The organism is Paenibacillus harenae DSM 16969 (assembly GCF_000422465.1).
Lineage (GTDB): Bacteria > Bacillota > Bacilli > Paenibacillales > Paenibacillaceae > Pristimantibacillus > Pristimantibacillus harenae.
This window is the reverse complement of the sequence record NZ_KE383845.1, coordinates 1-45,895: the sequence shown is the minus strand read 5'-3', so window position 1 is coordinate 45,895 and position 45,895 is coordinate 1. Positions and strand designations below refer to the sequence as shown.

The 45,895-nt window shown below is 50.3% G+C and carries 41 protein-coding genes, 2 pseudogenes and 1 riboswitch; of the genes and pseudogenes, 30 read left to right on the top strand and 13 right to left on the bottom strand.

Features of this window, described 5'->3' with window-relative positions:
- From H581_RS38665 to corA, 6 genes are all read right to left on the bottom strand, one after another.
- Positions 1–406: hypothetical protein (locus H581_RS38665; protein ID WP_211231512.1), on the bottom strand; the 406-nt coding region annotated here is incomplete at its 3' end.
- 265 nt (positions 407–671) lie between these two features.
- Positions 672–980 (bottom strand): winged helix-turn-helix transcriptional regulator, encoded by a 309-nt coding sequence (locus tag H581_RS0128075; protein WP_029192161.1) that lies wholly within the window; start codon positions 978–980, stop codon positions 672–674.
- Between the two features lie 91 nt (positions 981–1,071).
- On the bottom strand, positions 1,072–1,917 hold the full coding sequence (locus H581_RS0128070) for a DMT family transporter (RefSeq protein WP_029192160.1): 846 nt from the start codon (positions 1,915–1,917) through the stop codon (positions 1,072–1,074).
- A gap of 143 nt (positions 1,918–2,060) precedes the next feature.
- On the bottom strand, positions 2,061–2,870 hold the full coding sequence (locus H581_RS0128065) for a histidinol-phosphatase (RefSeq protein WP_029192159.1): 810 nt from the start codon (positions 2,868–2,870) through the stop codon (positions 2,061–2,063).
- 27 nt (positions 2,871–2,897) lie between these two features.
- Positions 2,898–3,800 (bottom strand): LysR family transcriptional regulator, encoded by a 903-nt coding sequence (locus H581_RS0128060; RefSeq protein ID WP_029192158.1) that lies wholly within the window; start codon positions 3,798–3,800, stop codon positions 2,898–2,900.
- Between the two features lie 149 nt (positions 3,801–3,949).
- Positions 3,950–4,885 (bottom strand): magnesium/cobalt transporter CorA, encoded by a 936-nt coding sequence (corA, locus tag H581_RS0128055; protein WP_029192157.1) that lies wholly within the window; start codon positions 4,883–4,885, stop codon positions 3,950–3,952.
- 305 nt (positions 4,886–5,190) lie between these two features.
- A riboswitch (SAM riboswitch) is annotated at positions 5,191–5,299 on the top strand.
- A gap of 141 nt (positions 5,300–5,440) precedes the next feature.
- Here corA and metA point away from each other — a divergent pair.
- From metA to H581_RS0128010, 9 genes are all read left to right on the top strand, one after another.
- Entirely contained in the window at positions 5,441–6,358 is a 918-nt protein-coding gene (metA, locus tag H581_RS0128050) for a homoserine O-acetyltransferase MetA (protein ID WP_029192156.1), read from the top strand.
- Positions 6,359–6,383: 25 nt separating this feature from the next.
- Positions 6,384–7,544: an aminotransferase class I/II-fold pyridoxal phosphate-dependent enzyme gene (locus H581_RS0128045; RefSeq protein ID WP_029192155.1), complete on the top strand. Its 1,161-nt coding sequence runs from the start codon at positions 6,384–6,386 to the stop codon at positions 7,542–7,544.
- Positions 7,545–7,549: 5 nt separating this feature from the next.
- Positions 7,550–8,722: an aminotransferase class I/II-fold pyridoxal phosphate-dependent enzyme gene (locus tag H581_RS0128040; protein WP_029192154.1), complete on the top strand. Its 1,173-nt coding sequence runs from the start codon at positions 7,550–7,552 to the stop codon at positions 8,720–8,722.
- 156 nt (positions 8,723–8,878) lie between these two features.
- Positions 8,879–10,015, top strand: coding sequence for a cyclic dehypoxanthinyl futalosine synthase (gene mqnC / locus H581_RS0128035; RefSeq protein ID WP_029192153.1), 1,137 nt, complete (start codon positions 8,879–8,881; stop codon positions 10,013–10,015).
- A gap of 190 nt (positions 10,016–10,205) precedes the next feature.
- Positions 10,206–11,138, top strand: coding sequence for a putative sporulation protein YtxC (gene ytxC / locus H581_RS0128030; RefSeq protein ID WP_029192152.1), 933 nt, complete (start codon positions 10,206–10,208; stop codon positions 11,136–11,138).
- 379 nt (positions 11,139–11,517) lie between these two features.
- A complete protein-coding gene (gene thrS / locus H581_RS0128025) occupies positions 11,518–13,455 on the top strand; it encodes a threonine--tRNA ligase (protein ID WP_029192151.1) in 1,938 nt (645 codons plus the stop codon).
- 60 nt (positions 13,456–13,515) lie between these two features.
- Positions 13,516–14,124, top strand: a complete 609-nt coding sequence (locus tag H581_RS0128020) for a 3D domain-containing protein (protein ID WP_029192150.1) — start codon at positions 13,516–13,518, stop codon at positions 14,122–14,124.
- 63 nt (positions 14,125–14,187) lie between these two features.
- Positions 14,188–14,337, top strand: coding sequence for a hypothetical protein (locus H581_RS38125; protein ID WP_156889707.1), 150 nt, complete (start codon positions 14,188–14,190; stop codon positions 14,335–14,337).
- A 182-nt stretch (positions 14,338–14,519) separates the two neighbouring features.
- Positions 14,520–14,903: a hypothetical protein gene (locus H581_RS0128010; RefSeq protein ID WP_029192149.1), complete on the top strand. Its 384-nt coding sequence runs from the start codon at positions 14,520–14,522 to the stop codon at positions 14,901–14,903.
- An 80-nt stretch (positions 14,904–14,983) separates the two neighbouring features.
- Here H581_RS0128010 and H581_RS0128005 read toward each other — a convergent pair whose 3' ends face one another.
- Positions 14,984–16,279, bottom strand: a complete 1,296-nt coding sequence (locus H581_RS0128005) for an ammonium transporter (RefSeq protein ID WP_029192148.1) — start codon at positions 16,277–16,279, stop codon at positions 14,984–14,986.
- Positions 16,280–16,541: 262 nt separating this feature from the next.
- On the opposite strand from H581_RS0128005, the gene liaF reads away from it, so the two are divergent.
- The 11 genes from liaF to serC all read left to right on the top strand — a co-directional run bounded on the left by liaF (position 16,542) and on the right by serC (position 29,365).
- Positions 16,542–17,534: a cell wall-active antibiotics response protein LiaF gene (liaF, locus tag H581_RS0128000; RefSeq protein WP_029192147.1), complete on the top strand. Its 993-nt coding sequence runs from the start codon at positions 16,542–16,544 to the stop codon at positions 17,532–17,534.
- Positions 17,535–17,540: 6 nt separating this feature from the next.
- Positions 17,541–18,575: a sensor histidine kinase gene (locus tag H581_RS0127995; protein ID WP_029192146.1), complete on the top strand. Its 1,035-nt coding sequence runs from the start codon at positions 17,541–17,543 to the stop codon at positions 18,573–18,575.
- Positions 18,572–19,246: a response regulator gene (locus tag H581_RS0127990; RefSeq protein ID WP_029192145.1), complete on the top strand. Its 675-nt coding sequence runs from the start codon at positions 18,572–18,574 to the stop codon at positions 19,244–19,246. The genes H581_RS0127995 and H581_RS0127990 overlap by 4 nt, the downstream gene beginning before the upstream one ends.
- Before the next feature lie 72 nt (positions 19,247–19,318).
- A complete protein-coding gene (locus H581_RS0127985) occupies positions 19,319–19,732 on the top strand; it encodes a YugN family protein (protein ID WP_029192144.1) in 414 nt (137 codons plus the stop codon).
- A gap of 292 nt (positions 19,733–20,024) precedes the next feature.
- Positions 20,025–21,695, top strand: a complete 1,671-nt coding sequence (locus H581_RS0127980; protein WP_029192143.1) for a S1C family serine protease — start codon at positions 20,025–20,027, stop codon at positions 21,693–21,695.
- An 80-nt stretch (positions 21,696–21,775) separates the two neighbouring features.
- Positions 21,776–22,468: a response regulator transcription factor gene (locus H581_RS0127975; RefSeq protein WP_029192142.1), complete on the top strand. Its 693-nt coding sequence runs from the start codon at positions 21,776–21,778 to the stop codon at positions 22,466–22,468.
- Positions 22,469–22,470: 2 nt separating this feature from the next.
- Entirely contained in the window at positions 22,471–23,997 is a 1,527-nt protein-coding gene (locus H581_RS0127970) for a sensor histidine kinase (protein WP_029192141.1), read from the top strand.
- Positions 23,998–24,037: 40 nt separating this feature from the next.
- Positions 24,038–25,027, top strand: a complete 990-nt coding sequence (locus H581_RS0127965; protein WP_029192140.1) for a 4-hydroxy-3-methylbut-2-enyl diphosphate reductase — start codon at positions 24,038–24,040, stop codon at positions 25,025–25,027.
- A 300-nt stretch (positions 25,028–25,327) separates the two neighbouring features.
- The gene (gene aroF / locus H581_RS0127960; RefSeq protein ID WP_029192139.1) at positions 25,328–26,389 is read left to right on the top strand and encodes a 3-deoxy-7-phosphoheptulonate synthase; all 1,062 of its coding nucleotides are present in this window, start codon (positions 25,328–25,330) and stop codon (positions 26,387–26,389) included.
- A 261-nt stretch (positions 26,390–26,650) separates the two neighbouring features.
- A complete protein-coding gene (glnA, locus tag H581_RS0127955) occupies positions 26,651–28,075 on the top strand; it encodes a type I glutamate--ammonia ligase (protein ID WP_029192138.1) in 1,425 nt (474 codons plus the stop codon).
- Between the two features lie 201 nt (positions 28,076–28,276).
- On the top strand, positions 28,277–29,365 hold the full coding sequence (gene serC / locus H581_RS0127950; RefSeq protein ID WP_211231515.1) for a 3-phosphoserine/phosphohydroxythreonine transaminase: 1,089 nt from the start codon (positions 28,277–28,279) through the stop codon (positions 29,363–29,365).
- A 210-nt stretch (positions 29,366–29,575) separates the two neighbouring features.
- Here the strand turns inward: serC and H581_RS0127945 are convergent, their stop codons facing one another.
- A complete protein-coding gene (locus H581_RS0127945; RefSeq protein ID WP_029192136.1) occupies positions 29,576–30,298 on the bottom strand; it encodes a response regulator transcription factor in 723 nt (240 codons plus the stop codon).
- 146 nt (positions 30,299–30,444) lie between these two features.
- Here H581_RS0127945 and trmL point away from each other — a divergent pair, with 146 nt between their 5' ends.
- From trmL to H581_RS0127925, 3 genes are all read left to right on the top strand, one after another.
- Positions 30,445–30,909, top strand: a complete 465-nt coding sequence (gene trmL, locus H581_RS0127940; RefSeq protein ID WP_029192135.1) for a tRNA (uridine(34)/cytosine(34)/5-carboxymethylaminomethyluridine(34)-2'-O)-methyltransferase TrmL — start codon at positions 30,445–30,447, stop codon at positions 30,907–30,909.
- Positions 30,910–31,083: 174 nt separating this feature from the next.
- Positions 31,084–31,332: an AbrB/MazE/SpoVT family DNA-binding domain-containing protein gene (locus tag H581_RS0127935; RefSeq protein WP_029192134.1), complete on the top strand. Its 249-nt coding sequence runs from the start codon at positions 31,084–31,086 to the stop codon at positions 31,330–31,332.
- A gap of 334 nt (positions 31,333–31,666) precedes the next feature.
- Positions 31,667–32,863 carry an aminotransferase-like domain-containing protein gene (locus tag H581_RS0127925; RefSeq protein WP_029192133.1) on the top strand — a complete coding sequence of 399 codons (1,197 nt, stop codon included), beginning with the start codon at positions 31,667–31,669 and terminating at the stop codon, positions 32,861–32,863.
- Here the strand turns inward: H581_RS0127925 and H581_RS35630 are convergent.
- Positions 32,847–33,578: a DUF2161 family putative PD-(D/E)XK-type phosphodiesterase gene (locus H581_RS35630; protein WP_425414657.1), complete on the bottom strand. Its 732-nt coding sequence runs from the start codon at positions 33,576–33,578 to the stop codon at positions 32,847–32,849. The two genes, H581_RS0127925 and H581_RS35630, sit on opposite strands and share 17 nt — an antisense overlap.
- Positions 33,579–33,813: 235 nt before the next feature.
- Here H581_RS35630 and H581_RS0127915 point away from each other — a divergent pair, with 235 nt between their 5' ends.
- The 7 genes from H581_RS0127915 (at position 33,814) to H581_RS0127880 (ending at position 41,828) form a co-directional block, all read left to right on the top strand.
- A complete protein-coding gene (locus tag H581_RS0127915) occupies positions 33,814–35,709 on the top strand; it encodes a PrkA family serine protein kinase (protein WP_029192132.1) in 1,896 nt (631 codons plus the stop codon).
- A 324-nt stretch (positions 35,710–36,033) separates the two neighbouring features.
- The gene (locus H581_RS0127905; RefSeq protein WP_029192131.1) at positions 36,034–37,491 is read left to right on the top strand and encodes a circularly permuted type 2 ATP-grasp protein; all 1,458 of its coding nucleotides are present in this window, start codon (positions 36,034–36,036) and stop codon (positions 37,489–37,491) included.
- A gap of 19 nt (positions 37,492–37,510) precedes the next feature.
- Positions 37,511–38,503: an alpha-E domain-containing protein gene (locus H581_RS0127900; RefSeq protein WP_029192130.1), complete on the top strand. Its 993-nt coding sequence runs from the start codon at positions 37,511–37,513 to the stop codon at positions 38,501–38,503.
- The gene (locus H581_RS0127895; RefSeq protein WP_029192129.1) at positions 38,500–39,393 is read left to right on the top strand and encodes a transglutaminase family protein; all 894 of its coding nucleotides are present in this window, start codon (positions 38,500–38,502) and stop codon (positions 39,391–39,393) included. The genes H581_RS0127900 and H581_RS0127895 overlap by 4 nt, the downstream gene beginning before the upstream one ends.
- 90 nt (positions 39,394–39,483) lie before the next feature.
- Positions 39,484–39,828, top strand: coding sequence for an AMP-dependent synthetase and ligase (locus H581_RS35625; protein ID WP_245600186.1), 345 nt, complete (start codon positions 39,484–39,486; stop codon positions 39,826–39,828).
- Between the two features lie 301 nt (positions 39,829–40,129).
- Entirely contained in the window at positions 40,130–40,921 is a 792-nt protein-coding gene (locus H581_RS0127885; RefSeq protein WP_029192128.1) for a DUF2935 domain-containing protein, read from the top strand.
- 88 nt (positions 40,922–41,009) lie between these two features.
- The gene (locus H581_RS0127880) at positions 41,010–41,828 is read left to right on the top strand and encodes an MBL fold metallo-hydrolase (protein WP_051251476.1); all 819 of its coding nucleotides are present in this window, start codon (positions 41,010–41,012) and stop codon (positions 41,826–41,828) included.
- Between the two features lie 43 nt (positions 41,829–41,871).
- On the opposite strand, the gene H581_RS0127875 is transcribed toward H581_RS0127880, so the two are convergent.
- The 4 genes and pseudogenes from H581_RS0127875 to H581_RS38530 all read right to left on the bottom strand — a co-directional run.
- On the bottom strand, positions 41,872–43,563 hold the full coding sequence (locus tag H581_RS0127875) for a ribonuclease J (RefSeq protein WP_281169580.1): 1,692 nt from the start codon (positions 43,561–43,563) through the stop codon (positions 41,872–41,874).
- 106 nt (positions 43,564–43,669) lie between these two features.
- The gene (locus H581_RS39140) at positions 43,670–44,056 is read right to left on the bottom strand and encodes a WGxxGxxG family protein (RefSeq protein WP_051251433.1); all 387 of its coding nucleotides are present in this window, start codon (positions 44,054–44,056) and stop codon (positions 43,670–43,672) included.
- A 236-nt stretch (positions 44,057–44,292) separates the two neighbouring features.
- Positions 44,293–45,576: pseudogene (locus H581_RS0127865) on the bottom strand (SpoVR family protein); the annotation flags it as partial.
- An 18-nt stretch (positions 45,577–45,594) separates the two neighbouring features.
- A pseudogene (locus H581_RS38530) lies at positions 45,595–45,895 on the bottom strand (hypothetical protein); the annotation flags it as partial.

The following is a 45,895-nucleotide window of genomic DNA, read 5'->3' as shown; positions in this document are numbered from 1 at the left end:
AAGTGCCGTTGAATGAGCCAACGTGGAGCGAACAGCGCGAATGAACGGCAGAAGTGCCGTTGAATGAGCCAACGTGAAGCGAACAGCGCGGATGAGCGGCAGAAGTGCCGTTGAATGAGCCAACGTGGAGTGAACAGCGCCAATGAACGACTGAAATACACCAAAATAAGCGAGATGAGTGGTATCCACAAAATGAGGTGAAGAAATACACCAGAATCAGCGGAATGATCGGTATTCGGCGAAATAGGTGCAGAAATACACCAAAATAAGCGAGATGAGTGGTATCCAGCAAAATGAGGTACAAAAGTGCACCAGAATCAGCGAGATGAGCGATATGCGCCGATACCAGGTGCAGAAATGCACCAGAATCAGCGAGATGAGCGGTATCCAGCAAAATGAGGTGCAAAAGTGCACCAGAATCAGCGAGATGAGCTCTATACGGCGATACGAGGTACAAAAGTGCACCAGAATCAGCGAGATATAAGCGATATGCGGCGAAATGAGGTGCAAAAATGCTTTAGTTTGTGCCGATAGGGAGAAATCTGATCTAACCGGTTGTTTGCGTAGAGGATTGTATGTAAAGCAAAAGAGGGCCGCAGGCCCTCTCTTCGTACATATATGTCGCAGCGATACTGCCTGGCAGACTAACGTCCGTGGCCGTTACGCCGAGGTTACATCCATTGTTCGCCCCATTTTTGAATGGATTCGATAACCGGTTCAAGCTCCCGGCCTTTGTCCGTCAGCTCGTACTCGATACGTACGGGCATTTCCGGATACACCTGACGCTTAATGATCGTTATCGTCTCCAGCTCTTTCATCCGGTCCGTAAGCATTTTGTCGCTCATTTCGGGTATTTGTTCTTTAATCTCTTTGAACCGTTTAGGTCCTCCGAGCAACACCCGAATAATTCTGCCAGTCCATTTCTTGCCTAATATGTCGGCTGCGGCTTCATACTTTGGGCACATTGTCGAATAATCCAACCCTATCACCCCGCTTTTTGTATTTCTATTGTAGCATATGAACGAACGAAAAGTAAGTTCATTTCAAATGGAATACCGCTTACCAGCCGTTTTACACCCGGATAATGATTAAGCCCGCAAGCATACAGGCAAAAGCGGCCCATTGCACGATCGTCAGCCTCTCTTTGTACACGACAATCGCGCCGGCGGCTACGACAAGGCTGTTCGTGGCAAAAATTGGAGCGGCAATATTAGCCTGGCCCGTAGCCAGCGCGATTGCGTACAATTGAAGTCCTCCATAGGAGAATAAGCCGGCAATGATACCGTAACGCAGACCGGTTCGTCCGGCAGAGCGTGCAGCCGCATGCTTGGGCGGAATAATGAACCAGGCCAAGGAGAGGGCGTAGGCAATAAATAGGATCGGCGCACTCGGCAGCCCAAGCTCGTCCGTCACCTTAAGGCCGCCGTTGCGGAAAGTAAAGAAGAGGATAGCCGCCCCGACAAGGACGAACCAGCGCTTCTCTGTAATCGTTAACGGTTCCTTCCGTTTGTGGGCGACAAAAATGACGGCAAGCAGCAAGAGGGTTATGCCTATGGCTTCAGAAGCGCTCAGAGGCTCTCTATACCACCAGGTCGCAAGTGCGATGACCAATATAATATTCATATTCGTAAGCGGAGAGGTTAAGCTTGCGGGGCCGTAATGAAGGGCCTTCATAAAAAGAGCGTTGCCCCAGGCGGAGCCCGCTCCAATAATTAAACCTGCAATCCAAACTCTCGAATCCGTAAGCATGGGTAACGTGCCTTCCAGCGCTGCGTGAACGCCGAATCCCAGCGTGCCTGATGCGTATAATCCCAGCAGAAGCACGCGTGTAGATCCGCCGCGCATTTGCGATACTTTCATCCACCAACCGGCCAGTCCAAACAAGAGCGCGCTGCTGATGGCCGTCAAAAGCCACATGGATGTCCATCTCCTCAAATTTGTTACACAAATGAAATCGTTCTGTTATCGTCCTATTACATAAGAGGGCTATTATAATAACAAGACCCCCTTTTTTAATATATATCGTTTGGGACCTGCAGCGTGCAGGTCCACTTTTTTTTCTATAAAGGAACTACGATTTGCCGGCGTTTCCGGTAGAACACCCACTGCGAGAATCCGATTTCCTTCAACCGCGTCCGTACAAGCTCCCATTCGTCCCCGACTCTGCGCGGCTTGTGCGCATCAGACCCGAAGGTTACGTTAACGCCGAAATGAAGCGCGCGCTCCAATATTTCATCCGAAGGATACCAGCCGCCGACATCCTTAGTGCTGCCCGATGTATTTATCTCAATGGATACGCCGTTTTCCGCGATTACCCGCAGCGTATCGTCCACATGCTCATGTGCAGGGATATCCGAGAAGGCGGGATAATAGCCCTTCATCGCATCGATATGTCCGAGAATATCGAACATGCCGCTGCGCGCGGATTGTTGAATGAGATCGTAATAGCTTCTTTTCTCCACGATCTGCCGTTCCCCGTTCAAGCCCTTCCAACGATTGCGGTTAAAGATGCTGACACCGCTTACCTGATGGACGGAACCGATCAAGTAGTCGAATGGAACCCCTTCATAAGCTTTCCGGTAGATGTCTACGTATTCGGGGAAGAAGTCCGATTCCATGCCAAGCAGCACTTCAATTTTCCCTTCGTACTTTTCCTTCAGCCGCAGAACTTCGTCCACATAATTGGCAAAATCGCTCCTCGCCATAGCGATACCGGGCGAAGGCTGGTCCTTCTCGTGATAAAAGTAAGGGGAATGGTCGGAGATGCCGATGACCTGAAGTCCTGCTTCGATTCCCGCAAGGATATAATCTTCAATGTTGCCGTCTGCATGTCCGCATCTAAGGTGATGAGTATGTAAATCGAATTTCATTGAAATCTCTCCTATCTCCGTTTTTTTCTATTCGCTGCTTATGAATGAATGCTCGGGCATTCCCTTCAGGTCGCTGAGAAACTGCTGCATCGCCGTATTTAAATACCGGCCGGATTTATATACGACGCCTACCGGATGGGTTGTTTCCAGCTCATTGACCTTGATCATCTTCAATGTGCCGAGCCGCAGCTCATTTGCGATCGACAACTTGGACACGACGGCTGCGCCGAGATTAATTTCGACCATTCGCTTGACCTCTTCGCTGCTCGAGAGCTCCATGAGGATGTTCGGCTGGACATTGTATTTGCGGAAGAGCCGATCGACGAACCGGCGGCCGAGCGTATCCGGCGCAAGCATGATCATTGGAATGTCCTTTAGTGTATCCATTGTGGTATGAGTCAATTTACTCATGGGATGAGAAGGCGATACGACAAGCTCGAACGTATCATAGTAGAGAACCGACTGGGCGATGTTTGGATTTTTTTCAGCTAAGTACGAAATGCCGATATCGACGAAGCCGTTCTCAACGCTGGTCATAACTTGAGATGAGGGCATGGAATGGATCGTTGTTTTGATTAAAGGGAATTGGTTTTGAAAATAAGAAAGTACACGCGGCAATATCTGAATCGCAATCGAAGCCGTCGTTCCGAGAACAATATGACCTTGAGGCGTCAAATTAAGATCGGACAGCTTCTGCTTGAGCTCTTCCACGATGGCTAACATTTTCTCGGCATGCTGCAAAAAAACTTGACCGTGATCGGTTAAGGTTACGGGTTGATTACGATCGATAAGGACCGTCTTGAACTCGTCCTCCAAGCTTTTAATTTGCGCCGAGACGGCCGGTTGTGTCAGATTGAGCAATTCGCCGGCTTTTCTGAAGCTCATCGTCTTGGAAATCGTAAGGAGCGTTTCAAGCTGGCTAATGTTCACGTTAATCCCCCCTTTTCTAATTACAGGCTGCTATAAATAAGTATATAACTATTATAAAGGATAGATGTGGTAACTACAAAGAAGGCTGTACCTCATCCGGCCTGCGAGCCGGTGAAATAGCAGCCTTATAGGGTGGTTCTACTTGTTTACTAGAGCCAATCCTTCTTGCGGAAGGTAATGAACATGCCGATGCCTAACATCAGCATTATGCCTAACAATATATAGGATCCAAATCGGAGGTGAAGCCCTGGAATAAAATCGAAATTCATTCCGTATATTCCGGTAATAAATGTAAGCGGCATGAAGATCACGGTTATTGCGGTGAATACGCGCATAATTTCATTGGCGCGGTTCGATAAGCTGGACTGGTAAGCCTCGCGCAGGTTGCCCATCAGATCGCGGTACGTGTCGAAGGATTCGGCGATTTTCAGAGCATTCTCGTAAATGTCGCTGAAATATTTTTGCAACTGGTCGTCAATAAGCTTCAGATCCTTCTTATTCAGCGTAGCGATGACATCGCGCTGCGGTCCGAGCACCTTCTTAAGCCAAAGTATTTCGCTGCGCAAGCCGATAATTTCGTTCAGATGCGACTTCTTGGTATGCATCAGAATGTCCTCTTCCAGCGCTTCGATCCGGTTATCGATCCGGTCGCCTACAAGAAAATAATTGTCCACGACAAGGTCGACCAGATGATACAGGAAATAATCGGGACGGTTAACCTCTTGCTCCCAGAGCATAGGCTTGAGGGACCGGAGCTCGTTAATTTTCTGCTTGGTGACGGTAATAATGAAATGACGGCCCAGAAAAATGTTCAGCGCGCGCAAAAAGATTTCTTCATCGTCAAAACGGATACTGTTAATAACGATAAAATAGTGGCTTTCGTAAATCTCGATTTTTGGACGTTGTTCTTCTTCGCTTAAACAGTCCTCTACAGCCAAGTCATGCATACCGAATAAAGGCTGAAGCACCTCAAGGTCGTCCACGTCGGCATCGATCCAGTAAAAACCTTCAGCTGCAGGGACAAGCGTTTGCTCGATATGTTCTACAGGGGTAAAAACGCCATTTTTAACAAGACGGATTTTCATCCGCAGCATCTCCTTTCTTACGTCAGAGGAAACTGCCGGCTGAATCGGAGGTAACCGGCAGTAACCGTATTCGATAATGTTCAGGCTTCGGTCGGTCGCCTTCCATGTCCGCTTGCCCCCTTTACGAATGGAATAAACAACAATAATCCTTGTCTAGTATACTCCCGCACCCGCTTTACATTCAAGCCAAAAAACCGTCGGCTTCCGCCTATGCACTAACATATGCAAAGTCGCTTCTTGACGCGAATAACAGAATGCATTAAAGTAAAAAATATAATCGTACCGCGAAAATTGAATAGACTACTTTCTTATCAAGAGCAGGCGGAGGGACTAGCCCGATGAAGCCCGGCAACCGGCGTAATATGCACGGTGCTAATTCTTGCGGAAACATTTTTAGTTTCTGAGAGATGAGAGAGGCGGATGGCTTCTTAACCGAGCATACGACCTTTTCTCACAGCAGAAAGGGTCTTTTTGTTATTTAAGCGGCCAATCTGCCAAAGCTTATGCGACCCGGGATAAGTTTTGGCGACAAACTATTTAAAGGAGTGGTTCCGCATGCCGATTAAAGTACCGGATAACCTGCCGGCCAAGGAAATACTGAGTAACGAGAACATATTCGTGATGGACGAGAGCATCGCTTACCATCAAGATATCCGTCCGCTCAGAATTGCCATTTTGAACTTGATGCCTACGAAAGAAACGACGGAGACGCAGCTTCTCAGGCTGATCGGCAACACGCCGCTTCAGGTCGAGGTCGTCCTGCTTCACCCGAGGACGCATACTTCGAAGAACACATCCGCCGATCATTTGGAATCGTTCTACAAAACGTTCGACGATATCCAACATGAATATTACGACGGCCTAATTATCACAGGTGCGCCGGTCGAGCATTTGCCGTTCGAGGAAGTAACCTACTGGGAAGAGCTGAAAGAAATCATGGATTGGAGCGCAAGGCGCGTAACCTCTACCTTTCACATTTGTTGGGCGGCGCAAGCGGGCCTGTACCATCATTACAACGTGCCAAAATATAATTTGGATAAAAAAATGTTCGGCGTCTTCCCGCATAACGTAGAAAAACGTAACGTGAGCCTGCTGCGGGGCTTTGATGAATTATTCTACGTGCCGCAATCGAGGCATACCGAGGTTCGCCGCGAGGATATAGAGCCGATCGACAATTTGGAAATTTTATCTGCCTCGCAGGATTCCGGCGTCTACATCGTTGCATCCAGGGACGGCAGACAAATATTCGTTACCGGTCATTCGGAGTATGATCCGACATCGTTGAAGTTCGAATATGACCGCGATCAGGCAAAGGGGCTTCGCATTAACGTGCCAATGAATTATTTCCCAGGCGATAATCCGTCCGCTCAGCCATTGTCCACTTGGCGGGCGCATGCTAACCTATTGTTTTCGAACTGGCTCAACTACTATGTGTACCAGCAAACGCCGTTTGATCTAGGCGCGGGCATCTAACTTTATTCGAGGGAGTGCAACTTCAATGAAAATCGAAAGTCATTTGGCTCAGATCGGATCGATTAAGGAGCCCGTAACCGGAGCGGTCAGCTTTCCTGTGTATCAGGCTACCGCGTTCCGCCATCCTAAGCTCGGAGAAAGCACAGGCTTTGACTACGCGCGTACGAAAAGCCCGACAAGAGCTGTACTTGAAGAAGCGGCTGCGCAATTGGAATCCGGAGATGCGGCATTTGCCTGCAGCTCCGGCATGGCGGCTCTGCAGACCATATTTGCGCTATTCGGTCAAGGGGACCATCTGATCGTTTCGCTGGACTTATACGGCGGCACGTATCGCCTGCTAGAGCGGATCATGACGAGATTTGGCGTTACGGCTTCTTATGTAGATACCAACGATATCGACGCAATGGCTTCGCTTTGGACGCCGAACACCAAGGCTGTTCTTATCGAAACGCCGACTAATCCGCTTATGATGATTACCGATTTGGAGCGCGTCTGCGCATGGGCGAAGTCGAAAGGGCTGTTGACGATCGTTGACAATACGCTGCTGACACCGTTCTTCCAGCGGCCGATCGAGCTTGGCGCGGATATTATTATCCACAGCGCGACCAAGTATTTGGGCGGCCACAACGATGTGCTGGCCGGCTTGATCGTCACGAAAGGCCAAGAGCTGTCGATAGAAATGGCATTTCTGCACAATTCCATCGGCGCGGTACTGGGCCCGCAGGATTGCTGGCTGCTGATGAGAGGCATGAAGACGCTGGCGCTGCGGATGGAACGGCACCAATATAATGCGACAACGATTGCCAACTATCTGATGGAGCATCCGGCAATTGAAGATGTATATTATCCGGCCCTTCCGCATCACCCGGGCCACGACATTCAGAACAGGCAATCCTCCGGCAATACCGGCATATTCTCGTTCCGGTTGAGAGATGCCCGCTACGTGGAGCCGATTCTCCGCCACATTAAGCTCATCGCGTTTGCCGAAAGCCTCGGCGGAGTTGAGTCGCTAATGACCTACCCGGCTGTGCAGACGCATGCGGACATCCCGCTTGAAATCCGTCAGGCGATCGGCGTGGACGACCGGCTGCTTCGCTTCTCGGTCGGCATCGAGCATGCCGACGACTTGATCGCGGATTTGGAGCAGGCGCTTGCCGCCGCCAAACGAGAAATCGGGGAGGGGTAACGGCCATGAGCGAAGAGAATAACAAGCCGAAGCCGGCCGACCGGCGATTCGCGACGAAGCTGCTTCATTTTGGAGCGGAGATTGACGAACATACGGGTGCGTCCAGCGTGCCGATTTTTCAGGCGTCGACGTTTCATCATCACGATATTTTCAATCCGCCCGATTTTGATTACAGCCGTTCAGGCAATCCGACCCGGCAGGCCCTTGAAGATTACATCGCGCTGCTGGAAGGCGGTGCCCGAGGCTTCGCGTTCGCGTCGGGGATGGCGGCGATCTCGACCTCCTTCCTGCTGCTGTCCGCCGGTGAGCATGTCATAGTGACCGAGGATGTGTACGGCGGTACATACCGGCTGCTGACGTCAATTCTCGACAGGCTTGGCATTGAATCCACGTTCGTGGATATGACGGATTTCGATGCGGTGAAGGCAACATTAAAGCCGAATACAAAGGCGGTATTTATGGAAACGCCGTCGAATCCGACGCTTAAAATTACGAACATCGCCGAAACGGCGGCATGGGCGAAGGAGCATGGCCTGCTAACCATGCTCGATAATACGTTCATGACGCCTTACCATCAGCGCCCGATCGAGCTTGGCGTCGATATCGTGCTTCACAGCGCAACCAAATTTCTGAGCGGGCATAGCGACGTATTGGCCGGGCTTGCGGTGACGGCGGACGAAAATCTCGGAAGACGTCTGAAGCAGCTTCAGAACGGCCTGGGAACGGTGCTGAGCGCACAGGAATCATGGCTGCTTATGCGCGGCATGAAGACGCTGCAGGCAAGAATGGAGCACAGTGAACGAAGCGCGCGCAGACTGGCGCAATGGTTATCGCAGCATGAAGAAGTGAAGGCCGTTTATTATCCTGGCCTTGAAGGTCACCCCGGCAAGGAAATTCACGAGAAGCAGTCGCTCGGCTACGGCGCGGTCGTATCCTTCGACGTTGGCAGCGGCGAGAGGGCGAAGACGCTGCTTAGCAAAGTTCAGCTGCCTCTGGTAGCGGTCAGCTTAGGCGCAGTCGAGAGCATTTTATCTTATCCTGCGATGATGTCGCATGCGGCCATGCCGAAGGAAGTGCGCCATGCCCGCGGGATTACGGACGGATTGGTGCGCTACTCGGTAGGGCTTGAAGATATCGATGATTTGATCGGGGATTTGGATCAGGCGCTGCGCGCCTAAATAGGCCAAAACGGAAGGAAAACACGGGACATCCCGTGTTTCTTTCGTTATTTTGACACAGAGACCTGTTTAAAGCTGATGACTTGCCGAGATGAAATATGTTAGGATGAAGTGATCGATTGACAATTAAGAACGGAACTAAGGAGGTCTCGCGGAATGAGTACGTTAGACCAGATTTTGGATAAAGCGCTGCGGGGTGAACGAGTCAGTCTGGAGGAAGGCATGGAGCTTCTCGCTTCAGATCAGATTGAGAAAATGGGGCATGCCGCCAATCAAATCATGTTGAGGCACCATCCCGAGCCGATCACGACATTCGTCGTTGGGCGAAACGTGAACTACACGAATGTATGCGACGTTTATTGCAGATTTTGCGCATTCTACCGCGCTCCGGGGTCAAAGGAAGGTTACGTGCTGCCGGATGAGACGATCCTGAATAAAATTCAGGAAACGATTGACGTAGGCGGAACCGAAATCTTGATGCAAGGCGGAACGAATCCGGATTTGCCGTTCGCGTACTATTTGGATCTGCTTCGCAAAATTAAACAGCATTTTCCTGGCATTACGATGCACTCCTTCTCGCCTGCGGAAATTCAGAAGATGAAGGTCGTATCGAACGGTTTAACTTTGGATGAGGTCATTCGGCAGCTGCACGAAGCCGGGCTGGATTCCTTGCCTGGCGGAGGAGCCGAGATTTTGGACGATCGCACGCGCCGCAAAATCAGCCGTTTGAAAGGATCTTGGACGGACTGGATGGATGTCATGAAGTCTGCGCACCGTCACGGCATGAATACGACCGCTACGATGGTGTACGGCTTAGGCGAGACGATCGAGGAGCGCGCGCTGCATATGCTTCGTATCCGGGACGCTCAAGATGAATGTATCGCAAATCAATATCCGTCTACAGGCTTCCTGGCTTTTATTTCGTGGCCGTTCCAGCCGGATAACACGAATTTGAAGCTGGAGAAAGCGAAGCCGGAGGAATATTTGCGTATCGTTGCCGCCAGCCGCATTATGCTCGATAATATTAAGAACTTTCAATCGTCGTGGGTGACGATGGGGCCGGAGATGGGTAAGCTGTCGCTATCGTACGGGTGCAATGACTTCGGCAGCACGATGATCGAAGAAAATGTCGTGTCGGCCGCAGGCACAACGCATAAGGTCAACATTGAACTCATTCTCCAGCTCATTCGCGAATGCGGCAAAATTCCTGCTCAGCGGGACACGAAATATAACATTTTGAAGGTTTACAATGAAACCGATAAGGCGGATTTGGACTTCGTGATGCAGAACTGAAATTTCCATATAACTAACAAAAGCCTGCGAACCGTAAGCCTCCTTGGAGGCAAAGAGGATTTCGCGGGCTTTTTGCAATTCTAAGAATTTATATGTTGTCCGAATAAGCCTTCCCTTACATTCCAATCTCTTCATCGTATATCCCCAAGCATGGGACCATATACTGATAAGGAAAGAAAGGGGTGAGCTCATGGAGCTATTTACGGTATCTTTGCCTAGAAGCCTCCAACAGTCAGTAAATAAGCTAATAAATTGGTTGACGGAAGAAGCGAACGTCGATTTACATATTAACAATCCAGTGAGCGATGCTGCGCTTGTAACCTTTCATGCCGTATCCGAGCTGGATATACAATGCCAGGCTGAACTGCCGCATTTTCAACTGAAAACACACGGACCCGTCTTATACAAGGCAGCAGCCAGGGCGGTCGCCGAGTTTATAGTAAGCGAGCTGGAGCAGACGATGCTCTCGAACATGATTCGCAGGAAATATCGGAATCAATCGGGGTTGGAACCGGAAGCGATTGAGCGTTATTGTCATGATCTGCTGCATGGGAAGGATTGGGACGGATTAAGCGCAAGATTTCTGGATGCCGACCGTATAAGAAGGAAGAACAAAATAGTCGTAGAAATCGAACAATACCTGCAGGAGCATACGCAGCTTAATATAGAAGGCTTAATTAAATTCCGGCTTGAACTGTATCGCAAAGAATTGACAGAGCTCGTTGAATATGCGTTAGATGAATACGTGCTGGATAAGCAATATCAGGAGTTTATTTCACTGTTAAAATACTTTGTGTTCCTTCAAGACACCAAAATTCCGATGGTGCATCTGCTCCACAAAGGCGGACATGATTTTATGCTCTACGACGGCAGCTTCCAGCCTTTGGATCCGAACCCGCCGTCGGACCGGATAGTCGCGGAAATGCTGGAAACGGAAATGAATATCGAAGATATGGTTATAAGCTCGCTTATTTCCGTATCGCCGAAGCATATTACGATTCATACCCGGCAGCCAGACATGCAGGTCATCCGAACGATTGAAACGATATTTGACCAGCGGGTAACGGTATGCGAGCGGTGCGTGTCATGCAGCCATACGCTCGATGAGCTTATTCAGCCTTGACCAATCGTTCCAGTCGAGCTATAATGACTCACATATAGGATGTAATCGGCTATGACAAAGACATGTATCTGCTATAGCGATTTGGCTCAGAGAAAGGAAACTTGGCTGCAATTTCCTTCAATAATCAGCAGATGTACCCCTTTGAAGCTGTACGGTTGAACCTGTGGCCATTTCGTAACCGGAATCGTTGCGGCAGTAAGCTGTACCGGAACTCTCCGTTACCAGAGCATACAAGGACTGCGTGGCGCTACCGGAAGCGCAGTTGAAGTAGGGTGGAACCACGAGCATACAAGCACTCGTCCCTTTTTGGGATGCGTGCTTTTTTTGCGTTCTTATAAGCTTGTTACAGATTTACTGATAATCAGGAGGATGAATGAAAATGGCAATTCAAGTAACTTTACCGGACGGGGCCGTCAGGGAGTATAACGCAGGGACAACGATTGAAGAGGTTGCAGGCTCGATCAGCCCGGGACTGCGGAAAAACGCCATCGCAGGTAAAATAAATGGCAAAGTGGTCGATGTGTATGCGCCGATTGACGCGGACGCAGCGGTTGAAATCGTAACGGTGGAGTCTGCGGACGGCCTTGAGGTATACCGCCACAGTACGGCCCATCTTCTCGCGCAGGCGATTAAACGTCTGTATGGCGATGCAAATGTAAAGCTTGGAATCGGTCCGGTCATCGAGGACGGCTTCTATTACGATATCGACATGGATCAATCGTTAACGCCGGAGGACCTGGCGAAGATTGAGAAGGAAATGGAAAAAATTACGCAGCAGAACCTGGACATTCGCCGCCGCGTCGTAAGCCGCGACGAGGCTCTTGCGATCTTCACCGAACTGAATGATAACCTGAAGCTTGAGCTGATTCGCGATTTGCCTGAGGATTCGGTTATTACGCTGTACGATCAAGGCGAGTTTTTTGACCTTTGCCGCGGACCGCATCTGCCGTCTACCGGCCGCATTAAAGCGTTTAAGCTTCTGAATGTAGCGGGCGCGTATTGGCGCGGCGATTCGAAGAACAAGATGCTGCAGCGCATTTACGGCACGGCGTTTCCGAAAAAAGCGCAGCTCGACGAGCATCTTCATTTCCTTGAGGAAGCGAAGAAACGCGATCACCGTAAGCTGGGCCGCGAGCTTAAAATGTTTACTTTCTCCCGCGAGGTCGGACAAGGCTTGCCGCTATGGCTTCCGAACGGCGCTAAGCTTCGCAGGACAATGGAGAGGTATATTGTCGACTTGGAAGAAAGGCTCGGGTACGAGCATGTGTATACCCCGGTGCTGGCGAACGTGGAGCTGTACAAAACATCCGGCCACTGGGAGCATTACAGCGAGGACATGTTCCCGAAGATGGTCATGGACAATGAGGAGCTTGTGCTCCGCCCGATGAACTGTCCGCACCATATGATGGTGTTCAAGAGCGATATGCGCAGCTACCGCGATCTGCCGGTAAGGATAGCGGAGCTTGGAACGATGCACCGTTATGAAATGTCGGGCGCGTTGACGGGCTTGCATCGCGTACGCGCGATGACATTGAACGATGCGCACATCTTCTGCCGTCCGGATCAGATCAAGGAAGAATTCGCACGAGTCGTGAATTTAATTCGCAAAGTATATGAGGATTTCGGCATCAAGGAATACCGTTTCCGCTTGTCCTACCGCGACCCGCAGGATACGGAGAAGTATTTCCAGAATGACGGGATGTGGGAAATGTCCCAGCGCATGCTTCGCGAGGTTGTGGAGGAGCTGGAGCTTCCGTTCTTCGAGGCGGAGGGCGAGGCGGCCTTCTACGGTCCGAAGCTTGACGTTCAAATTAAAACCGCGCTGGGCAAAGAGGAGACGCTGTCGACGGCGCAGCTTGACTTCCTGCTACCGGAGCGTTTCGAGCTGGAATATATCGGAGACGACGGCAAGAAGCACCGTCCGGTCGTTATTCACCGGGGCATCATAAGCACGATGGAAAGAATGACGGCATTCCTGCTGGAAAACTTCGCGGGTGCCCTTCCGCTGTGGCTGTCTCCGGTACAGGCAAAGGTTATTCCGGTATCGACGGCTTATGAAGCGTATGCCCGTAAAGTGGCTGAAGAGCTTCAATTAAGCGGAATCCGGGTCGAAAGCGATCTCCGCAATGAGAAGCTGGGCTACAAAATTCGCGAGGCGCAGCTCGAGAAGGCGCCTTATATGCTTGTTGTAGGCGAGAATGAGATGCAGGCGGAAGCCGTGTCGGTCCGCAAGCGCGGCGAGGGCGATATCGGCTCAATGCCGGTCAAAGAGCTGATCTCTCTGTTGAAGCAGCAAATCGAAGGTAAAGAACAATAAAATTCGGCGCATAAAGCTTGGGCCATCGGGGCATTATTCTTCTGAGGAGGAAGCACCCTGATGGTTACAAGCTTTTTTGATATGAAAAAAGGTTTCCCCGTTCTTCTGCTATTGACGATTATCGTCATCGCATTCCATACGGGCAGCTGCTCATCGCCGGCCGAAGCGGCATCCAAGCTCGGAGGCGCGGCAGGCGGCAAGGCAGCAAGCAAAAATTTAATTCAAGCGGCAGCGGCCTCTCAAGGCGGGAAGAAGTTCAAACCCGATACGATAGAGGTTGTCGCAACAGGTTATACGGCCGGTGAGGAATCGACGGGCAAAAGCCCCGGCCACCCGCAATACGGGATTACGTACTCGGGAGTGAAGGTGAGAAGGGATCAAGTATCGACGATCGCCGCCGACACAAAGCTCTTTCCCATCGGCACCCTGCTGTATATTCCCGGTTACGGTTACGGCGTCGTAGCGGATACGGGCTCCGCGATTAAAGGCAAACGCATCGATTTGTATTTTGAAACGATAAAAGAAGTATACGAGCAATGGGGCAAGCGAACGGTGCAGGTAGAAGTGCTGCGCAAGGGTACGGGCAAGCTTACGCAAGCGTGGCTTAATCAAATTAATCTGGCGACGGAAGCCGGAAAACCGATCCCGCAAACCTATTTGGAATCGTAAACCGCCCGTATAATAAATGGACCGAATGCCATACTAATCAATGAACACGGGGAGGTGAATACGATGGCTAAAAACAAACAAAACAACAACAACAACAATGCCGCAGCAAACAATCAACAATTCAATGCGGAATTCGCTGAAGAATTCAACCAAAATAACGCTGCTGCCGGTAAACAAGCAGCTAATGCGGCTCAGCAAAAAGCGGAAAAGTAAACAAGAAATTTTGTCGAAATACGATTAAATCCATGAGGAACCCTGGCGGTTCCTCTTTTCTTAGCCGAAACAGGAGAGGAATCGGGAAAAAGCATCCATAAAAAAATAGTTTTCAACCTTCCTTGTATGTTGTATGATTACATATGTAAGTAATAATAACATGACAAGACAGGTGATTTCTCATGACAGATCCAATCATTCATACTGGCTTTACTATTCCTGCCCAGCACCGTAAGGCGGGAGAAGTTTTTCCGTTTATAGATGCTTATGTAACCAAGAAAGAGCAGGAAATTGCCGAAATTGAACAGATGGTAGAGCGTTATGAGAAACGCAGGTTAATGGAAGAGCGCGCTTACCAGTCCATGTCTACATTAAGAAGGATACTGACAGGAAAGAAGCCCGACCATCATCTGGCCGTTGAATATATCCATTTCGTAAGAAAGCCGATGGAGAAGGTTCGGGCGCTCCGCCTCGAAATCGAGAAAGCCCGTTCGATTCAGAACGGCTCGGCTCCGACGGATATCGTATCCGTTTCTTATGAGCTGGCAAGCGAAATGAACGAATAATGACAGTGAACGATAATAACCGTCCGGGCATTAGATGCTCAGACGGTTATTTTGTTTAACCTATGGAATGTGAAAGCTTCTCATTTGCTGTTTCTTAAACGTTCAATATCAAGGAAATCATGCTCCTGGCTGTAAGCGGGAACGCCGTGTATGCCGACATCCAGTCCGACAAGTTCCTCATCCTTGGAGACGCGGACAGGCATTATTTTGCGGACAAGCCATAGGACGCCCCATGTTAAAGTGAACCCCCATAAGGATACGATGACGAGACCAAGCGCTTGAACGCCTAGGAGATTCCAGCCGCCGCCATAGAACAATCCGTAATAGCCTTTGCCGACGCCTTCCGACAGCTCAGGCAGCGCGAACAAGCCGACGGCAAGCGTTCCGATGCTGCCGCTGACGCCGTGTACGGCAAATGCCCCCACGGGATCGTCGATTTGCTTGCTTTCCAGCCATTCGGTGACCAGCACCATGGCGATGCCGGATACGGCTCCGATTCCGATTGCAGCCCCATCGGATACGAAGGCGCAGCCGGCCGTAATACCGACCAGGCCTGCAAGCGAGCCGTTAATGACCATCGGCGGATCGGCCTTCCGGTAACGGAACATCGTGAACAGTATGCAGGTCGCGCCGCCGGAGGCCGCGGACAGCATCGTCGTAATCGCGATATGGCCGATTGCCCCGTTCGTTGCGCTTAACGTACTTCCCGCGTTGAAGCCGAACCAGCCAAACCAAAGTATAAACGCTCCGACGGACGCTAAGGGCAAATTGGAGGGCGGTACGATATTAACTTTGCCGTCAGCGCTGAATTTACCGATTCTCGGACCGATGAAGATAGCGGCGGCAAGCGCGGAAAATCCGCCTAATGCATGAATAACGGCGGAGCCAGCAAAGTCGATCATGCCGAGTTTTCCGATGAAGCCGCTGCCTGACCAAACCCAATGGCCCGCAAGCGGATAAATGATGCCGGTCATTGCGATCGTCAGCAAAATATAAGCTCTAAAGTTAATGCGCTCGGCAACCGCTCCGGATACGATGGAGATGACGGCTATAACGAATGCGCACTGGAATAACCAATAGGTTTCGTGCGTAATATTTAATTCTATATGAGACAAGTCGCCATTAATAAGAAAGCCGGTTGTGCCGATCAAGCCGCCGGCATCCTGTCCATACATGAAAGCGAATCCGAAAAAATAAAAAACAAGCGCGCCGAAGGCGATATCGACGAATACCTTCATAATGATGCTGACCGCATTTTTCTGTCGGACGAAGCCTGCCTCGAGCAAGGCGAATCCGCCTTCCATTAGCAGGATCATCGCTGCTGTCAAAACGACCCAGATCGTGTCAAGTCCTTTCGACAGTTCTAAAACGTCCATTTCTTCATCTCCCGTTCACTTAGTGCTGCGTATGATTTATCTCTGATTCTAATCCGTTCATCATTATAAAGAGACGAAGTTAACTATGTCAACGATTTACGTAATGTTTCATGACATGTAAGGTTTTAATTGGATATAATCAACCAAAAGCTCAGTCTAGAGACGGATTGCGATTTCAATCGGCCGTACCTGTTTGCTGACCGGTGCTATCCGTTATACTAAAGCTATCAAACTTCGATGGAACTATAAGGAGCTGGGCTGCTTGAACAATTTCGCAAGCCGGTTATTTACCGGATTAATAATCATTTCAGTCGGCGTTATCTTTTTGCTGCGGCAAACGGGTCATGTGACCTTTGACATTGGTGATATGTTTTCCACCTATTGGCCCGTCATTCTTATTGTTGTCGGCATAAGGGGCCTGCTGACCAATCGTTCGCACGGTGCCGGCTCAGGCTGGTGGGGGGCTGTGGTCATCCTCATCGGATTTGTCTTCTTGGGACGGAATCTGGAATGGTTTGCATGGTCGATCGGCGATATCATTCCTTATGTGTGGCCGGTTATCGTCATTCTAGTCGGCATCAATCTGATATGGCGCCCGAAATCACGGCGAAACCGCCCGCCTTCGGAGGAATGGAAATCGTACCGGCCGTATCAGGACCAGCCGTCTGTGCCGCCTGCTCCCCCGCTGCATCCGGATCCGACGAAGGAACCGGTCTCTTTGGCCAAAGAGCCGCTGGGGGCAAACGGACAAGAGGAGAAACAAAATTACGCCAAAGGCGACCCTTATGAGGAAATTCCTTCCTCAAAGAAAAACTCCCATGAATGGAAGCATCATCACAAAGAGCATGTCGAGTGGTGGAATCACAGCGATCCGAAAGCACAGACGCGCTCCGGGTTTATCGGCGACATCCATATCGGCCACGATTATTGGGAATTGAAGCCGCTGAATGTTTCGCACTTTATCGGCGATACCGTTCTCGATTTGACGAAGGCGCAGGTTGCGCCCGGAGAGACGAAGATTTGTATCTCTTCTTTTATCGGAGACGTGAAGGTATATGTTCCAAATGATTTTGATGTCGCCGTCCAGGTGATCTCAAGCGCTTTTATGGGAGACGTAAAGGTATTGGACCGCAAGGAAGGCGGGATGTTCAACAACATCAATATCCAATCGCCGTTTTATAGCGAATCCGACAAAAGAATCAAGCTCGTCGTCAGCACGTTTATCGGCGATGTTCGCGTGACGAAGGTAGGGTGATCCGCGATGATGGTCCGTTTCTTAAGGAGCGGGAAATGGGAACTGATCGGCATGTTCGTCGCAGCATCCGTTTTCTCTCTCGTACTCGCGGGGGCGGCTTGGCTGGGACTCGTGAATGAAGTGAGACAGACGGAAGTGCGCCTGTGGGCCGCCTCCGTCTTCCTGCTTGTGAGCGCAGGCTTCGGCTATTGGGCTGCGCAGCGGATCGGCCGCCGAATCGATACGCTGCACTTGTCGCTAAAGCAAGCGGCTAACGGCAATTATGGCGTCAGGATTACGGAAGGCGGACATAATTCTTTCAACGAGGTGTACCGCGAGTTCAATGAGCTTGCCGAGCAGATGGAAGAGAAGATGAAATGGCTGCAAATGCGGGGCGAGGAGTATGTCATGACGGAATCGGCCTCGAACGAGGCGGCGGTATTGGAGGAGCGCAAAAGGCTCGCGAGAGATTTGCATGACACCGTCAGCCAGCAGCTGTTCGCGATTCATATGTGCGCCTCCTCGCTTCCCAAGCTGCAGCAGGTTGACCGGGAACGCGCCGATGCGGTGCTGGAGCAGCTTGTGAGCATGTCGAATTTGGCGCAAAAGCAGATGCGGAATTTCATTGCGCAGTTAAGGCCGATGGAACTGGAAGGCCGAACCTTATATGAGGCCTTAGACAAATGGTTTCCCGACTATTGCCGCCAGAACAACCTTCAGGGCGAGCTGGAATGGCGGTTGAAGGAGCGTTTGACCGAGGCGAAGGAGCTTCAGCTCTTTCTTATTGCGCAGGAAGCGATGGCGAACATCGTTAAGCATTCCAAAGCGAAAGGCTGCACGCTGACGTTATCCGATAATGAACGGCAGGTCGTTATGATTTTGCAGGATGACGGCGCGGGCTTTAAAGCGGATGAGGTGAAGCGGGGCTCCTACGGTCTTTCGACGATGCAGGAGCGCGCGCAGAAGCTCGGCGGGTCTGCGGAAATTTTAAGCAAGCCCGGAAGCGGGACAAGAGTGAAGGTAACGATACCAAAAATGTTGCGGGGAGAGCAGGCGCTATGAGCGAACCTAATGGAACGAATGCGATAAAGATCATGATCGTTGATGATCACGATATGGTACGAACAGGCTTACGGACGTATCTGATGCTGGAGCCGAAGCTGCACGTGATAGCGGAAGCGGGCGACGGTCAGGAAGCGTTGGATTACTTGAGCTCATGCCCGGAAGAAAATCGTCCTCAAATTATTTTAATGGATCTCATGATGCCGGGCATGAACGGGATCGATGCGACGAGGGCCGTCATGGCGAAATATCCGGATATGAAAATCGTGATGCTCACAAGCTTTCTTGAGGATGACAAGGTATACGGAGCCATCGAAGCGGGAGCCGTCAGCTATGTGCTAAAAACCGTTTCGGCGGAAGAGCTGATTTATGCGATCAGCGGGGCTTTCAAAGGCATGCCTGTCATGACGGCGGACGTGTCGCAGGCATTGACTCGGGGTCTGAGGCAGCGTACGGCCCAATCGGGCGACGAGGGCTTGACGGAGCGGGAGAAGGAAGTGCTCCTGCTCATCGCCGACGGACAATCGAACAAGGAAATTGCCGAAGAGCTTCATATCAGCGTAAAAACGGTCAAAACTCATGTAAGCAACCTGCTTATGAAATGCGAGCTGGAGGATCGTACGCAGCTTGCCGTGCTGGCTCACCGCAAAGGCTGGGCCAACCGCACATAATCCATTCTATGGCGGGTATACTACCTTTTAGCTGTCAGTCAGTTAACAAGCAAGCGTAAAGGAGTAACCGCCATGATTCCAATCTCATCCGTGATTGAGTCACGTGAGCAGCATTTTTTAGAAGTGAAGGATATTCTTGAGCAGCATCAATTCGCCTTGGGCGGGAATTGGGATTACGACCGCGGCTCCTTCGACAAACCGTTAGACGAATCGCATAAGGTCTGGCTGCGCATTCCGTTCGAAGTCATTACCGGCCATATCGATAATGATGACACGGACAATGAGGCGTTAATCAGAATGGGCAAACCGTATGTCCTGAAACACGAATACCGGGAAGGCAATGATCCGGAGGCTTCCGTCCGCGTATTCGGCGCTACATTTGACCAATTCCAATCGCCGTCCAATCCCGACGCGCATATCGATCCCAGCTGGGTGAACCGGGCAAAGGATGCCGTTCACGAAGTGGAACGCATGATTATACACTGAAATATACTCCCTTTTACAAGCGGAAACGCCTATCGGAGTCCTAGTCAGAGGACACATCCGTATCGCGGAGAAATATAAGCCTATTCATAAGTTCTAAACTTATAAAGGCTTATATATTGGATAAAAAAACGTTCCAGAAATTCACTTGGAATGTTTTTTTTATTTCTGTTTAAATTCCTTTTAAGTTTGTTTTAAGGTAGAATGTGCATGATAGAAATAAATAAACTAACAAGTATTCGATAGCGAGCTCTTCGAATGCCTTACGGAATATGATTCAAGGAGGAGAACGTTAATGGACGATCAAAACAAAAAGGGGTACGACGATTTTTTTGGCAAGCCGAACGAGGAGCAGGGCGCCGGAGGAAACGAGGGCAGCGAATCCCATTCGCGGCATGACTCGGAGGCGGAGCCTCAAGAGCAAACGCAGAAGCCATCCTATTACTATTCTTACGGACCGTTCAGACCGAATTCGCAGGATGATCATTCAGGCGTGAATCCATCAAGTTCGCCGGATAAGCCAAAAATCATTCAAGATCAGCCGTACGGCACAACGGGATCCATGATGACATCGGCAGATTCACCTGATGAGTCCGATAGACAGACGAATGCGGAAGAGGAAGGAGTACAAGGCCGGAGACCGCAGCAATCGCCAATCCGGTCGTTTAATCCCTCTGCGCAATCGGCCAAGGGTACTTGGCAGGTACGAGAGACGCGCCGCACGTCATTCAGGGCCGTATTTCTATCCTTCCTGGCAGGCGTTCTGGTAGTCGGCGGGCTTATGTACACGGCTGACATGCAGAATTGGTTTACGGGAGCCGAGCAGACTGCGGCTGCTAAGACGGAATCGACAAGTACGAGCGGTTCAACGGCTTCGGCCGGCGGCGGCACGTCGGCTGCGACGGTTGCAGCAAGACCGGATAACATTGCCCAGTTGTTCGAGACGGCAAGTCCGGCAGTCGTGAAGATCGAAACCTACATCAATCCGGCAAAACGTAATTCGGGCGGCAGCAGTATGCTGGACGATCCGTTCTTCCGCCAGTTTTTCGGCGACGATTACCCGGGTACGACGCAGCCCGAACAAAATCAAGACGGAAAAATGCAGCAAAGCGGCATGGGAACGGGCTTCTTCTTCGAGTCGACGGGTTACATTTTAACCAATCAGCATGTTGTCGGCGACTCGGATCAAATTAAGGTCATCGTTCAAGGCTATGAGGAGCCTTTCACGGCGGAGCTGCTCGGCTCCAGCTATGATCTGGATTTGGCCGTAATCAAAATTACCGGCGAGAAAGCATTTCCGACGCTTCCGCTCGGCAGTTCGGACAGCATCGAAATCGGTGACTGGGTCATTGCGATCGGGAACCCTTACGGCTTCGACCACACCGTTACGGTAGGCGTGCTTAGTGCGAAGGAACGTCCGATCGACATCCAAGACGCTCAAGGCGAACGCAATTATGAACACTTGCTGCAGACGGATGCTTCGATCAACCCCGGCAATTCCGGCGGACCGCTTCTGAATGTGAACGGCGAGGTCGTCGGCATCAACACGGCTGTCAGCTCGCAAGCGCAGGGAATCGGCTTCGCGATTCCGACAAGCACGATTCAGGAAGTGCTGGAAAACCTGAAAAACAATAAAGCCATTCCGAAGCCAGCCTCGCCGTTCATCGGCGCCGAGCTTCAGGATGTAACCGAAGATATTGCGAAGCAGCTGGGCATGGATAAGGTTGAAGGCTCCATCGTCCGCAATGTATACTATAATTCGCCGGCTTATATGGGCGGACTGCAGCAGTTCGATGTCATTACGGGCATTGACGGCAAAAAGTACTCGAACACGCAAGCTCTGATCGCTGCTATTCAGGAGAAAAAGGTCGACGATAAAATTCAGCTGAACATCGTCCGCAAAGGCACGGAGATGAACCTGGACGTAGTTATCGGAGATAAGAATACGTTTAACGCAGCAGGATAACGCGGTAATAGAGCTTATTGAAAAGCGCAGAGAGACAGCATGCTCTGCGCTTTTTGTTGCCAATTAAGGGGGATCCAGGGATGAGACAGCATATTGTAGTGGTGGATGACGATGAGAAAATTATTTCTTTGCTGCGGAGAAGCTTAGCTTTTGAAGGGTATGAAGTGACGACGGCATCTAACGGGATGGAAGGCCTAAAAGTATTGCTCAAGGCTGATCCGGATTTGTTAATCCTCGATGTGATGATGCCGCAGGTAGACGGCTGGGAGGTTTGCCGGCGGGTTCGGGAGAGCGGGAGCACGGTGCCGATTATGATGCTGACGGCGAAGGATGACGTCATTGACCGGGTGAAGGGGCTTGATCTTGGCGCTGACGATTATTTGGTGAAGCCGTTTGCCCTCGAAGAGCTGCTTGCGCGCGCCCGGGCGCTGCTGCGCCGTAAAACGGATAAGATCGAGCAGGCTGCCAATCAGATCATCTATGAAGATTTGATATTGGATATGGATGCCCGTGAAGCGATCCGTTCCGGACAGCGGATTGAATTAACGTCTAAGGAGTACGATTTGCTGCTCCTGTTCATGCAGAATCCGCGCCGGGTGCTTACGCGCGATGCGATTATGGAGAAAATATGGGGCTATGACTTCAGCGGCGAGTCCAACGTGCTTGAGGTTTATATTGCGATGCTGCGGCAGAAAGTTGAGGAAGGCGGTAAGAAACGTCTTATTCAAACGGTGCGGGGAACCGGCTACGTGCTTCGCGGAGAGGCGGGGTAAGCATGTCCATCCGGCTCCGGCTCACGCTTTGGTATTCGGGATTGCTTGCGGGCACGCTGCTGGCATTTGGCGTTGCGATTTACTTATTCGTCAACTGGAATACGTATGCGGATTTAAAGGAACAGCTTCGGGTACAGAATAATAACTTTCATATTGAACCTTCTTTAAATTTTCTGGATAAGATCAATTTGAATCCTAGTTCAAATTCGATCGTGCAGAAGGACATGTTTATTCAAATTGTGAATTATAATGATGGCGCCATTCAGCAATCGAATAATTTATTCTTTAATAATATTCGGTTCCCCTATGAAGACGTAAAAGCGAATCCAAAAGAAGGTTTCGTAAAAATTAAGGTGACTCTTAAAGAGGGAAAATATGATATGCTGACGTACCAACGCCCGATCGTGGTGAACTTGAATGGTGAGCCTACGTTAGTTGGTTTGCTTCAGCTCGGCGTTTTTTCTCATAACGAAGAACGGTTTCTTCACGGTCTGCGCACGATCCTTATTTTTTCATCGCTAGCTGTTGTTCTAATTGCGTTCACAGCCGGTCTCTTCATTGCCCGTCAAGCGCTTCGGCCAATCGAAAGGGTTATCCGGTCAACCGAACAAATCGAGAAAGGTTCCGACCTCAGCGTCCGAATTCCCGCCATCGGTCCGAAAGACGAAATTGGCAGGCTTGTCAGCACGCTCAACATTATGCTGTCGCGTCTGGAACTGGCTTACAATGAACTGGATGAAGCGTACAAAGCGCAGAGGAGATTCGTTTCCGATGCCTCGCATGAACTGAGAACGCCGCTGACGACGATCCGCGGCAACATCGACCTGCTTGAGCGGATGTGGGAGAAGGTGCGCGCATCGAACCTGAACGAGCATAACGGAGAATGGCTGCCGCTCGATGCGGACCGATACGAAATGTCCAAGGAAGCGATGAGCGACATATCCGCCGAAGCGAAGCGGATGAGTACGCTCGTTAACGATTTGCTGTCACTGGCGAGAGCGGATGCCGGTTATACGATGGAGAAAACGCCGCTCGAGCTTATGCCGCTGACGGAGGAAGTCGTGCGCAGGGCTCAGCTGCTTCCGCGGACGGCGGAGTGGCGGGTCGGCGATCTATCCCCTTTGCTTGGCGTAAGCGTGACGGCCAATCACAATTATTTGCAGCAGCTGTTGTTCATTTTCATCGAAAATGCCTTTAAGTATACGCCGGAGGGCATCGTCGAGCTCGGCGCCTTACGCAAGGATCGGCAGATCGGCTTTGTGATTCGGGATACCGGGATCGGAATGAATCCGGAGGAGATTCCGCATATTTTCGACCGCTTCTACCGGGCGGATGAGTCGAGAGGGGTTACGGTCGGAACCGGGCTCGGCTTATCGATCGCCAAATGGATTATCGACGAGCACCAAGGCTCGGTAGAAGTAACGACTAGCGAGGGCGTCGGCACGAAGTTTACGATCTGGCTGCCGATAACCTTTTCCGACACGTCTCCTTCGACTATAATAGAAGCAGCGGATGACGTAGATGAGTAGCGGCTATGACATACATCCGGTAAGAAAGCAGGTGCAGAAATTGGAAATTGTTAAAATATCGCCGCGCGGCTATTGCTACGGCGTTGTTGATGCGATGGTGCTGGCATTGCAAACCGCAAAAAATTTGGAGCTGCCGAGGCCCATTTATATTTTAGGAATGATCGTTCACAATGCCCATGTTACGGAAGCCTTCGAGAAGGAGGGCGTCATAACGCTTGACGGCGCGAATCGTCTCGATATATTGGACCGGATTGAAACGGGCACCGTCATCTTTACCGCGCACGGAGTGTCGCCTGAAGTTCGCCAGCGCGCGAGAGAGAAGGGACTGTCCGTCATCGACGCGACCTGTCCGGATGTCACAAAGACGCATGATCTTATCCGCGTGAAAGCGGCGGAAGGCTATCATATCATTTATATCGGCAAGAAAGGGCATCCGGAGCCGGAAGGCGCGATTGGCGTTGCGCCCGAACGCGTGCATCTGATCGAACGCGAAGAGGAAATCGAATCGCTTGACATACCGGATGGTAAGCTGATTATTACGAATCAAACGACGATGTCGCAATGGGATATCCGTCATATTATTAATCGTTTGGTCGAGAAGTACCCTCATGCCGAGGTTCACAATGAAATTTGCTTGGCGACCCAGGTCCGTCAGGAGGCAGTGGCCGAGCAGGCTGGCGAGGCGCAGCTCTGCATTGTCGTAGGCGACCCGCGAAGCAACAATTCGAACCGTCTGGCGCAGGTTTCCGAGGATATTGCGGGCGTTAAGGCGTACCGGGTATCCGACGTGTCTGAAATTAAGCAGGAATGGCTGAAGGGCATCGAACGTGTTGCGGTAACCTCGGGCGCATCGACGCCCACGCCGCTTACGAAAGAGGTAATTGCTTATTTGGAGCAGTACGACCATAACAATCCCGTTACGTGGGAGATCCGGCGTACCGTCAACATGACTAAGCTGCTTCCTAATGTGCGAGTCAAGTCGGCGGACAACTCGACTTCGAAGACAACGGCTGCTGAGAAAAGCAGTTAGAGAACATGGGGCTGAGAAAGTAATCATTTATGAAATAGTGAGGAGAATCACATTGTCCGTGAAGTTAGCTTCATGGCGAGTTGGGGCTTTCCTCATTATGCTTTAGCGCCCGTGTTCAGCCAAAATTATAGGTTGACGAAGTGTGTCTTCTTCCTGTATATTTACTTTAGTGATTAAAAGCGTAGAAGCCAAAAAGCATAAAAGCTATAAAGCGTATAAGCGTTGAAGCACGAATAGGTTTCTTGCGAAGCATGAACTGGCAATGGACCTTCATGAACCAAAACAATAGGAGTGATCGAAATGATCGTAATTACGAATGCAAACATTGCGGAAGACCGGGTTTCAGAAATTGTAGCTCATATTGAAAGAGCCGGCGTACAGGCGCATGTGTCGAGAGGAACGGACCGTACCGTTATCGGCATCATCGGCAAGGCGGAGCCGACCCTTGCGGAGCATCTTCGTCAAATGAAGGGCGTCGAGAATGTAATCAAAATTTCGAAATCCTACAAGCTGGCCAGCCGTGACTTTCATCCGGATGATACGGTTATTGATATCAAGGGCGTGAAAATCGGCGGCAGCAATCTTGTCATCATGGGCGGGCCGTGCGCGGTCGAGTCTCCGGAGCAAATCGACGAGATTGCCCGGCTGGTGAAAGCGGCGGGCGGTCAAGTGCTTCGCGGAGGGGCTTTCAAGCCCCGTACCGGACCTTACAGCTTCCAAGGCGTAGGCGTGGAAGGATTGGTCATGATGGCGGAAGCAGGAAAGAGACACGGCCTGCTGACGATTACGGAGGTAATGACGCCGGAGTATGTCGACGTCTGCGCCGAATATGCGGACATTCTCCAAGTAGGAACGCGCAACATGCAAAATTTCGATTTGCTTCGCAAGCTCGGCACGATTCAAACCCCGGTCCTGCTGAAACGCGGCTTTAGTTCTACCTATGACGAGTTTCTTAATGCGGCGGAATACATTTTGGCCGGCGGAAACCCGAATGTGATGTTATGCGAGCGCGGAATCCGAACGTTCGAGACTTACACGCGCAACACGCTTGATTTGTCGGCCATTCCGGTGCTTCAATCTCTCAGCCACCTGCCGGTAATCTCGGATCCGAGCCATGGAACCGGACGCCGTGAATTGGTAGAGCCGATGTCGAAGGCATCGGTCGCGGCCGGTGCGAACGGACTTATCGTCGAAATGCATACGGACCCGGATAACTCGATGACAGGAGACGGCGTGCAATCGTTGTTCCCGGACCAGTTCGCGAATCTCCTGAAGGAACTGGAGCAGCTTGCCCCGATCGTAGGCAAACAATTCGATACGCCGAAGGCGCCTGCTGAAGCATTCAAAGAGTGGAAGATTTAATTTTGCATACACTTTCGCCGCAAAGAACCGAATGGCCATTGTTCCTAAATGGCTATACGGTTCTTATTGCCGATTCCTGAGCGAAAATGTGAATTTCTGTTCAAACTTGTAAGTATACCTAACATAGTCGTAAAAAATACCTTACATAGCTATTGACGGAGTTGAAACGGTAGTTTTATAATAACGACATGGATTTGGAGCAATTATTGAACAATAACTGTTCATCACCACGCTAATGTTCGGAAATGGAGGAAATTATTCATGTCAGTGCAAAATGTTTTGGACATTATTAAAGAAAACAGCATTCAGTTTGTTGATTTCCGTTTCGTAGATCTTCTGGGTCATGCGCACCACATCACTCTTCCTGCTTCTGAGGTCGACGCGGATACTTTCGTAAACGGGGTAGCTTTTGACGGATCTTCCATCCACGGTTTCCGCGGTATTGAGCAATCCGATATGGTTATGATGCCGGATCCGGAATCCGTATTTATCGATCCTTTCACAGATCACCCGACTTTGAACGTAATGTCCAACATCTATACGCCGGACGGCGAGCGCTATGACCGCGACCCGCGCAGCATCGCTCAGAAGGCTGAAGAATATCTTCAAACGACCGGCATCGGTACGCAAGCATTTTTCGCTCCGGAGCCTGAGTTCTTTATTTTCGACGAAGTTCGCTACGAAAGCTCGATGAACGCTTCCTCGTACGTCGTTGACTCCGAAGAAGCGGCTTGGAACACGAACCGCAAAGAAGAAGGCGGCAGCCTTGGTTCCAAAGTTGCTGTTAAAGGCGGCTACGTGCCTGTAGCTCCGGTTGACTCGCAGCAAGACATCCGCAGCGAAATGGTTCGCCTGCTTCAAGAAACCGGCTTGCGCGTTGAGCGTCACCACCATGAGGTGGCTACGGCTGGCCAAGCGGAAATCAACTTCCGTTTCGACTCGCTGACCAAGACAGCCGACAACCTGATGAAATTCAAATACGTGATTCATAACACGGCTCGCCAATACGGCAAAACGGCTACGTTCATGCCGAAGCCATTGTTCGGCGACAACGGAAGCGGCATGCACGTTCACTCTTCCATCTTTAACGGCGATACTCCTTTGTTCTACGACAAAGGCGCATACGCTAACCTGAGCGAACTGGCGATGCACTACATCGGCGGTATTCTATACCATGCTCCAGCGCTGATCGCGATCACGAACCCAAGCACGAACTCGTTCAAACGTCTTGTGCCTGGTTATGAAGCTCCGGTTAACCTTGTTTTCTCGAAAGGCAACCGTTCCGCAGCGATTCGTATTCCGATTGCGGCCGTAACGCCTAAAGGCTGCCGGATCGAGTTCCGTACGCCGGACAACACGGCTAACCCTTACCTTGCGTTCGCGGCTATGCTGCTTGCCGGCATCGACGGCATCAAGCGTAAGCTTGATCCGGTTGCTCTTGGCTATGGTCCTTTCGATAAAAACATCTACGAATTGCCGGAAGAAGAGAAAAAAGAAATCCGCAGCGTTCCTGGAACGCTTGACGAAGCGCTTAGCGCTCTTGAAGCGGATTCCGATTTCTTGACGGAAAGCGGCGTATTTACGAAAGAATTCATTGAGAACTATGTTGCCATCAAACGTGCAGAAGCAAAAGCAGTTTCAATCCGCGTTCATCCGCACGAATTCAGTCTTTACTACGATTGCTAATCCGATCGTTGGAATACTACGAGAAGGGCCTCCTCTGAGGCCCTTTTTATATTTTATAACATTCAAATCCGAATGTTTTTTGTCGGTTTATCGTCATATGTTCGACTTTTTGTTTGTTGAACTTGCGAAATATACTTGATGGCGCTCTTTAAAATTGCTATCATAGCCATATCATGTATAACGAATCGAAGGTGGGAACCGATTATGACACGAGCTTATAATTTCAATGCAGGACCAGCCGCAATTCCGCTGGAAGTACTGAAGAAAGCGCAGGAGCAATTTGTCGATTACAAGGGCGCCGGCATGTCCATCATGGAAATGTCCCATAGAAGCGCATTATATGAGCAGGTGAATAACGAGACGCAAGCTCTGCTGCGTGAATTGTTCGGAATCCCGGAAAATTATCATGTACTGCTGCTTCAAGGGGGAGCCAGCACGCAATTCGCAATGCTTCCTCTAAACCTGCTCCGTCCAGGCAAGCCAGGCGCTTACGTGATGACAGGCGCTTGGGCTGACAAAGCGCTTAAGGAAGCGAAGCAAGTAGGAGATACGGTAGTTGCCGCTACTACGGAAGCCGATAAATTTATGCGCATGCCGTCAATGTCGGAAATTGTCGTTCCGGATCAAGCGTCTTATCTGCACCTAACCTCGAACGAAACAATCGGCGGCACGCAATTTTCGGAATTTCCGGTAACGGGAGACATCCCGCTAGTCGCGGACATGTCGAGCGACATTTTGTCCCGTCCTATCGATGTGAGCAAATTCGGCGTTATTTATGCCGGAGCGCAAAAAAATCTGGGGCCGTCCGGCGTTACGGTTGTTATCATCCGCGACGATCTTGTGAAGGAAAGCCCGAAAACGATTCCGGCCATGTTCCGCTATGAAACACACGCCAAGAGCAGCTCGCTGTATAACACGCCTCCGTCCTTCTCGGTCTATATGGTGAGTCTTGTGCTGCAATGGATCAAAGATAAAGGCGGCGTTGCTGCAATCGAGCAATACAACCGCGACAAGACGAAACTGATTTACGAAACCATCGATCAAAGCGGCGGCTTCTACGTCGGCTGTGCGCAGCCGCAAAGCCGTTCACTGATGAATATTACGTTCCGCATTCAAAGCGAAGAGCTGGAGAAGAAGTTCGTGAAGGAATCGGAGCAGGAGGGCTTCGTCGGTTTAAAGGGTCACCGCGACGTCGGAGGTCTCCGCGCATCGACTTACAATGCCGTACCGCTCGAAAGCTGCCAGGCGCTCGCGCAATTTATGGCTGATTTCCAGAAACGGAACGGTTAAATCCTGAACGTTAACCGGAAAGCCAATCCTTCTGCAGCATGCTGTTGCTTTGGAACGGCTTCCTATTTTATAACGCGCCATGCAAGTATCGATCTGGCCATAAAACGAGGGAAAAGGCCCATGCGAACGCGCATGGGCCTTAAGCCGCATTGAAGTGGAATGAATTAATCCTTATGATTTCAGCGACTCGTGCGAAGCGACAGCCGTCGTTTATGCTTGAGCGATTGAGTTCTCCGCCATATTAGGTCCGTGCAGCTTGTAGCCGACATTTCGGACCGTCATAATATATTCCGGAGTTCGGGCATTTTTCTCGATTTTGTCGCGCAAATGGCTGATATGAACGTCCACGATACGCGTATCCCCGAGAAAATGGTAGTCCCATACGCCATGCAGCAGCTGCTGGCGGCTCAGTACTTTTCCTTTATGGCGGCATAAGAAGAGCAGCAGTTCAAACTCTTTGGGCGTTAGCTCGACCGGCTTGCCTTCCAAATAAACTTCGCGCTGCTCGACACGAATGTTTAACCGGCCGATCTCAAAGGATGTTTCATCGGCCGTTCCCGGCAGGGACTGAACTCTGCGGAATATCGCCTGGATCCGGGACACAAGCTCCTGCGGGCTGAAAGGCTTCGTCATATAGTCATCGGCGCCGTTATCGAGTCCGGCGATTTTATCCGTAACGTCCTGTAACGCTGTAAGCATGACGATCGGTACGGCGTTGCTCTGTTTGCGAAGCTCGCGGCAAACCTGGATTCCGTCCATTTTGGGCAGCATGAGATCTAGAACAATCAAATCGGGACGAAACGGCTTTAACATGTCGAATACGGCTTCTCCGTCATTCACGCAACGCACGTCGAAGCCTGCAAGCTTCAAATTAAATTCAATCAGCATGGAGATGGAAGGCTCGTCATCCACGACCAAAATCTTTTTTCGCATTGTTCAACTCTCCTTCATGTTTGCGCCTGTTATAAGCACTATTATGAAGGCCGACCTTATGCGTTAGATTAACGGTACGTAAAATGGATGTAAAATTGTGAAGCCGTTCGTGTATAATAGGCAGAATGAAAGGTGGAATAGGAACGATGGCATTTCATATCGTATTGGTAGAGCCGGAGATCCCGGCCAACACGGGCAATATTTCAAGAACATGCGCGGCAACAGGGGCGCATTTGCATTTGGTTAGGCCGCTGGGTTTCGATACGGATGACCGGACCCTGAAGCGGGCGGGACTTGATTATTGGCATTCCGTGCATATCGAATATCACAACTCGTTTGACGAGGTGCTTGCTTTATTTCCGCAAAGCCGTTTTTTCTATGCCAGCACTAAAGCAAACAAAACGTATTCGGACTTCGAATATCGCGACGGAGATTTGTTCGTGTTCGGCAAAGAGACGAAGGGGCTGCCGCAGGAGCTGATCGACGCTAACCTGGACACATGCATCAGAATGCCAATGACAGACAAGGTGAGGTCGCTAAATTTATCGAATTCTGCAGCCATTATTTTGTATGAAGCGTTAAGACAAAATCAATTTCCGGGTTTAACTTAAATGATCCCATTCATATAAACTGGATGTGGAATTTTTTGTATAAATACAAAAAATGATTGCAGGATATTAAGAAATTATTAATTTCGGAAGGAAAAGAGAAAGTCCTATCGAATGACTATAACGCAGTGGTTTCTCAAAACGGCTTGCGATACTAGACACAGAAGAGGTGAGAAGATGAAACCAGCAGGCGTGGTAAGGAAAGTGGACCAACTTGGTCGAATTGTGCTTCCAAAATCGTTGCGTAAACGTTATCTAATGAACGAGGGCGATCCCGTTGAAATTTTCGTCCAAGGTGATCATATTATACTTGAGCGCTACCGTCCAAAATGCGTATTCTGCGGCTCGATGGCAGAAGTTAGCGAGTTCAAGGAACGTTACGTATGTGGAGTGTGCTTGGAAGAAATGGCGGTGCTTCAGCAATAAACGGTGCTGCAGCCCGCGCTGTAACGAAATGAAGCTTCCCTTAGATGAGCCGGTGCTCGCGAGGGAAGCTTCATTTGTTTGAATATAAGCCCGGAAGGCCAGCTTATAGTCCTTTTGTTTTGTCGTCATTGTAGGAGCTGGTAAGCATTGCAACAATAAACAATACGAACACAGTCATGACAATAATAAAGTTCATCTGTCCTGCACCTCCAATAAGCTGTCTTTATTATACCCAACGCCGGTCAAAAAGAAAACTTTAAAAGTTGTGAACACATTGTTAACATAGAATCTATAAGTAAGCATGCGCTGTAAGCTTGCGGAAGGAGCGAATAAAATGGACTACCGGTTTTCATCCAGGGTTTCACAGCTCAAATCGTCCGTGGTAAGAGATATTTTGAAGCTGACGCAGGGCAAGGATATGATTTCGTTCGCGGGCGGGCTGCCTGCGGAAGAACTGTTCCCGGTTCAGGCGGTGAAGGAAGCGGCCGACCGCGTATTTGCCGAAGGTTCAAGCGCCTTGCAATATGGCTTGACGGAGGGACATTTACCGCTGCGGGAGCAATTGTGCGAACGTATGGCTGCGAAACAAATGATTGTGAATCCAGAACAAATGATATTGACGACCGGTTCCCAGCAGGCGATTGATTTGCTCGTTTCCGTGCTCACGGAGCCCGGCGATGTTGTTCTGGTAGAGAAGCCGACCTACTTGGCCAGCCTGCAGGTTTTTGCTCTGCAGGGACTCAAGGTAGTTGCGGCTGAAAGCGATGAGCATGGCATCATTCCCGAAGATGCGTTACGGCTGATTCGCGAGCATCGCCCCAAATTACTCTATGCGGTGCCTACGTTCGGCAATCCGACCGGTCGCGTATGGAGCGTGGAACGCAGGCGAAAGCTGCTTGAGCTGTGCAAACAGCATCAAATGCCGATTATCGAGGATGATCCTTACGGCGACATCAAATTTGAGACGAGCGAGCGGTTTCCTACCCTTTTCTCGCTTGACGGCCGTGCGGAGAAAGGTACCGTTCTATATACTAGCACGTTCTCCAAAACCGTGGCGCCTGCGCTTCGGACCGGCTGGGCAATCGGCGACAGCGGCGTCATTCGTATGGTTGCAAAAGCGAAGCAAGCCGCCGATTTGCATTCCAGCACGATCGACCAGCAAATATTAAGCCAGCTGCTCTCCGGGTTTAATCTTGACGATCATATTCGCCTTATCTCGAAAGCTTACGGCGAGCGAATGATGGAGATGCATGAACTGCTGAAGCGGCAAGGGCTTCGGGATGTGAGTTGGGTTATGCCGAAAGGCGGTATGTTCCTTTGGCTTGAGCTTCCTGACGGGCTCGATGCCGATGCGCTGCTGCGGGGCTCGGTTCGGAAGGGCGTTGCGTTCGTGCCGGGGAGCGCGTTCTTTGCGGAACAGCCGCAGCGGAACACGGCCCGGCTGAACTACACGTACAACACGGGCGCGCGTACGAAGCTTGGCGTAGAGCGCCTCGCGGAAGCGATCGGCGAGTTTACGGCGCGGAGTTGATCGAGGCCGCCCATTCGGCGATGACGTCGCGATATTCTTCTAATGCGGCTGCGCCCTCGGGACGCAGTTTATACTTGCCGCGTTCGATCCGTTCAAACCAGCCGTAATAGTTAGCCCGCAGCGTCTCTCCGCTGCGGCTGTAGCCGGTAATGGCGGAAACCTCTCTCGGCGCAAGCGGTCCTGACAATTGAAGGGCATGCGCGCAGCGCAGCGCTTTCTCGCGATAGGCGGTAACCAGTTTCCGCCGCGTGCTGCCGCCTACATTATAATCGCCGCTGCGCTCCTTGAATTCCATCAACAGTTTTGCCTGCTTCCTGCGCCTTACGCCGCGCTGAGGCGGTTCGCCGGGCTCGCATAGGATCTCGATGACCGGCGGCTTTGTTTTATAGAAAGTGACCGTCATGAACCCGAGTCCGAGCATGCGGCACAATTCCGTAAGGTCGCCGAACCGTTGGTTGTGAGCCCCGCTCTTCTTGCGGTTCCGCTCCACGGCGAGCACGACCTGACCGTTTAAACGCAAACGTTCAACTCCTTGCAGCAGCAGGGCAAGATTGAACGTTTTTTTCATTTCGACAATTATCGTTTCCGATTGATCGGGGCGTATGGCGACCAAATCGCAATGGAGCACCTCGCTTTTGACAATGAAGCCTAGCTGCTCATAGTACTTTTTTATCGGAGAATAAAGCTCCTCCTCGCGTGATACGGCCAATTTCACTTACTCCTCTCCATGCAATCCTGACACATCATTTAATGCCATTATAACAAAGGATTCTGTCGGCTTGTCGGAATTTGCCGGATGAAGGACAAAAATAGTGTGCAATTTCCGCTCTGAATAAGCATAGAAATGTAATACTTCAGTAAAAGTTGGAACTACTCGAGAAAGCGTCTAGAAACCAATCCCGGGCGTAGAACGGTTAGTGGAATGCGGAAGCGATGGGAGGAGGCACGGAATGGACATATTTAAACGAATATCAGATTACCGGGCAGAGAGTGAAAAGCTGACATGGACTGGTACGTTCAAGGAATATATCGAGCTGCTCAGGAAGGATCCGACCCCGGCCATGACTGCACATTCTCGCGTTTACGAGATGATTGAATCTTATGGGGTCGAAGAGGCTAATGGCCGCAAAAGTTATAAATTTTTCGAGCAGGAAATTTTCGGTCTGGATCGCGCGATCGAGAAGCTGGTTGAGGAGTATTTCCATTCGGCTGCTCGCAGGCTGGACGTCAGGAAAAGAATATTGCTGCTTATGGGTCCTGTCAGCGGGGGGAAATCCACCATTGTTACGATGCTTAAGAAGGGCCTCGAACGATTCTCCAGAACGGATCGGGGCGCCGTCTATGCGATTAAGGGCTGCCCCATGCACGAGGATCCCCTGCACCTCATTCCTCAGGAGCTTCGGCCGGAGATCGAGAAGGAGCTTGGCGTACGTATAGAAGGGAATTTATGTCCCTCCTGCCAGATGAGGCTGCAAACGGAATATGATAACAATATTGAAAAAGTGCTTGTCGAACGGGTGTTTATATCCGAAGATAACCGCGTCGGCATCGGCACATTTAGTCCCTCGGATCCGAAGTCGCAGGATATAGCGGATCTTACGGGCAGTATCGACTTCTCGACGATCACGGAATACGGCTCGGAATCGGATCCGCGCGCTTACCGGTTCGACGGGGAGCTTAACAAGGCGAACCGCGGTTTAATGGAGTTTCAGGAAATGCTGAAATGCGATGAGAAGTTTTTGTGGAACCTATTATCCTTGACGCAGGAGGGGAATTTCAAAGCCGGGCGTTTCGCGCTTATAAGCGCAGATGAGCTTATCATCGCCCACACGAATGAGTCGGAGTATAAATCGTTCATCAGCAATAAAAAGAATGAGGCCTTGCATTCCAGGATGATCGTCATGCCGGTTCCCTATAACTTGAAGGTGTCGGAGGAAGAGAAGATTTATGCGAAACTGATTTCACAGAGCGATATGAGGCACATCCATATTGCGCCGCATGCGCTGCGTGCGGCTGCTATTTTCTCCATACTAACAAGGCTGAAGGAAACGAAAAAGCAGGGCATGGACCTTGTCAAAAAAATGCGGATGTACGATGGGGAAGAGATCGAGGGCTTCAAGGAAGCGGATCTAAAGGAAATGCAAAACGAGTACCAGGAAGAAGGCATGACGGGCATTGATCCGCGGTACGTCATTAACCGTATTTCAAGCGCGCTTATTAAACGGGATACGCAGTGCATCAATGCGCTTGACGTGCTGCGGGCGCTGAAGGACGGCCTTGATCAGCACCCGTCCATTACGAAGGAAGAACGAGAGCGTTATTTAAACTTTATCTCCGTAGCGCGCAAGGAATACGACTTGCTGGCCAAGAAGGAGATTCAAAAGGCTTTCGTCTATTCCTACGAGGAGTCCGCCCGAACGCTGTTCGAAAATTATTTGGATAATATCGAGTCGTATTGCAATTGGAGCAAAATCAAAGACCCGCTGACCGGCGAAGAGATGGATCCGGATGAGCGTCTCATGCGCTCGATCGAGGAGCAAATCGGCGTATCGGAAAATGCGAAAAAGGCATTCCGCGAAGAAATATTGATTCGGATCTCTTCTTATTCCCGCAAAGGGAAAAAGTTCGATTTTACGAGCCATGAGCGGCTTCGCGAAGCCGTTGAGAAGAAGTTGTTCGCGGACTTGAAGGATATCGTGAAAATAACGACTTCCACCAAGACGCCGGATGAAAGTCAATTGAAGCGTATTAACGAAGTAACGAAGCGATTGATGGATGAACACGGATATTGCCCGGTCTGTTCAAACGAGCTTCTGCGTTATGTGGGAAGCCTGCTCAATCGTTAGGCCGCATCCGGGAGAACCGGCGAATGATGGACAGAAAAGCTGATGGACAAAAGTCTGTCAGCTTTTCTATAATGCCAACAGGTTTTAAAAAGGTTGAAATAGGCTAATAATAAAAGGGTGCGACCGCCAAATCGGCCTCGCAATCGCAGGATAAGACGCATACATTATTAAGAGAACTAGTCGATGCAGGAATTCTCTCATTCGGAGGGTTCCTGCTTTCTTGTTAGATAAGTTGACACAATTTTCAGATTTTAGTATGATAATCCTAACATTTATAACCGTATCGGCAATGAATGTTAGGAAATATGACAGGAGGCGGTAGTCATGTCGACGGCCAAACAGTCGCAATCGCAGTATTATGATCCGCAGACATTTTATGATGAAATGTTCGACAAAGACTTTTCTGTACGCGCCCACTATGACGCCGTCCATCGGTTATTTGTCAGAATGAAGCCTGCAGAACTCGCCGTCCGTCAGCAAGCGATTAACCAAAGAATGATGGAGGAAGGCATTACATTCACGCTCCATAACGGTGCGTACAATGAACCGCTCGAGCGGACGATTCCGTTCGATTATATCCCGAGAGTTATACCGAAGCATGAATGGGAAGGGGTGGAGCGCGGCGTAAGGCAGCGGATTCGCGCTTTGAATGCTTTCGTTCACGATGTTTATCATGGACAACGGATTGTTGCCGACGGAATTATTCCGAGGAAAATGATTGTGGCTAATACGTATTTCAGGCCTGAAATGGCTGGTCTACATGTTCCGGGCGGCGTATATATTACAGCATCGGGTATTGATTTGATTCGCGACGAGAAAGGCCGTTATTTTGTGCTCGAGGATAATTTGCGTTCGCCTTCGGGGTTTTCTTATTTATTTAAGGGCAGAACGTTGATGAGCGAGCTGTTCCACGATTTATATTTGTCTAGTTCGGTACAAAGCATCGACCGCAGTTTGAATTGTTTCCTTAGTTCGCTCCGCGCCCTTTCCCCTAACGGCAAACGTGATCCGCTTATTGTTCTGCTGACGCCCGGTTCCTTTAATTCCGCCTATTATGAGCATGCGTTCCTGGCGCAGCAGATGGGCATCCACCTTGTTGAAGGCGGAGATCTCGTTTACAAAGACCACAAAATTTATTTGCGCGATATAAGCGGTCTCCGTCAGGTTGACGTCATTTATCGCCGAATTGATGATGACTTTCTGGATCCGCTAGCCTTTCTTCCGGATTCGCTGCTTGGCGTGCCGGGGTTAATGAATGCCTATCGCGCCGGAAACATAGCCATTGCGAATGCGCCGGGGACGGGTGTTGCCGACGACAAAGCAGTATATGCCTATGTGCCGGATATGATTCGCTATTATTTAGGGGAAGAACCGGTATTGCATAACGTACCGACTTATATTTTGTCGCGCAAAGAGGAAAGGGATTATGTGCTTGAGCATCTCAGCGAGCTTGTCGTGAAGGAAACGTCGCTGTCCGGCGGCTACGGCATGCTGATCGGTCCCACCGCGTCGACGAAGGAGCTGCAGTCCTTCGCGGAAGCGATCAAGCGTGACCCGGAGCGGTATATCGCACAGACGACTATGAAGCTGTCGCGCGCTCCGGTTATGGTGGACGGCAGCATGACGCCGCGTCATATCGATTTGCGTGCTTTTTCTCTAATGGGGGAGGAAGTACATGTCATTCCAGGCGGTTTAACGCGTGTTGCGATGAAGGAAGGTTCGCTTGTAGTCAATTCTTCACAGGGCGGCGGCGTCAAGGATACGTGGGTGCTTAATCGATGAAATATTGGAGGGAATGCGGGTGCTGAACCGGAATGCAGAGGCATTGTTTTGGATTGGCCGCTATATGGAGCGGGCGGAGAATCATGCGAGATTGATTGATGTTCATTATCACCTGCAGGTGGATGGGGAAAACGCCGCTCCGGACGGATCGGAGCCTGAGACGCCGGAGCCCGGTTTGAAATGGGTAAGAATCGTAGATGCGCTTGGTAGCAGGGAGGCGTATGAGAAGCAATACGGCACCTATAACGAAAGGGATGTCCTCTTCTATACGACGCTCGACCGCGATAACGCGAATTCTCTGGTGTCATGCGTCAGCCATGCCCGCGGAAACCTCCGTACGCTCAGGGAGAAGGTGCCGAGTGAACTATGGGACACGACGAACGCCTTTTATTTATGGCTGCGCGAGAAGCATCCGGATGAATTGCTGCGAGAGTCGCCCCATATGTTTTTTGGCCGGATCAAGGAGTGGGCGGCTTTATTTCTGGGCGTAAGCCAATCGGTCATGCCACGGGAGAACGAATGGCATTTTATCGAATGCGGAAGATATTTGGAACGGTCCGAGAATACGCTGAGGATCATCAAAGCGGTAGGCAACGCGGCTGCCGGCGAAGACTGGAACAACGCCGGCTCTTATCCTTATTTGCAGGCTGTCCTTCGTTCGGTTAGCGGCTATCAAGCCTTTCGCCGTTGTTATGCGGATGGCATTTCGGTCGACTCTATCGTGGAATTCGTCGTTCTGAACAGCGCGTTTCCGCGTTCCCTGCATTTCGCGCTACATACGCTGGACGAACATTTGCGTCTGATCCAGCTGCAGGATAAGCAGTTATGCGCGGCGCATGACCGCATTATTCGACAGGTCGGCAAGGTAAAAGCGGACTTGGCTTGCCTGGAGCGCGAGGATATCATGGTTGACCGGAGCGGAGCGATCATCGTTCATTTGCTAGACGCTTGCCAGCAGCTGGGGCTGGCTTTCGCCAAAACTTTTTTTCGTATGGGGGAGGCAAGCGCGTGAAGCTGAGTATTTCACATGTGACGCAATACGAATACGCGGAGCCGGTTACGGACAGTGTCAATGAAATCAGACTGACGCCCAGCACGAATGAGCGGCAGTCCTGCTACCAGCAGGCGATAGCGATCGAGCCGAATGCTTCCTTATTTACGTATGAGGATTATTTCGGTAACCGTGTGCATGCGTTCTCCGTGAACAACCCGCATAAACGGTTGACGATCCGTACGGCGATGACCGTCGTCACGAAGCAGGCGCCGAATTCGGAAGATAGGGCGCAGCTCTTAAGCAAACGTTCGACGGAGCAAGCTTGGCTGTGGCTGAAGACCGAGGAGGCGGAGAACCGCTTCACGGAATTTTTGCTCCCGACGGGATATACGGCAATGACGGATGAAGTGGAGCAATACGCCGGCGAGCTTGCGGCTGCCGGAGCCGGAGGAGCGCGAATCAGCATATTGGATTGGCTTACGGGGCTATCCGGCAAGATTCGCACCGAGTTCGTCTATGATCCTAATGCGACGGACGTGAAGACGAAGATCGCTGACATGTTCGAACGAAAGCGCGGTGTGTGCCAGGATTTTGCGCATTTAATGATCGCTTGCAGCCGCACGCTCGGCATTCCGGCAAGATATGTGAGCGGATATCATTTTGTGGGTGATTTGCAGGGCGGTGCCGCCGACTTTGAGCAAGCCTCGCATGCATGGGTCGAAGCTTTCGTCCCGGGTCTGGGCTGGTGCAGCTTCGATCCGACGAATGCCGATCCCGTCGGCGAGCGATACGTTAAACTTGGACACGGGCGCGATTATAAGGATATCGTACCGGTAAAGGGCGTGTACCGCGGCACAGGCGAGCAAATGCTTCACGTTACGGTAGATGTTCGGAATTTGGAGGAGTAGCGGATTGCACTTTTTTTTCCAGCATATATTAGTCTCCACAAGAACATAATAGTTGAGTAAAAAAATCTAACTATTTCTGGAGGAGAACCCATGCATCAAATGCAATCCAACACGCAGATAAACCAGCAGCTTGCTCATTGCGAGCAGCTTATCCAGCAACTCGCGCAGCAAACACAGCAAGCTTCTATGCAATATCAGCAGCTGCTTCAGCAAGAGCAGCAAAATGCGATCCAGCTTGAACAGCTCGCACAGCGCGAGAAGCATGCGGCGCAAGTGATTCAAACGGCGCTTCAGGGCCATCAGACCGCTATGCAGCAGCTGCAGCACATCTCAGGCCTTTGTAATCAAATCGCCAATTCCGCTTCCCATCAAATTCCCGCATTTACGAATACGAATAACCAATCGGCAGGCTACTCCAATTATTCCCAGCAATAAGCGCAAGAACAAAACCCATGCTGTCAGCAGCATGGGTTTTGTTCGTCTTCACGTGACAATCCGGTTTATTTTAAAATATAAGACTTTATAGGTTTCGCACATAATGGGCTATATTTCACCGCGAAACGGTTGCGTCCTCAGACAAGGACGCCGACAGGCGTTTCTGCTTGTCAGCGTTCAATGGACTCCTTTAAATTATTGAAGATATATTCGATGAAGAATGTCATTCGCTAGAATAAATCAAGTTATCCCTCACATAGATATGAGTTTAGCGGTATAAACGTCAGGAGGGATACGAAGAATGGAAGCTGCATGGTTTGAACACCGGTTTTGGCTGCAGATATTAGGGGATCACGCAAGATTCATCTATCACGCGCTCTCCCCCGAGGAACGGGGGGACGCCGAGCTCGCGGTGCAATTCATAAGTCACTTTGATCATTTGCTGGAAAGAGCCCGTATGCAAGGCACTGTTGATCAATTATCGGAGCTGAATAAGGCTGCGCAAGAAGCGGCGGTAAACCTGCGGTCATTTAAGCTGCATTTGTTAGACCGTCTTCTGCTCGGGCAAGTCATTATCGGCCTTACGCCGACCTTCCTCAACCATATGGTCAATGAGCTTGAGGAATATTTGAAAATTTTGGCCGCGCTGGTGGAAGGAAAGCCGGTTCCTCATTTCCCTTCTCTGCATCACGATCTGCTGTGGCTGCCGGACGCAGCCGGTCATGCTGCATCCATCGCCATGGATTTGGATGCGGTCGAGAAGCGGTTGATTGAAAAAAGCGATAAGTTTGAAAAGCATTTTAACGCTTTTTATTTGAAGGCGATAGAGCTTGCCGGTTATATGAGGACAATGAGGCCGCATTTTCCGGCACTTGCCAAATTTCATTCGGACGTTAACGTCGAAATTTCCGTGTTTATGAAATTTCTGCAGGAAGTGGAAGAGATGGGGCTAAGCGCGGAATTGCTGAGCCGGATAAATCCGCTTGTGCCCGATCATATGTTTCGTGAAGAATGCTATTATTTGTTAAAGCTTTCGGAGTGCGGAGCGGCTCCTGCGCCCAATTGCGATCCGGCTAAGCCCAGGGCGGAATAAGCGATTTGCATTTGGACAGTTTATAGAGGAGAGTGATGATAAATAAGGAGGCGCACACACGTTGGAAAGTTCATTCGAGCATACGTTTATGCCGCTGACGTCGACATCAAACGGCGAGGGCCTTGCTTACCGGCCGGATATTTTTTGTTATCCTGTTCAAATCGTAAATGTATGTTTCATCGGAGACCCCGAGCGGAAGGAAGACGGCTGGGTGCTGGTAGATGCGGGAATGCCGAGATCCGCCGCAAGAATTATTAAAGCAGCGGAAGAACGGTTTGAAACCGCGCCTGAGGCGATTATTTTAACTCACGGCCATTTTGACCATGTCGGGGCCATTATGGAGCTGATCGAGCATTGGAACGTTCCGGTTTATGCGCATAAGCTCGAGCTGCCTTATTTGACGGGAGAGGCCGATTATCCGCCTGGCGATCCGACGGTAAACGGAGGGCTCGTGTCTGAAATGTCGCCCTTCTTTCCCCATGACGGCATCGATCTCGACGACCGCGTCAAGCCGCTCCCCAAGGATGGAAGCGTCCCCGGGCTTCCCGGATGGAAATACATTCATACCCCCGGACATACGCCAGGCCACATTTCTTTATTCCGCGGGAAGGACGGAACGCTTATTGCCGGAGATGCGTTCGTGACGGTTAAGCAGGAATCGCTATATAAAGTGATGACGCAGGAACAGGAAATCAACGGTCCTCCCAAATATTTTACGACGGATTGGATACAAGCGGAGCAATCGGTCAAGAAGCTTGCGGCCCTCCAGCCTTATTTAGCGATTACGGGACACGGGGAGCCGATGTTCGGCGAGTCGCTGAAAGCGAACTTGAAGCTGTTGTCGGACAAATTCCAGGAGATCGCCGTTCCGGAGCATGGACGGTTCGTGGATGGAATCGTACATTAAAATGGTTAAAACCCCTTGTCGGTTGGACGAGGGGTTTCATGTTTTAAACCTCAATAATGATCGGGAGGATCATCGGCCTTCTCTTCGTCTGCGCATATAAGAATTTGCCGATCGACTCTTTTATTTTATGCTTCAAAATATTCCATTTGACTAGTTCGCCGTTATCCTGGAGCTCCTTGATCGAGAGCACGACCAAACGATTAACCTCTTCCAACAGCCCCTCCGATTCCCGGACATAGACGAAACCACGCGATATGATATCGGGCCCGGACAAGATCGCTCCATCCGATTTGGACATCGTTACGACGATAATCAGAATGCCGTCTTCGGCCAGATGTCTCCGGTCCCGTAGAACAACGTTTCCGACATCTCCGATCCCCCATCCGTCAACCAGTGTATTGCCAGCCGCAATTTTTCGGCTTTGAATCGCTTTTTCGTTCTGAATGTCCACGACGTCCCCGTTTCGAAGAAGGAAGATATTGTCCCTCTCTACACCAACCGATTCGGCTAATAAGCGATGCTGATACAGCATCCGGTATTCGCCGTGAACCGGGATAAAATACTTAGGCTTCATCAATGTTAGCATAAGTTTCAGCTCCTCCTGGGAGCCATGGCCGGAGACGTGCATTCCCGTCGCTGCTCCGGATCCGTAAATCACATTTGCGCCAAGCAAAAATAAATTATCTACAATGCTGGCGACGTTGCGCTCATTGCCGGGAATAGGCGAGGCCGCGAAAATAACCGTATCTTCCGCTAATATTTCGAACTGCCGGTAAGTAGAGCTGGCTAGGCGGGACAATGCGGCCATCGGCTCGCCTTGACTGCCGGTACACAATACGGCAAGCTTGTCTCGGGGCAGGGCATTCGCTTCTTTCGCTTCAACGAGCATGCCTTCCGGCATGGTAAGATGACCAAGCTCCAATGCAATCGGAACAACGTTAATCATGCTTCTTCCCAATAGAAGAAGCTTCCGTTCCGTCTTTAACGCCGCGTCGATCACCTGCTGCAAGCGATGGACATTCGAAGCGAAGGTGGAGATGAAAATGCGGTTGCGCGCTTTCTTGAAGGCTTCTTCAATGTGCTCGCCAACGAGACGCTCGGATGGGGTGAAACCGGGACGCTCCGCGTTTGTGCTCTCGGACAATAAGGCTAGCACGCCCTGTTCACCGATGCTGGCCATCTTATGAATATCAGGATACTGATGGTTTACAGGAGTCAGATCGAATTTAAAATCCCCTGTATGTACAACTGTACCCTCGGGCGTATAAAAGACGACGCCCAGACAGTCGGGAATACTGTGATTCGTCCGGAAAAAACCGAGCCGGATTGAGCCTAATTCGATATCGGAATCGGAATGGATTTCAATAAGTTTGGATTGTTTAAGCAGATGGTTTTCTTTCAGCTTTCCTTTTATTAACCCGAGAGTCAGCTGCGAGCCGTAAATCGGAATATTTAATCGTTGAAGGATATACGGGATGCCGCCGATATGATCCTCGTGACCGTGAGTGACGATAAGACCGCGAACCTTATCCTGGTTCTCCAGTAAATAGCTGATATCGGGAATAATTAAATCGATTCCAAGCAAGCTTTCGTCCGGAAACTTAGAGCCGCAATCAATGACAACAATATCATCGGCATATTGAACGACATACATATTTTTCCCTATCTCATGAACGCCGCCCAGCGCAAAAATCGATAATGCTTGTTCGGTGATTTTCTCTTTTACTGCCTCCACGTTAGCTCAGCCTCCTGCTTCTTGAGACATGGTAAATACTAAACACCCTGCAGCATTCTCAGGGTGTTTAGTCATTCTGCTTCAATTAAAACAAAGTTATGACAAATTAGGTGCGTTCGCGATCGCGGTTTCTCATACCGGCTAAGCCGATGAGACCCAGAAGACCAACCCAGCCCCAGTCAAAACCGTCATTGTCAGCAGCAGCGGTCGCACGGACATTATTCGTTCTGTAGTTGTTGGTGCCGTTCATCGTCGTTCTGTTGTTCGTACGATCGATGGGGTCAATGTCCGTTCCAAGCGCACGATTGGTGTTGTTAATTCCGCGGTTAACGTCATTGCGCATCTCATTGCCAATCGTTGTATCGTTGTTGTTGCGATAATCATAGCTGCCCACGTTATTTGTGTTGCGATGAACGTTGTCAGCAAAAGCAGGTATGGCGGTCAACATCAACAAACAAGCCAAAAAACTAAAAACCATTAACGTTTTTTTCATTTTCTTACCCCGCTTAGATTGGATTTGAATACGGCCTTATTTTTTTCTAAGGGGAGATGATTTATTCGGTGAGGCTGAGATCGGGTCTGATTAAATAATGCCATTTGATTTTTTGAAGAGGCGAACGCTGTTAAAACGGAGTTAATATAACCGCGGAGACGTTGGAGACTTAGAAGCTTGCTAATAAAAAAATACCGCCTGCCTGGCCAAGCGCGCCGGGCGGCGGCAATTCCAACTCACACAAACTTCCTGCTCGTTTTCTTTCCGTCACAGCTGAACACGATTTTTTTATCCTCGACAATCGTCTCCAAATGGACATTTTTGCCCCACAGCTGAACGACATGTGGGAGCGTTCGCTCGACGTATTTCAAATCCAGCTCCATTCCCTCGTACTCATGTATAATATAAAGCTCGCCGGTGCGATTGAAATCTCCGTCCTTTACCAGCAAGCTTGGAAAGCCGCCGTTCACCTTGGAATAAACGAGCTGGTCGCGTATATTTTCCCACGCCTTGTCGGTTATTTTCCACTCCGGGCCTTTTTTCTCGAAAATATAAAGATCCAATTCGTTCACAAGCTCTTTCGTCAAATAATTGCGCAAGAAGGAGATATCCGAATCCAGCTCGCGCACCTCGAAAATTTTCTCCCGCCCTTTGCCGGGCACGCGGCCAAAACGCGCCTGTTCTTCCTTCGTCGGATTGTCCCAGCGCTTCTCGATATCCTCGAATATTTTCAGTCCCAAATAATACGGATTAAGCGTATGCCTCGACGGTACCACGACGGAGGAGTTCAGCTTCGCGAATTCGATGGTCTCGTCGCTCGTAAGGTCCAGCTCGCGTATGATCCGCTGATGCCAGTAGGAAGCCCAGCCTTCGTTCATGATCTTCGTTTCGATCTGCGGCCAGAAGTATAACATCTCGTCGCGAAGCATGGAGAGAATGTCGCGCTGCCAATCCTCCAGCACCGTGGAGTATTCTTCAATGAACCAGACGATATCCTTCTCCGGGCGCGGCGGGAACCGCTTGGCGTCAGCGGCGAGCGAAGCGGCGGCCGATTCTGCATCCGGGTCGGGCTCGAGACCCCACAGATCATCGTAACGTGACGGAACATACAGCCCCGAGGACCGTTCGTTATCCTTCTGAACCATTTCGATATACCGTTTTTTATCCAGCTGATACGGCTTGATGAGCGTCGGGTCGACATGCTCCTGGATCGCGAGAATGGCATCGATAAACTTCTCCACAACATCGGTTCCGTAATCCATTTCATACTGATGGATGCGGTCGGCCGTGGCGGACATGCTCTCGACCATATTTCGGTTCGTGACGCCGAAGCGGGCGTTGTTTTTGAAGAAGTCGCAATGGGCAAGGACGTGGGCAACGATCAGCTTGTTTTGAATGAGGGAATTGCCCTCCAGCAGGAAAGCGTAGCAGGGATTCGAATTAATGACGAGTTCATAAATTTTACTGAGGCCGAAATCGTACTGCATCTTCATTTTGTTAAACGTTTTGCCGAAACACCATAATAATGAAAAACAAGCTTATGTAGCATTCCATATGACTTCATGGTCTTCATCTTTATTTAGGACGACATGGGTCACAACGCTTCTGAGCATCCGTTTCTGCTCCGGCTCGGTGAGGAACGGCCATGCCTTATTAAATTCCTTCATCCGCTTATGTACGATCTTATAGTCGCGGTAAACGGGCGCCACTTCGATTTCATCTAATTGCAGTTGGATTGATTCGCGTTCTTCCTCAAGTTTACTCAAACGGTCGCTAATAGCTGAAGCTTTGACGGCTCCGGTTTGGATAGCGTCATATAAGTTTTCAATTCCGGATACG

Coding starts and splice junctions, on each gene's coding strand:
- H581_RS0128070 (WP_029192160.1), bottom strand. CDS start 1,917: ATGTGGCTTTTGACGGCCATCAGCAGCGCGCTCTTGTTTGGACTGGCC.
- H581_RS0128065 (WP_029192159.1), bottom strand. CDS start 2,870: ATGAAATTCGATTTACATACTCATCACCTTAGATGCGGACATGCAGAC.
- corA (WP_029192157.1), bottom strand. CDS start 4,885: ATGAAAATCCGTCTTGTTAAAAATGGCGTTTTTACCCCTGTAGAACAT.
- metA (WP_029192156.1), top strand. CDS start 5,441: ATGCCGATTAAAGTACCGGATAACCTGCCGGCCAAGGAAATACTGAGT.
- H581_RS0128045 (WP_029192155.1), top strand. CDS start 6,384: ATGAAAATCGAAAGTCATTTGGCTCAGATCGGATCGATTAAGGAGCCC.
- H581_RS0128040 (WP_029192154.1), top strand. CDS start 7,550: ATGAGCGAAGAGAATAACAAGCCGAAGCCGGCCGACCGGCGATTCGCG.
- mqnC (WP_029192153.1), top strand. CDS start 8,879: ATGAGTACGTTAGACCAGATTTTGGATAAAGCGCTGCGGGGTGAACGA.
- ytxC (WP_029192152.1), top strand. CDS start 10,206: ATGGAGCTATTTACGGTATCTTTGCCTAGAAGCCTCCAACAGTCAGTA.
- thrS (WP_029192151.1), top strand. CDS start 11,518: ATGGCAATTCAAGTAACTTTACCGGACGGGGCCGTCAGGGAGTATAAC.
- H581_RS0128020 (WP_029192150.1), top strand. CDS start 13,516: ATGGTTACAAGCTTTTTTGATATGAAAAAAGGTTTCCCCGTTCTTCTG.
- H581_RS38125 (WP_156889707.1), top strand. CDS start 14,188: ATGGCTAAAAACAAACAAAACAACAACAACAACAATGCCGCAGCAAAC.
- H581_RS0128010 (WP_029192149.1), top strand. CDS start 14,520: ATGACAGATCCAATCATTCATACTGGCTTTACTATTCCTGCCCAGCAC.
- H581_RS0128005 (WP_029192148.1), bottom strand. CDS start 16,279: ATGGACGTTTTAGAACTGTCGAAAGGACTTGACACGATCTGGGTCGTT.
- H581_RS0127995 (WP_029192146.1), top strand. CDS start 17,541: ATGATGGTCCGTTTCTTAAGGAGCGGGAAATGGGAACTGATCGGCATG.
- H581_RS0127990 (WP_029192145.1), top strand. CDS start 18,572: ATGAGCGAACCTAATGGAACGAATGCGATAAAGATCATGATCGTTGAT.
- H581_RS0127985 (WP_029192144.1), top strand. CDS start 19,319: ATGATTCCAATCTCATCCGTGATTGAGTCACGTGAGCAGCATTTTTTA.
- H581_RS0127980 (WP_029192143.1), top strand. CDS start 20,025: ATGGACGATCAAAACAAAAAGGGGTACGACGATTTTTTTGGCAAGCCG.
- H581_RS0127975 (WP_029192142.1), top strand. CDS start 21,776: ATGAGACAGCATATTGTAGTGGTGGATGACGATGAGAAAATTATTTCT.
- H581_RS0127970 (WP_029192141.1), top strand. CDS start 22,471: ATGTCCATCCGGCTCCGGCTCACGCTTTGGTATTCGGGATTGCTTGCG.
- aroF (WP_029192139.1), top strand. CDS start 25,328: ATGATCGTAATTACGAATGCAAACATTGCGGAAGACCGGGTTTCAGAA.
- glnA (WP_029192138.1), top strand. CDS start 26,651: ATGTCAGTGCAAAATGTTTTGGACATTATTAAAGAAAACAGCATTCAG.
- H581_RS0127945 (WP_029192136.1), bottom strand. CDS start 30,298: ATGCGAAAAAAGATTTTGGTCGTGGATGACGAGCCTTCCATCTCCATG.
- trmL (WP_029192135.1), top strand. CDS start 30,445: ATGGCATTTCATATCGTATTGGTAGAGCCGGAGATCCCGGCCAACACG.
- H581_RS0127935 (WP_029192134.1), top strand. CDS start 31,084: ATGAAACCAGCAGGCGTGGTAAGGAAAGTGGACCAACTTGGTCGAATT.
- H581_RS0127925 (WP_029192133.1), top strand. CDS start 31,667: ATGGACTACCGGTTTTCATCCAGGGTTTCACAGCTCAAATCGTCCGTG.
- H581_RS0127915 (WP_029192132.1), top strand. CDS start 33,814: ATGGACATATTTAAACGAATATCAGATTACCGGGCAGAGAGTGAAAAG.
- H581_RS0127905 (WP_029192131.1), top strand. CDS start 36,034: ATGTCGACGGCCAAACAGTCGCAATCGCAGTATTATGATCCGCAGACA.
- H581_RS35625 (WP_245600186.1), top strand. CDS start 39,484: ATGCATCAAATGCAATCCAACACGCAGATAAACCAGCAGCTTGCTCAT.
- H581_RS0127885 (WP_029192128.1), top strand. CDS start 40,130: ATGGAAGCTGCATGGTTTGAACACCGGTTTTGGCTGCAGATATTAGGG.
- H581_RS0127880 (WP_051251476.1), top strand. CDS start 41,010: ATGCCGCTGACGTCGACATCAAACGGCGAGGGCCTTGCTTACCGGCCG.
- H581_RS39140 (WP_051251433.1), bottom strand. CDS start 44,056: ATGAAAAAAACGTTAATGGTTTTTAGTTTTTTGGCTTGTTTGTTGATG.